Source organism: Streptomyces sp. A012304 (assembly GCF_026008495.1).
Taxonomy (GTDB): domain Bacteria; phylum Actinomycetota; class Actinomycetes; order Streptomycetales; family Streptomycetaceae; genus Streptomyces.
Genome location: NZ_BQUN01000040.1, coordinates 1 through 57,671 on the forward strand (window position 1 = coordinate 1; position 57,671 = coordinate 57,671).

Annotated in this window: 45 protein-coding genes, 1 tRNA gene and 3 pseudogenes (1 of these 49 running past the window's edge); 25 read left to right on the forward strand and 24 right to left on the reverse strand. The window is 71.8% G+C overall.

The window, feature by feature from the left end; genetic code table 11:
* Positions 1-390 precede the first annotated feature (390 nt).
* Together ALMP_RS09955 and ALMP_RS09960 are read left to right on the forward strand one after the other, a co-directional pair.
* The gene (locus ALMP_RS09955; protein ID WP_264925967.1) at positions 391-3,024 is read left to right on the forward strand and encodes a CocE/NonD family hydrolase; all 2,634 of its coding nucleotides are present in this window, start codon (positions 391-393) and stop codon (positions 3,022-3,024) included.
* On the forward strand, positions 3,021-3,902 hold the full coding sequence (locus tag ALMP_RS09960) for an ABC transporter permease (RefSeq protein ID WP_264925969.1): 882 nt from the start codon (positions 3,021-3,023) through the stop codon (positions 3,900-3,902). The genes ALMP_RS09955 and ALMP_RS09960 overlap by 4 nt, the downstream gene beginning before the upstream one ends.
* A gap of 137 nt (positions 3,903-4,039) precedes the next feature.
* On the opposite strand, the gene ALMP_RS09965 is transcribed toward ALMP_RS09960, so the two are convergent.
* Positions 4,040-5,239: a S8 family peptidase gene (locus ALMP_RS09965; RefSeq protein WP_264925971.1), complete on the reverse strand. Its 1,200-nt coding sequence runs from the start codon at positions 5,237-5,239 to the stop codon at positions 4,040-4,042.
* A gap of 705 nt (positions 5,240-5,944) precedes the next feature.
* Here ALMP_RS09965 and ALMP_RS09970 point away from each other — a divergent pair.
* Together ALMP_RS09970 and ALMP_RS09975 are read left to right on the forward strand one after the other, a co-directional pair.
* Positions 5,945-6,280, forward strand: a complete 336-nt coding sequence (locus tag ALMP_RS09970) for a hypothetical protein (RefSeq protein ID WP_264925973.1) — start codon at positions 5,945-5,947, stop codon at positions 6,278-6,280.
* A gap of 231 nt (positions 6,281-6,511) precedes the next feature.
* Positions 6,512-7,277, forward strand: a pseudogene (locus ALMP_RS09975) (N-acetylmuramoyl-L-alanine amidase); the annotation flags it as partial.
* 49 nt (positions 7,278-7,326) lie between these two features.
* Here the strand turns inward: ALMP_RS09975 and ALMP_RS09980 are convergent.
* Positions 7,327-8,067: a GntR family transcriptional regulator gene (locus tag ALMP_RS09980; RefSeq protein ID WP_264925976.1), complete on the reverse strand. Its 741-nt coding sequence runs from the start codon at positions 8,065-8,067 to the stop codon at positions 7,327-7,329.
* A 212-nt stretch (positions 8,068-8,279) separates the two neighbouring features.
* Here ALMP_RS09980 and ALMP_RS09985 point away from each other — a divergent pair, with 212 nt between their 5' ends.
* Genes ALMP_RS09985 through ALMP_RS10005 form a run of 5 tightly spaced genes read left to right on the forward strand, consistent with a single transcriptional unit; the run spans position 8,280 to position 13,743 of the window.
* The gene (locus ALMP_RS09985; protein WP_264925978.1) at positions 8,280-9,437 is read left to right on the forward strand and encodes an ABC transporter substrate-binding protein; all 1,158 of its coding nucleotides are present in this window, start codon (positions 8,280-8,282) and stop codon (positions 9,435-9,437) included.
* On the forward strand, positions 9,434-10,330 hold the full coding sequence (locus ALMP_RS09990; protein ID WP_264925980.1) for an ABC transporter permease subunit: 897 nt from the start codon (positions 9,434-9,436) through the stop codon (positions 10,328-10,330). The genes ALMP_RS09985 and ALMP_RS09990 overlap by 4 nt, the downstream gene beginning before the upstream one ends.
* The gene (locus ALMP_RS09995; protein WP_264925982.1) at positions 10,318-11,133 is read left to right on the forward strand and encodes an ABC transporter permease; all 816 of its coding nucleotides are present in this window, start codon (positions 10,318-10,320) and stop codon (positions 11,131-11,133) included. Before ALMP_RS09990 ends, ALMP_RS09995 begins: the two co-directional genes overlap by 13 nt.
* A 2-nt stretch (positions 11,134-11,135) precedes the next feature.
* Entirely contained in the window at positions 11,136-12,224 is a 1,089-nt protein-coding gene (locus tag ALMP_RS10000) for an ABC transporter ATP-binding protein (RefSeq protein WP_264925985.1), read from the forward strand.
* A gap of 55 nt (positions 12,225-12,279) precedes the next feature.
* The gene (locus ALMP_RS10005) at positions 12,280-13,743 is read left to right on the forward strand and encodes an HAD-IA family hydrolase (protein ID WP_264925988.1); all 1,464 of its coding nucleotides are present in this window, start codon (positions 12,280-12,282) and stop codon (positions 13,741-13,743) included.
* 16 nt (positions 13,744-13,759) lie between these two features.
* Here ALMP_RS10005 and ALMP_RS10010 read toward each other — a convergent pair whose 3' ends face one another.
* Positions 13,760-13,966, reverse strand: coding sequence for a hypothetical protein (locus ALMP_RS10010; protein ID WP_264925990.1), 207 nt, complete (start codon positions 13,964-13,966; stop codon positions 13,760-13,762).
* An 87-nt stretch (positions 13,967-14,053) separates the two neighbouring features.
* A pseudogene (locus tag ALMP_RS10015) lies at positions 14,054-14,287 on the reverse strand (fluoride efflux transporter FluC); the annotation flags it as partial.
* A 1,091-nt stretch (positions 14,288-15,378) separates the two neighbouring features.
* Between ALMP_RS10015 and ALMP_RS10025 the strand changes: the two are divergent.
* The 4 genes and pseudogenes from ALMP_RS10025 to ALMP_RS10040 form a co-directional block, all read left to right on the forward strand.
* Positions 15,379-15,702, forward strand: a complete 324-nt coding sequence (locus tag ALMP_RS10025; protein WP_264925992.1) for a hypothetical protein — start codon at positions 15,379-15,381, stop codon at positions 15,700-15,702.
* A 722-nt stretch (positions 15,703-16,424) separates the two neighbouring features.
* Complete coding sequence (locus tag ALMP_RS10030) at positions 16,425-16,643, forward strand: hypothetical protein (RefSeq protein ID WP_264925994.1); 219 nt, start codon at positions 16,425-16,427, stop codon at positions 16,641-16,643.
* Positions 16,644-17,375: 732 nt separating this feature from the next.
* Positions 17,376-18,167 carry an LPXTG cell wall anchor domain-containing protein gene (locus ALMP_RS10035; RefSeq protein WP_264925996.1) on the forward strand — a complete coding sequence of 264 codons (792 nt, stop codon included), beginning with the start codon at positions 17,376-17,378 and terminating at the stop codon, positions 18,165-18,167.
* A 248-nt stretch (positions 18,168-18,415) separates the two neighbouring features.
* Positions 18,416-19,639, forward strand: a pseudogene (locus ALMP_RS10040) (glycoside hydrolase family 26 protein); the annotation flags it as partial.
* A gap of 29 nt (positions 19,640-19,668) precedes the next feature.
* Here the strand turns inward: ALMP_RS10040 and ALMP_RS10045 are convergent.
* From ALMP_RS10045 to ALMP_RS10080, 8 genes are all read right to left on the reverse strand, one after another.
* Positions 19,669-20,811, reverse strand: a complete 1,143-nt coding sequence (locus ALMP_RS10045) for a GNAT family N-acetyltransferase (protein WP_264925998.1) — start codon at positions 20,809-20,811, stop codon at positions 19,669-19,671.
* The gene (locus ALMP_RS10050; protein WP_375803465.1) at positions 20,808-21,497 is read right to left on the reverse strand and encodes a lipopolysaccharide biosynthesis protein; all 690 of its coding nucleotides are present in this window, start codon (positions 21,495-21,497) and stop codon (positions 20,808-20,810) included. The genes ALMP_RS10045 and ALMP_RS10050 overlap by 4 nt, the downstream gene beginning before the upstream one ends.
* Before the next feature lie 7 nt (positions 21,498-21,504).
* A complete protein-coding gene (locus ALMP_RS10055) occupies positions 21,505-22,659 on the reverse strand; it encodes a glycosyltransferase (RefSeq protein ID WP_264926085.1) in 1,155 nt (384 codons plus the stop codon).
* Positions 22,660-22,677: 18 nt separating this feature from the next.
* Positions 22,678-23,358 carry a polysaccharide deacetylase family protein gene (locus ALMP_RS10060; protein ID WP_264926001.1) on the reverse strand — a complete coding sequence of 227 codons (681 nt, stop codon included), beginning with the start codon at positions 23,356-23,358 and terminating at the stop codon, positions 22,678-22,680.
* A 70-nt stretch (positions 23,359-23,428) separates the two neighbouring features.
* Positions 23,429-25,078: a murein biosynthesis integral membrane protein MurJ gene (gene murJ, locus ALMP_RS10065; RefSeq protein ID WP_264926003.1), complete on the reverse strand. Its 1,650-nt coding sequence runs from the start codon at positions 25,076-25,078 to the stop codon at positions 23,429-23,431.
* The gene (locus ALMP_RS10070; protein ID WP_264926005.1) at positions 25,075-26,394 is read right to left on the reverse strand and encodes an O-antigen ligase; all 1,320 of its coding nucleotides are present in this window, start codon (positions 26,392-26,394) and stop codon (positions 25,075-25,077) included. Before ALMP_RS10070 ends, murJ begins: the two co-directional genes overlap by 4 nt.
* 6 nt (positions 26,395-26,400) lie before the next feature.
* Positions 26,401-27,882: an exopolysaccharide biosynthesis polyprenyl glycosylphosphotransferase gene (locus tag ALMP_RS10075; RefSeq protein WP_264926007.1), complete on the reverse strand. Its 1,482-nt coding sequence runs from the start codon at positions 27,880-27,882 to the stop codon at positions 26,401-26,403.
* Positions 27,879-29,090: a glycosyltransferase gene (locus ALMP_RS10080; protein WP_264926010.1), complete on the reverse strand. Its 1,212-nt coding sequence runs from the start codon at positions 29,088-29,090 to the stop codon at positions 27,879-27,881. The genes ALMP_RS10075 and ALMP_RS10080 overlap by 4 nt, the downstream gene beginning before the upstream one ends.
* A 698-nt stretch (positions 29,091-29,788) precedes the next feature.
* Between ALMP_RS10080 and ALMP_RS10085 the strand changes: the two genes are divergently transcribed.
* Together ALMP_RS10085 and ALMP_RS10090 are read left to right on the forward strand one after the other, a co-directional pair.
* Positions 29,789-30,238 carry a tyrosinase cofactor gene (locus tag ALMP_RS10085; protein ID WP_264926012.1) on the forward strand — a complete coding sequence of 150 codons (450 nt, stop codon included), beginning with the start codon at positions 29,789-29,791 and terminating at the stop codon, positions 30,236-30,238.
* Positions 30,225-31,088, forward strand: a complete 864-nt coding sequence (locus ALMP_RS10090) for a tyrosinase family protein (RefSeq protein ID WP_264926014.1) — start codon at positions 30,225-30,227, stop codon at positions 31,086-31,088. Before ALMP_RS10085 ends, ALMP_RS10090 begins: the two co-directional genes overlap by 14 nt.
* A gap of 114 nt (positions 31,089-31,202) precedes the next feature.
* Here ALMP_RS10090 and ALMP_RS10095 read toward each other — a convergent pair whose 3' ends face one another.
* The 3 genes from ALMP_RS10095 to ALMP_RS10105 are packed head-to-tail and all read right to left on the reverse strand — an operon-like array spanning position 31,203 to position 34,461.
* A complete protein-coding gene (locus ALMP_RS10095) occupies positions 31,203-31,490 on the reverse strand; it encodes an acyl carrier protein (RefSeq protein WP_264926016.1) in 288 nt (95 codons plus the stop codon).
* On the reverse strand, positions 31,487-32,617 hold the full coding sequence (locus ALMP_RS10100) for an HAD-IIIC family phosphatase (protein ID WP_264926018.1): 1,131 nt from the start codon (positions 32,615-32,617) through the stop codon (positions 31,487-31,489). Before ALMP_RS10100 ends, ALMP_RS10095 begins: the two co-directional genes overlap by 4 nt.
* Complete coding sequence (locus ALMP_RS10105; protein ID WP_264926020.1) at positions 32,614-34,461, reverse strand: GNAT family N-acetyltransferase; 1,848 nt, start codon at positions 34,459-34,461, stop codon at positions 32,614-32,616. Before ALMP_RS10105 ends, ALMP_RS10100 begins: the two co-directional genes overlap by 4 nt.
* A gap of 411 nt (positions 34,462-34,872) precedes the next feature.
* Here ALMP_RS10105 and ALMP_RS10110 point away from each other — a divergent pair, with 411 nt between their 5' ends.
* Positions 34,873-35,253 carry an S-adenosylmethionine decarboxylase family protein gene (locus tag ALMP_RS10110; protein WP_264926022.1) on the forward strand — a complete coding sequence of 127 codons (381 nt, stop codon included), beginning with the start codon at positions 34,873-34,875 and terminating at the stop codon, positions 35,251-35,253.
* Positions 35,254-35,287: 34 nt separating this feature from the next.
* On the opposite strand, the gene ALMP_RS10115 is transcribed toward ALMP_RS10110, so the two are convergent.
* Positions 35,288-35,986 (reverse strand): alpha/beta fold hydrolase, encoded by a 699-nt coding sequence (locus ALMP_RS10115; protein WP_264926024.1) that lies wholly within the window; start codon positions 35,984-35,986, stop codon positions 35,288-35,290.
* A gap of 97 nt (positions 35,987-36,083) precedes the next feature.
* On the opposite strand from ALMP_RS10115, the gene ALMP_RS10120 reads away from it, so the two are divergent.
* Entirely contained in the window at positions 36,084-36,800 is a 717-nt protein-coding gene (locus tag ALMP_RS10120; protein ID WP_264926026.1) for a 4'-phosphopantetheinyl transferase superfamily protein, read from the forward strand.
* Positions 36,801-36,861: 61 nt separating this feature from the next.
* Here ALMP_RS10120 and ALMP_RS10125 read toward each other — a convergent pair.
* Positions 36,862-36,937: transfer RNA gene (locus tag ALMP_RS10125), tRNA-Arg, on the reverse strand.
* Positions 36,938-37,258: 321 nt separating this feature from the next.
* On the opposite strand from ALMP_RS10125, the gene ALMP_RS10130 reads away from it, so the two are divergent.
* The 4 genes from ALMP_RS10130 to ALMP_RS10145 all read left to right on the forward strand — a co-directional run bounded on the left by ALMP_RS10130 (position 37,259) and on the right by ALMP_RS10145 (position 44,109).
* Positions 37,259-38,866: a dynamin family protein gene (locus ALMP_RS10130; protein WP_264926028.1), complete on the forward strand. Its 1,608-nt coding sequence runs from the start codon at positions 37,259-37,261 to the stop codon at positions 38,864-38,866.
* A gap of 675 nt (positions 38,867-39,541) precedes the next feature.
* Complete coding sequence (locus ALMP_RS10135; protein ID WP_264926030.1) at positions 39,542-41,611, forward strand: YfjP family GTPase; 2,070 nt, start codon at positions 39,542-39,544, stop codon at positions 41,609-41,611.
* Between the two features lie 341 nt (positions 41,612-41,952).
* Positions 41,953-42,429, forward strand: coding sequence for a single-stranded DNA-binding protein (locus ALMP_RS10140; RefSeq protein ID WP_264926032.1), 477 nt, complete (start codon positions 41,953-41,955; stop codon positions 42,427-42,429).
* A gap of 261 nt (positions 42,430-42,690) precedes the next feature.
* Positions 42,691-44,109: a TQXA domain-containing protein gene (locus tag ALMP_RS10145; RefSeq protein ID WP_264926034.1), complete on the forward strand. Its 1,419-nt coding sequence runs from the start codon at positions 42,691-42,693 to the stop codon at positions 44,107-44,109.
* Between the two features lie 39 nt (positions 44,110-44,148).
* On the opposite strand, the gene ALMP_RS10150 is transcribed toward ALMP_RS10145, so the two are convergent.
* A complete protein-coding gene (locus tag ALMP_RS10150; protein ID WP_264926036.1) occupies positions 44,149-44,853 on the reverse strand; it encodes an HAD family phosphatase in 705 nt (234 codons plus the stop codon).
* Positions 44,835-45,779, reverse strand: a complete 945-nt coding sequence (locus ALMP_RS10155; RefSeq protein ID WP_264926038.1) for a phosphoribosylaminoimidazolesuccinocarboxamide synthase — start codon at positions 45,777-45,779, stop codon at positions 44,835-44,837. Before ALMP_RS10155 ends, ALMP_RS10150 begins: the two co-directional genes overlap by 19 nt.
* A gap of 368 nt (positions 45,780-46,147) precedes the next feature.
* Here ALMP_RS10155 and ettA point away from each other — a divergent pair, with 368 nt between their 5' ends.
* The 3 genes from ettA to ALMP_RS10170 are packed head-to-tail and all read left to right on the forward strand — an operon-like array spanning position 46,148 to position 48,912.
* The gene (gene ettA / locus ALMP_RS10160; RefSeq protein ID WP_264926039.1) at positions 46,148-47,812 is read left to right on the forward strand and encodes an energy-dependent translational throttle protein EttA; all 1,665 of its coding nucleotides are present in this window, start codon (positions 46,148-46,150) and stop codon (positions 47,810-47,812) included.
* 6 nt (positions 47,813-47,818) lie between these two features.
* Entirely contained in the window at positions 47,819-48,229 is a 411-nt protein-coding gene (locus tag ALMP_RS10165; protein WP_264926040.1) for a thioesterase family protein, read from the forward strand.
* Complete coding sequence (locus ALMP_RS10170; RefSeq protein WP_264926042.1) at positions 48,226-48,912, forward strand: hypothetical protein; 687 nt, start codon at positions 48,226-48,228, stop codon at positions 48,910-48,912. The genes ALMP_RS10165 and ALMP_RS10170 overlap by 4 nt, the downstream gene beginning before the upstream one ends.
* A 75-nt stretch (positions 48,913-48,987) precedes the next feature.
* Here the strand turns inward: ALMP_RS10170 and ALMP_RS10175 are convergent, their stop codons facing one another.
* Positions 48,988-49,401: a globin gene (locus tag ALMP_RS10175; RefSeq protein ID WP_264926043.1), complete on the reverse strand. Its 414-nt coding sequence runs from the start codon at positions 49,399-49,401 to the stop codon at positions 48,988-48,990.
* Positions 49,402-49,511: 110 nt separating this feature from the next.
* Here ALMP_RS10175 and ALMP_RS10180 point away from each other — a divergent pair, with 110 nt between their 5' ends.
* Positions 49,512-50,513 (forward strand): methyltransferase domain-containing protein, encoded by a 1,002-nt coding sequence (locus tag ALMP_RS10180; RefSeq protein ID WP_264926045.1) that lies wholly within the window; start codon positions 49,512-49,514, stop codon positions 50,511-50,513.
* Positions 50,514-50,527: 14 nt separating this feature from the next.
* Here ALMP_RS10180 and ALMP_RS10185 read toward each other — a convergent pair whose 3' ends face one another.
* From ALMP_RS10185 to ALMP_RS10200, 4 genes are all read right to left on the reverse strand, one after another.
* Positions 50,528-52,279: an FHA domain-containing protein gene (locus tag ALMP_RS10185; protein WP_264926047.1), complete on the reverse strand. Its 1,752-nt coding sequence runs from the start codon at positions 52,277-52,279 to the stop codon at positions 50,528-50,530.
* A 79-nt stretch (positions 52,280-52,358) separates the two neighbouring features.
* Positions 52,359-53,705 (reverse strand): VWA domain-containing protein, encoded by a 1,347-nt coding sequence (locus tag ALMP_RS10190; RefSeq protein WP_264926049.1) that lies wholly within the window; start codon positions 53,703-53,705, stop codon positions 52,359-52,361.
* A 100-nt stretch (positions 53,706-53,805) separates the two neighbouring features.
* The gene (locus tag ALMP_RS10195) at positions 53,806-55,239 is read right to left on the reverse strand and encodes a PP2C family serine/threonine-protein phosphatase (protein ID WP_264926051.1); all 1,434 of its coding nucleotides are present in this window, start codon (positions 55,237-55,239) and stop codon (positions 53,806-53,808) included.
* A 3-nt stretch (positions 55,240-55,242) separates the two neighbouring features.
* A protein-coding gene (locus ALMP_RS10200) for a serine/threonine-protein kinase (protein ID WP_264926055.1) crosses the window boundary here: on the reverse strand, positions 55,243-57,671 show its 3' portion. The gene runs 76 nt beyond the window's last position; the window shows 2,429 of its 2,505 coding nt (coding positions 77-2,505); the start codon falls outside the window, past its right edge; it ends in the stop codon at positions 55,243-55,245.

Below are 57,671 nucleotides of genomic sequence, written 5' to 3' on the forward strand. Positions count from 1 at the left end.
GACAAACTCCCGTTCCCCTCGACCAGAAGTCCATCGCACGCCCCGGCCGCCGACACCGAAGCTCACCCATGCTCACGAAAGCGCACTCGTACATGGTCAAGCGGCAGCAGTTCCGCACCCCCTGACGGCGCGCTCACCCTTGGGGAAGAGCGGGGCGCCGCCCTGTCCACCGAGCGCCGGCCTCCTTGAGTCGGCGTGCTTCAGACCCTGTAGCAGGCGCCGTCCACCAGCAGCATGTCACCCGCCGGCTGGTGTCGATCCCGGAGGACGCGCGAGCCTGACGTACCGCGTCCGCGGTACACGACCACGGCCCCGTACGCCCCGGGGAGGTCGGGCAGCTCGGTCTCCGGTCGACATCTTCACGACAGGTTGACCCCGTACCGTTGACGCATGGATCTTCGACTGCCCGGACTGCGGCGGCCGCGACGGATCATGGCCGCCGTGGCCGCCGTCGCCGTGCTCGCCGGCGCGGGGACATGGACGGCCGTCGCCTCCGACGACCCGGCCCCGGTGCGCCGCGCCGACCGGGTCGTGGCCGTGGACGGGGTGCGCCTGGACACCTCGTACTTCACCTCCGGCTCGGACGGCCGCCGCCCCGCCGTCCTCCTGGCCCACGGCTTCGGCGGCTCCAAGATCGACGTCCGGCAACAGGCCGAGGACCTGGCCCGCGACGGATACGCGGTGCTGACCTGGTCGGCGCGCGGCTTCGGCAGGTCGACCGGGAAGATCGGAATCAACGACCCGAAGGGCGAGGTCGCCGACGTCTCGCAGCTCATCGACTGGCTGGCGAAGCAGCCCCAGGTCCAGCTGGACAAGGCGGGCGACCCGCGCGTGGGCATGGCCGGCGCCTCCTACGGCGGCGCCATCTCCCTGCTCGGCGCGGGCTACGACGACCGGGTCGACGCCATCGCCCCGGCGATCACGTACTGGAACCTCGCGGACGCCCTCTTCCCCGACGGCGTCTTCAAGAAGCTGTGGACCGGCATCTTCTTCAACACCGGTGGCGGCTGCGCCAGGTTCGAGCCCACGCTGTGCGCGATGTACGAGCGGGTCGCCGCGTCCGGCACACCCGACGCCGCCGCCCGCGAGCTGCTGGAAGAGCGCTCGCCGTCCGCCGTCGCCGACCGCATCAAGGTGCCCACCCTGCTCGTGCAGGGCCAGAGCGACTCCCTCTTCACCCTCGCCCAGTCCGACGCGGCCGAGAAGGCGATCCGCGCCAACGGCGCCCCCGTCGACGTCGACTGGATCGCGGGCGGCCACGACGGCGGCGACATGGAGACCGACCGTGTGCAGGCCCGCGTGACCTCCTGGTTCGACCGCTACCTCAAGGACGACAAGGCCGACACCGGGCCGGCCTTCCGGGTCACCCGCATCGGAGGCGTCGACTCCACCGACGGCGCCGCCCAACTGCGCGGCGCGAGCGACGACACCTACCCGGGCCTGGACAGCGGCGACCGCTCGATCGCCCTGACCGGCCGCGAACAGACCGTCACCAACCCGCCAGGCGCCACCCCGCCCGCCGTCTCCGCCCTGCCCGGCCTCGGCGGCGCCGGCGGCCTCGCCCAGCTGTCCTCCCTCGGCGTCGGCGTCTCCCTCGACTTCCCCGGCCAGTTCGCCGCGTTCCAGTCGGCGCCGGTCACCGACGACCTGCGGATCACCGGCTCCCCGACCGCCACCGTCCACGTGAAGTCGACGAGCGACGACGCCGTCCTCTTCGGCAAGGTCTACGACGTCGGCCCGGACGGCACCCAGCAGGTGCTGCCCTCCCAACTCGTCGCCCCGATCCGCGTCGAGGGCGCCAAGGCCGGCAAGGACGTGACGATCACCCTCCCGGCGATCGACCACGAGGTCGACGAGGGTCACCGCCTGCGACTGGTCCTCGCCTCCACCGACCTCGGCTACGCCTCCCCGGCCGCCCCGGCGACGTACACCGTCTCCCTCAAGGGCGACCTGACGGTGCCCACCGCCCCCGGCGTGAGCACCGCGGCCGCGCCGCTGCCGTCCTGGGTGTGGTGGCTGCCCCTCACCGGCGCGCTGATCGCCCTGGCCCTGCTGGCCACGGCCCGCCGCCGCATCGCCACGCCCGCCCCCGACCCGGCACTGGCCGACGTCCCGCTCCAGATCACCGACCTGAGCAAGCGGTACGCCAGGTCCGCCGACCGGTACGCCGTCAAGGAACTCTCCTTCCGCGTGGAGAAGGGTCAGGTACTGGGCCTCCTCGGCCCGAACGGCGCGGGCAAGACGACGACCCTCCGCATGCTGATGGGCCTCATCAGGCCCGACGGCGGCGAGATCCGCGTCTTCGGCCACGCCATCCGCCCCGGCGCACCCGTCCTCTCCCGGGTCGGCGCCTTCGTCGAGGGCGCCGGCTTCCTGCCGCACCTCTCCGGCCGTGACAACCTGGAGCTGTACTGGCGGGCCACCGGCCGCCCGCCCGAGGACGCCCACCTCGACGAGGCGCTGGAGATCGCCGGCCTCGGCGACGCCCTCGCCCGCGCGGTGCGCACCTACTCGCAGGGCATGCGCCAGCGCCTCGCCATCGCCCAGGCCATGCTCGGCCTGCCGGACCTGCTCATCCTCGACGAGCCGACCAACGGCCTCGACCCACCCCAGATCCGCGAGATGCGCGAGGTGATGATCCGGTACGCGGCCGGCGGCCGCACGGTGATCGTCTCCAGCCACCTGCTGGCGGAGGTCGAGCAGTCCTGCACCCACCTCGTGGTCATGGACCGCGGCCGGCTGGTGCAGGCGGGCCCGGTCGGCGAGATCGTCGGCTCCGGTGACACCCTCCTCGTCGGCACCGCCACACCGGTGGAGGAGCCGGTCGCCGAGAAGGTGGCCGCGCTGCCGGGCGTCGCCTCGGCGATCCGCACCGAGGACGGCCTCCTGGTCCGCCTGGACACCGACGGCACCGCCCAACGCCTGATCGCGGACCTGATCCGGCTCGACGTGCCCGTCCAGGCGGTGGGCCCCCACCGCCGTCTGGAAGACGCCTTCCTCACCCTGATCGGAGGCTCCGCATGAGCACGCGCACCGAGCACACCGCGCACAGTGAGCCCGTCGAGACCGCCTCCGGCTACCGGCCGTCCCGCACCCTGCCGCTGCGCGTCGAGCTGGTCCGCCAGCTCAAGCGCCGCCGCACCCTGGTCATGGCCGGCATCCTCGCCGCCCTGCCGTTCGTCCTGCTCGTCGCCTTCGCGATCGGCGGCGAGCCGGGCGGCCGCAACGACCGGGTGACTCTGATGGACACGGCGACCGCCTCGGGCGCCAACTTCGCCGCGGTCAACCTGTTCGTCTCGGCCGGCTTCCTGCTGGTGATCCCGGTCGCCCTGTTCTGCGGGGACACGGTGGCCTCGGAGGCAGGCTGGTCCTCCCTGCGCTACCTCCTCGCCGCGCCCGTGCCCCGGGCCCGGCTGCTGTGGTCCAAGCTCGTCGTCGGACTCGGCCTCAGCCTGGCCGCGATGGTCCTGCTGCCGGTCGTCGCCCTCGCCGTCGGCACCGCCGCCTACGGCTGGGGCCCGCTCCAGCTCCCCACCGGCGGCGCGCTCGACTCGGGCACCGCCGCCCAACGGCTCGTCGTGGTCGTGGCGTACATCTTCGTCTCCCAACTGGTCACCGCCGGGCTGGCGTTCTGGCTGTCGACGAAGACGGACGCCCCGCTCGGCGCGGTCGGCGGTGCGGTCGGCCTGACCATCGTCGGCAATGTCCTCGACGCCGTCACGGCCCTCGGCGACTGGCGCGACTTCCTGCCCGCGCACTGGCAGTTCGCCTGGGCCGACGCCGTTCAGCCCACCCCGGAGTGGTCCGGCATGATCCAGGGCACCGCGATCTCCGTGACGTACGCGGTGGTGCTGTTCGCCCTGGCCTTCCGCGGTTTCGCCCGCAAGGACGTGGTGTCGTAGGCCAAACGGAGGATCACACGGACGATGGAGGGATACGCGCCGTACCGGACACGACGGCTGCGCGGCGCGCTGCTCGCACGCACGCCCCGCGCCGGACCCGATGGGCCGCTGGGGCGGCCCGAACGTCCGGGACCTGGCTAGGGTACGAGTCTGAGGAGCCTGTTGGGCGAACCGGTTCCGATGTTGCTCAGGACTCCGGTCGTGGCCCCGTTGACGAGAGCGCTGTGTACGGTCGCCGGACCGGCGGTGGGGTGCGAGGTGAGGTAGATGGCCGCGGCTCCCGCGACATGGGGGGCCGCCATCGAGGTTCCGGAGAGCGTGGCCGTCGCCGTGTCGCTGGTGTGATAGCCGGCGGTGATCGACGAGCCGGGGGCGAACATGTCGAGCAGGGAACCGTAGTTGGAGAAACTTGATCTGAAGTCAACCCTGTTGCTCGACCCCACGGTGAGGGCAGAACCCACTCGGGCGGGCGAGAAGTAGGCGGCGTTCACGTTCGAGTTGCCGGCGGCCACCGCATAGGTGACACCGGAGGCGATGGAGTTCCTCACCGCGGTGTCCAGCGCCGTGCTGGCGCTGGTGCCCAGCGACATGTTGGCGACTGCGGGCCCGACGCGGCGCGAAGTGACCCAGTCGACGCCCGCAAGGACGGTGGAGAGGGTGCCGGCCCCGCTGTTGTCCAGCACCCGTACCGCCACGATATTGGTGAGTTTCGCCACGCCGTACGTACGGCCGGCGACCGTGGTGGCGACGTGGGTTCCGTGACCGTGGCCGTCGGAGGCGACGGCGTCCCGGTCGACGAAGTCGTAGCCGTACCTGGCGCGCCCGGCGATCTCCGTGTGAGTGACGCGCACTCCCGTGTCGATCACGTACACGGTCGCGGACCTGCCCGCCGAATCCGGATAGGTGTACGTCTGGCTGAGCGGAAGTCGGGCCTGGTCGATCCGGTCCAGGCCCCATGGTGGCAAGATCTGAGTTGCGTTGAGGTGGACCTTCCGGTCCTGCTCGACGAACGCGACGGCCGGGTCCTCCGCCAAACTCCTCGCCCCTGAGGCGCTGACACGGACGGCGTAGCCATTGAGTGCGGCGTCGTAGGTCCACTCCACCGTGGCGCCGTACTTGGCCGCCAGTCGTCTGCCTTCCGGCGATTCCGCCTTGAACCCGGCGGAGTTCTTCAGTACGACGATGTAGCTGTCGCGGACGGAGTCGACGGAGTCTTCGTGCAGAATCCTTTCTGCGGCCGGGCTGGCTTTGGCGGGCAGGGCGATACCGCACCCGATGGCGGCAGCCGCTGCCGCCGTGGCGATCGCCGCGGCGATCCGCCGTCGGGCGGTGAACATCCTTCGCATCATCAAGAGCCTTCCTCGGGGGACATCTGGCGTGTTCGCTGAAGCTGCTGATCATAGGATTACCAGACGATTCGTCACTGAAATGCCCCCTTGATACTTTTCACCCTGTATGATCAGTAGTCACCACGTATGGGTGAATTCTGTGCTGGGCATCTCGAGGGCCGACCCGAAAGATCGCAGGCGCACGAGGCCGACCTGGCCGATGGGCCGGCATCGATCGGCAGGCCATCGGACAAGGTTCGCCCCTCAGTCCCGGGTGCCGCCGCGGGTCAAGAAGCGCACCGACCTGGCGATCCGCACGAAGATCGAGACCGTCAGGGACAAGCACGGTGTCGTACCCGAGGTCCCGCCCCGCGGGCACGCCCGACGAACTTCGCCCGGCCTCAGCGGTTCCGGCCCCACCTTCCTTGCCGGCGATCCCGTAACTCTTCGAAAAGATGCACGACAAAATGCGTGTCGAGGTCCAGGTGGCCTTGGAACTCCCGCGCAGGCAGGCACGGAAGGTGACGAACGTCGGTCACCCGAGTGGCGGATCCGGCCATCAGCGGGGCCGCGCGCCACGTTGCAGGGCTTGGTACGAACGTGGTCACATCTTCCCCGAAAGGCGCTTAAGGAACATTTGGGCGCCACGATTGAGAGGCCGTCCGCCTAGGGCGGTCGGCCCGATTGACACCTGGAGAACCAATGCCTCATCGCATGCTCCGTTCGGCGGCCACCGTGCTGCTGGCTTCCGCACCGCTCGTCGCCGCCGCACCCGCGCAGGCCGCTCCCCAGCAGAGCTTCCCCTGCGACGTCAGCCTCAACACGGTCAGCAACAACGTGATCACCACGGTCAGCGTCGGCGTTATCTGCGACCAGGAGCGGACCGTCGGTGTGCAGATCGCCGGGGGCGACGGCACCGTGCTCGCGAGCGTCCAGAAGACCGTTGAGGCCGGTGGCCAGGAGAGCTTCACCTTCACCTTGCCCCGAACCCGGGACATCTGCGCTGCGCTGGAGACCGACGGTGCGACCACCCAGCTCGGCAACTGCTGACGGTATCCCCTCGCCGGTACCCGTCTGATGGACACGGCCGCCGCCACCCATTCCGCGATCCGCACGGTCTGGGTGGCGGCGGCCGTTGGCACGTAGTCGGGCTCGCCCCGGCATTGGTATCGACCTGGAAGCGGAGTGGGACTCCGCGGTCCACAAGGCGCTCAGCGACGAAGTCGCCCCAGCCCCAGCCGCAGCGTCTCCGGCTGCCGGACCAGCACCCCGCAGTTGAGAACCCAGTGCCCCGGCAACTCCCTCTACGCCCAACTGCCGACCATCCGCACCTGGGCCTCCGGCCCGGTGCAGGGCCTGAAGGCCACCTCGCTCAGCGGCGCGGGCCTTTCGGGCACGACGTACCACACCAAGGGCGCCATCACCGTGCGCTGGTCGGCCACCACACCGTCCTCGCTCATCAAGAAATTCCAGCTGCTGGTCGACGGCAAGACGGTCGCCACCTCCGCCGGCACCGCCCTGGCCCTGGGCAGCCACAGCGTCGCCGTGCGGGCCGTGCACCAGTCCGGCAAGACCTCGACGACCGCCGCGCTGAACGTCGTGGCGGAGACGACCGCGCCGACCTTCACCACCACCCCGAAGCTCTACCTGCGTACCGGCACCGTCAACACCACCGCCGTCCCGGTGTACGGCCCGATCACCACCAGCTCCGCCAAGACCGCCAAGTCCGGCACCGCCACCACCTGGTCGCTACCTGGGCGGGAAGTCGTACTCGAGCGGTTCCAAGGGCGCCAGCCTGACGTGGACCTTCACCGGCCGCTCCGCCGCCTGGGTGGTCTCCCGCGCCTCCACCTCCGGCCAGGCGTACGTCTACGTCGACGGCGTCAAGGTCTCGACCGTCGACCTGAAGTCGTCCACCACCCTGTACCGGCAGGCCATCTGGACCAAGACCTGGTCCAGCAGCGCCAAGCACACCGTCAAGATCGTCGTGGTGGGCACCAGCGGCCGTCCCACCATCACCACCGACGGCCTGGTCTACATCAAGTAACCCCCGACTCCGTGAGGGCGATTCCTGCGGGTCCGAAGGTGCTCCTTCGCTACTCCGCCGTGTTGCGCGCCAGCGCGTTGTTCCCGGTCGAGTTGTGCACGCTGAAGCTCACAGCGTCCGAGCGATAGCGGTCGTCCGACCACTCCACCGGGCGCCCTTCGCGCGTGGTCGTGATCCTGCGGACCCTCAGCAACGGGCTCGTACGGCGGATGCCGAGCAGTTCGGCGTCCTGGGCGCCGGCCGCGACCGCGTCGATGACGTGCTCGCCGTAGGCGAAGACCAGCCCTGTGTCGTCGTAGAGGCGCTGGGTCACGGAGGGGCAGTCGGGCTCGATCGCCTCGACGGCCGGGGAGATCCAGTCCGCGTACACCGTGCGTTCCAGCAGCACCGGTTCGCCGTCCAGGCCCCGCACGCGCAGGACACCCAACACCGGCGTTCCCTCGCGGGTTTGCAGACGTACGGCGTCCTCGGCCGTCGCCGGCCGATACTCCTGCGCGATCACCCGCCCCGTTGCCTCGCGGCCCATGGCGCGCGCCCACTGGGCGAAGCTGCGCAACTCGGCGAAGCTCTGGCTGCGGCGGCTGGCCAGTACCACGCGGCGCGCCCCCTGACGGGAGCCGATGAGGCCCTCGGCGGTGAGGGCAGCGACGGCCTGGCGTACGGTGCCGCGCGAGACGCCGTAGTGGGCCGCGAGCTCCGTCTCGGAGGGCAGCCGGCTGCCGACGGTGTACTCCTCGCGGTCGATCGCCCGCCGCAGTTCGTCGGCGATCTGCTCGTGTCGCGCCGTCATGCTTCCCCTCTGAGTCAGCCGCTGTGCACAGCGTGAGCAGCCTAGTCGAGATCCGGCGGGGGGCCGTGCCGGGTGGGAGTGCACGCAAATCTAGGTGAAAGCTTGTGCCGGAGTTCACGGACAGGACATCTACGGCGGGCCTACTTGGGGCCAACTTGTTCAGACAAGTCTCCCACGCCTTCTGATCCCTCGCGCGTCCCCCTGGAGCAGCCGTGTCCGTGTCCCTGCCGAGAACTGCCGTCCTTGGCGGCTCCCTCGCCGTCGTCGCCGCGCTCGCCCTGAGTGCCTGCGGAGCCGCCCCCGACAACGCGTCGACCACCGCCGACGGCAAGAGCGCCGCGACCGCCACCTCCGCCGCCGGCTTCGGCGGGATGGACAAGCTGGTCGCCGCGGCGAAGAAGGAGGGCACGCTGCACGCCATCGCGCTGCCCCGTGACTGGGCCAACTACGGCGCCCTCATCGACGGATTCCAGAAGAAGTACGGCATCAAGGTCGAGGTCGAGAACCCGGACGCCGCCAGCCAGGACGAGATCAACGCCGTCACTTCGCGCAAGGGCCAGGACCGGGCGCCCGATGTCCTGGACCTCGGCAGTTCCTTCGCATTGAGCGCGGCCCAGCAGGGGCTGCTCGCGCCGTACAAGGTGCAGGGCTTCGCCGACATCCCCGAGGGTCAGAAGGACGCGCAGGGCCGTTGGTACAACGACTACGGCGGCTACATCTCCATCGGCTGCGACGCCAAGCGGGTCAAGCAGTGCCCCACCACCTTCGCCGACCTGCTCAAGCCGCAGTACAAGGGGCAGGTCGCCCTCAACGGCAACCCCACCAAGTCCGGTTCGGCGTTCGCCGGCGTGTACGCGGCCTCCCTCGCGAGCGGCGGCTCCTTCGACGACATCCAGCCGGGCCTGGACTTCTTCGCCAAGCTGAAGAAGAACGGCAACTACACGCCCGTCGAGTCGACCCCGGCCACCGTCGAGAAGGGCGAGACGCCCATCAGCATCGACTGGGACTACCTCAACGCCGGGTACGCCGACGAGTTCAACTCCAAGGGGCTGGACTGGAAGGTGACGGTCCCGAGCGACGGCAAGTTCGCCCAGTACTACTCCCAGGCCATCAACAAGGACGCCCCGCACCCGGCGGCGGCCCGCCTGTGGGAGGAGTACCTCTACAGCGCCGAGGGCCAGAACCTGTGGCTCAAGGGATACGCACGCCCGGCGCTGATGGCGGCCATGGAGAAGGCCGGCACCCTCGACAAGGCCGCCGCCGCCAAACTGCCGAAGGTCTCCGGTACGCCCACCTTCCCGACCGAGGCCCAGCAGAACAAGGCCAAGACGGTCCTCGCCGCCGGCTGGGGGAAGGCCGTCTCCGGATGACCGCCACCCTGCCGAGGGCCGGTGCGGTGCCCGTCGCTTCAGTGAAGCGGCGGGGCCGCGCCCCCGGCCTGCTCGCCGTCCTTCCGCTGCTCGTCTTCACGGCGATCGCCTTCGGGCTGCCCGCCCTCGCCATGCTGAACGGCGCGTTCACCGTGAAGCACCAGGCATCCGGTGCCGCGTCCTACAGCCTGGCCAACATGACGGCCTCGCTGCGGGGGCCGTACCTGACCGCATTGCTGGGCAGCGTCAAGCTGTCCGCCGTCTCCGCCGCCATCGCCGCCACCGTCGGACTGCCGCTCGCCCAGGCCGTGGTGACCTCCCGGTTCCGCGCGCTGCGCGAGGCGGTGCTCACCGCCTCCGGAGTGCTTGCCAACTTCGGCGGTGTCCCGCTGGCCTTCGCCTTCGTCGCCACGCTCGGCAACGCGGGCGTACTGACCCGGCACCTGGGGCTGGCGGAGGCGGGCTGGGACCTGTACAGCTTCTGGGGTCTGGTGATCGTCTACCTGTACTTCCTGATCCCGCTGATGGTCCTCACCATCACCCCGGCCCTGGAGGGCTTGCGCTCCCAGTGGCGGGAAGCCGCCCACAACAACGGTGCCACCGCCCTCCAGTACTGGGTGCACGTCGCCCTGCCGGTCCTCGCGCCCTCGCTGCTCGGCGGGTTCGTCCTGCTGTTCGGCAGCGCCTTCGCCGCGTACGCCACCGCCGCCGCCATGGTGGGCAGTTCCGTCCCGCTGGTCACCCTGCAGATCGCGGACGCGCTGTCCGGGAACGTGCTGGTGGGCCAGGAGAACGTGGCGCTCGCCCTCAGTCTCGACATGGTCCTCGTCGCCGGCCTGGTCATGGCGGTGTACCTGCCCCTGCAACGGAGGAGCGCGCGATGGCTCGCCTGAATTTGTGGCGCTGGGGCGTCCTGGCCTGCACCGGCCTGTACTTCCTGGTGCCGCTGGCCGCGTCCGTCGTCTTCACCATCGATGTACCGGGCCAGGGCATCAGCTTCGACGCCTACACGCGGATCTTCTCCACCGGCGGCTTCACCTCCAGCCTGCTGCTCTCCCTGGAGCTCGCCGTCGCCACCATCCTCCTCGTCCTGCTGCTGATGGTGCCCGCCGTGGTCGCGCTCCGCCTCGGCGCGCCCCGGCTGCGGCCGGTCGTCGAGGTGGTCTGCTCCCTGCCCCTGGTCGTGCCGCCGATCGCGTTCGTCGCCGGCATCGGCACCGTCCTGAAGTGGGGGCCCGAGCACCTCTCGCGCACCCCGCTGTTCCAGACCTTCGTGGCGATCCAGAACCCGAGCTTCCCGTTCGTACTGGTCCTCGCCTACGTCGTGATGGCCCTGCCCTTCGTGTACCGGGCGCTGGACGCCGGGCTACGCGCCATCGACGTACGCACCCTCGTGGAGGCCGCCCGCAGCTGCGGGGCGAGCCGGGCGCAGGCGCTGCTCAAGGCCGTGCTGCCGAATCTGCGCGGGGCACTGCTGAACGCCTCCTTCCTCACCCTGGCGCTGGTGCTCGGGGAGTTCACCGTCGCCCAGTTGCTCGGCTTCCAGCCGTTCGCCGTGTGGATCGTGAACGTCAGCGGCTCCCAGGCCCAGCTGTCCGTCGCCGTCTCCGTGCTCAGCCTGTTCGTCACCTGGGCACTGCTCCTCGCGCTCGCCGGCGTCGGCGGGCGTACCCGAACCGCTTCCTCCCGGGGATGAACATGACCGCCACCACTGCCCAAACGCACCAGAAGGCAGCCGTCACGCATCAGGCGGCCACCGTCGAATTCCGGGACCTACGCCGGGAGTTCGGTACCACCGTCGCCCTCGACGGACTCAACTTGACCGTACGGCCGGGCGAACTGCTCGCGCTGCTCGGCCCGTCCGGCTGCGGCAAGACCACCGCCCTGCGCATGCTCGCCGGGTTCGAACACCCCGACGCCGGTGAGGTGCTGGTCGACGGCCAGGACGTCACCCGCGTCCCGGCCCACCGCCGCGACGCAGGGATGGTCTTCCAGTCCTACAGCCTCTTCCCGCATCTCAACGCCATCGACAACGTGGCCTTCGGGCTGCGCATGCGCAAGGTGCGGCCATCCGAACGACGGGACTGCGCCGCCGAGTTGCTCGACCTGGTGGGCCTCGGCGACAAGGGCGACCGCTTTCCGCACCAGCTCTCCGGCGGGCAGCAGCAGCGCGTCGCCCTCGCCCGCGCGCTCGCCGTGCGACCGCGCGTGCTGCTGCTCGACGAACCGCTGTCGGCGCTCGACGCCAAGGTGCGCCTGACCCTGCGCGAGGAGATCCGCCGCCTCCAGCAGGAACTCGGCATCACCACCCTGTTCGTCACACACGACCAGGAAGAGGCCCTGTCCATGGCCGACCGGGTCGCGGTCATGCGCGCCGGGAAACTCGAACAGTGCGCTGCCCCAGCCGAGTTGTACGGCCGCCCGGCCACCGCCTTCGTCGCCGAGTTCGTCGGCACGATGAGCCGGATCCCCGGGCGCATCCACGGCATGTCGGTCCAGGTCCTCGGCCAGCGGCTCCCAGTCGGCGGGGAGGCACCCGCGACGGCGGAGGTGGACGTGCTGGTGCGGCCGGAAGCGGTCTGTGTGGCGGCGGACGAGCGCGGTGACGCCCGTGTGGTCGCCGCTGCGTTCCTCGGCGCGGCCACCCGCCTCACCGTACGGCTCGCGGACGGCGGCGAGGTCAAGGCCGACCTGCCCACCCACGAGGCCGCCGCGCTCGGCGCCGGGTCCGCCGTACGAGTGTCGCTGCCTCAGCGGCCGGTGCTGGTGGCCGCACGCGGGCGCTGACTCCACTACCCCCACCCGCGATACGACAGCCCTCCCCCACGTGAAAGAGACAACCGTGACTCGACTCCCGCTCCAAGCCGTCCTGTTCGACATGGACGGCACGCTCGTCGACACCGAGCGGCTGTGGTGGGAGGCGGTGGAAGAGGTCGCCGGGCGGGCGCTCACCGAGGCGGACCAGCCGAAGGTGCTCGGCCGGCCGGTAGAGCACACCGCCGCGTGGCTGTCCGCGGTCACCGGTGCGCCGGCCGCGGACCTCGCCGATACGCTCCACCGGGAGTTCGCGGACCGCGTCCGCACCGGCATCGTGCCGCGCCCCGGCGCGCTCGACCTGCTCGACGCCCTGGCCCGCGAGCGCGTGCCCACCGCCCTGGTGACCGCGTCCCCCAGGGCGGTCGCCGACACCGTCCTCGACGTGCTCGGCCCGAGCCGCTTCGCCGTCACCGTCACCGCTGACGACACCGAGCACACAAAGCCCGCCCCCGACCCCTACCTCGCCGCCTGCCGCGCCCTCGCCGCCGACCCCGCCCGCTGCGTGGCCGTCGAAGACACCCAGACCGGCGTCACCTCCGCCGAGGCCGCCGGCTGCCCGGTGCTCGCGGTGCCGTCCCTGGCGCCGATCGCCACGGCGCCGGGGCGGACGGTGCTGGACAGCCTCGAAGGGGTCACCCCGGAGCGGCTGTGCGCGATGCTGCCCCGCGAGCTGCGCGTGCTGAGCTGGAACCTCTGGCTCGGCGGGACGAAGGTGGACGACCACCGGGCCAAGCAGCTCAAGGTCATCCTGGACACCGACGCCGATGTCGTGGGCCTGCAGGAAACAGGCGGCACCGCGGCCCGGGAACTCGCCGAGGCCCTCGGCTGGCACCACCACACAGCGGGCCAGAACCTCGGCATCATCAGCCGCCATCCCATCACCGGCTGCCTCGGCGACCCCGACGTCGGCTTCTACGGCGCGGCCGGCGCCCGCATCCGCATCGACGAGGCGTTTGAGGTGGACGTCTGGACCGCTCACCTGCACTACACGCCGTACGGGCCCTACGAGGCCGCCTTCGACGGCCTCCCTGCGGCCGAACTGATCGCCCACGAGGAGGTCCGGCTCGCACAGATGCGGGACACCCTGCGCAGGATCGCGCAGTCCGCCGGCGCGGACCGTGCCGTGATTCTCACCGGGGACTTCAACGCTCCTTCCCACCTGGACTGGCCGGACGTCGAATGGCCGGTGACGAAAGCCGCCGAGAAAGCCGGCCTGCGTGACTCCTACCGCGAGGCCCACCCCGACCCGGCCGCCGACCCCGGCCACACATGGTCCCCCGTCCACCCCGAACACGAGGACGGCAGCGGCCGCCCCGAACCCCAGGACCGCATCGACTACGTCCTCCACAACGGACACGGCCTGAAAGCCCTCGACTCCCGCACCGTCGTCAGCGGCACCCCGCGGGCCTGGCCTGACGTCGCCGGCAACGACTGGCCGTCGGACCACGCCGCGGTCCTCACCACGTTCGCCCTGTACCACGCGGAGTGACCAGCGGCCTGCGTCGTCATGCCTCGGGTGTAGCTGCCTTCGGACCGCGCGAGCGGCGAAGGTCGCGCACGAGCGCGACGACGGCAGCCAGAAGGATCACAGCCCCGAGCCCCACCCAGAGGGCCGATGCCCCGGCCCGGTACTCCCGAACAACGCCGACCAGCAGCATCACGCTGGTAAGGACACCGACAACGGAGATCGCTGTGCTGATGCGGTTGGCCACCGGTACATCATGAACGCTGCCGGCTCTCGCCGGGAGCCATCCGCCGCAGATGAAGGAGCGCCTACGCTCCACGCGCTGTGGGGATACTCAGCCCCACAGCGCGTCCGCGAAGGCCGCCCCGACGAAGGCCGCCCCCAGCCCCGCCGCCACACTGGCGATCACATTGGCGACGGCGTAGAACCTCGCCCCGTCCTCGGCCAGCCGAAGCGTCTCGTAGGAAAACGTCGAGTAGGTCGTCAGCGCCCCGCACAGCCCGGTGCCGAGCAGCAACTGCAGGTCGGAGGATGCGGCCCCCGCGACGACCGCTCCGCGCTTTCGGCCTCCACCCACTTGCTGTTGTGGACGCCCTCCACGCCCATCAGCGGCCCAAACTGGAGCGACCCTCGGCCGTATCGGTCCCCGCCAGCGAGGTGCCTCTCACCCAGCTCAGGAGCCTCGCCGCCACAGTCCGCCGACAACGCCTCCCGCACGGTTTCCCGCTGAGCGCCATCCCGATGACCGCCTCGCGCGGAGCCGTGCGCTACAGCGTGGCCCCGTGGACGCCCGTGCTCTCTCTTCACGCCGAGCTGGCCCAGGCGAGCAGCGAACGGAACCGTACCCATCGGGTCGTCGCCTCGGCGTCGCCCGCCTGCACAACCTCGTCCTTGCCGGGTGACGCAGAAACCAGCAGTCACCCAGCACACCAGAGATCATTTACGGGACAACCCTTAGCCCCCGACTTCTTGGTTGCTCGGCGTCGGCCGAACACCGCAGCGTAGATCCTGGTCAGTTGGTCGCATACGGGCCGGTTCCGTTCAGAGGCCGCCTTCGCCTGATTCGCCGGCGTCGCGTCGATCCCGGCCTCCTCGAGCCCGACCAACAGGCACCGGATGAACCGGGGCGGCGACCGCCGGCGGAACCGAGCGATGCACACGATCACCCTGATCAGGATGCTGCTCGGTCCTGCGCATGAAGACGTACGCCGCCCGCCGTATCGGAGAGGGCAAGAGCCCTCATGCGGCTTGACCCGGCATGACAACCTCGGTGGCCGCCAACTGTCGTGGTCGGTGGCGTGTTTGGCCTTGCCGGAGTACCACAGATCGTTGCCGTGGCCGGCGGTGATTCGGTCGCAACTCGAGGCAGCTCGGCCCGCTGCCGGGACCACGACCGAATACGCCCCACGGAGTGTGCATTCGGTCGGTGGTTCGAAATCAAAACGGTGATTGAACTCTGTTGAGCAGTCGGTGTGTCATTACTCCATTGGGTGATGGATGCGGCGTGACCTGGGAGTTCTGTCCTTCCTGTTACCTGTCCCAGAGGGCCATGTGGATGAAGTTCCGGGGGTACGGGGCTTCAAAGTGGTGCCTGCTTCGGCGTTGAGGCAATATCGGTCTCGTTCTTCCAAACGGGAAGAAACAGAACGGAGATATCAAATGCGCAAGACCATGAAGGTGGGGGCTGCGTCGACCCTCGCGGCGGTGGCTATCCTCGCGGGTTCCGCCTCGGCCGCCAGCGCCACCGAGGGCGACCACAGGTTCGGGGGCGACGAGCCGGGCATTTCCATCGTCAACGAGAACACGAACACGAACGCCAACACCAACGAGAACACCGCGACCGCCACCGCCACGGTCACCCTCCCGGCGGACGACGGCCTCGCCGCCGCCCCCGCCCCCGCTCCGGCGGGCTTCGCCGAGGGCTTTGTCGCCGGCCAGCAGGCCGGTGGCGGTGGCCTCCTTTCCGTCCTGGGCCTGCTGTAAGGCGCTGTGACACTGGGCTGAGCCCTATGGAGCCGGCTTGTGATCGCTCGAGGCCAGTTCGGCGGTCATCCGATTCTCTTGGGGGTCGTGGCCCGACCTGAAGGCGTCTTTCCCTGGCGGGCGGATGAGGTGACATCCTCATCCGCCGAGGAAGAGGCGCTCCGCTCGAGCGGCCGTAAACCTACGGCGAATGTGCGGCATCGAGCCGCGCGTCTCGCTGCTCGGCCGGTGATTCAACTGGGCAGCACACTCGTGTTGCGGGGTCTGCAGCCAGTGAAACATCTTCCCGAAAGGTATCTAAGGAACATTTAGGTGCCTAGAACTAGGGGCCGACCGCCTATGGCGGTCGGCCCCTAGTGATATCCAGGAGGACGGATGGCTCATCGTATGCTTTTCGCCACCCGGCCGTCTCAGGCCGCTCCACGGCAGACCTTCGCCCGACGGCGGCGTCCACAGGGCCGGCAATGCCCTGTCGGCCTACGTCTTGGGGCTGGAGTTCGAAGTGAACGGCGACTCAATCCGTTTCTCAGTCCGTCAGTCATTGCTCCATTGGGTGGCCGGCCGGGTGCGGTCTGCGCACTCGGTAATTAATATCAGCTGCCGTGTAGGGCCATGTGGATGAAGTTCCAGGCCCGGGGGCCTTTCAAGTTGTGTGGCCTTGCCTGTCCAGGCAATATCGGTTCTGTTCTTCCAACGGGGAAGAAACAGAACGGAGACATCAAATGCGCAAGACGATCAAGCGGGGTGCTGCGTCGACCCTCGCGGCCGTGGCTCTTCTCGCGGGTTCCGCCTCGGCTGCCAGCGCCTGTGACGAGGACAACGGGGGCGACAACGACGGCGGCATCGTCATCGTCAACGAGAACAACAACACCAACACGAACACCAACACCAACACCGCCTCGGCCACGGTCACGCTCGACCTGGGCCTCCTCGGGCTCTGAACGATGTGAGGCCTTTCGGGCCCGGGTTTTGATCGTTCGACTTCAGTTCGGCGGTCAGAGCCTTTCTCTTCGATTCCCGTGGGGGTCGTGGCCCGACCTGAAAGCGTCTTTCCCTGACGGGCGGATGAGATGACATCGTCATCCGTGGGGAGAGGCGCTTTCCATTTCCGAGTGTCCATCAACGAAGAACCACCACGCCGTAGGCGACGCACAAGGTAGCGCAGTTCGGAGGGGACATGAGTGACGTGGTCATCCTGCCACGTTGCCCGGAAACGGGGAAGGCGTCATTCCGGGCCGAGGGTGAGGCTCGTGCCTGGCTCATCAGGCAGCCACTGATCCAGAAGATTCCGGACCGGATCTATCGGTGCCCCGGCTGCCGGTACTGGCATTTCACCGGGTCCCATCATCTGACCAGTCGGAAAATCGAGTGGCGACGAAACTACGGCAGGCGTGAAGCCGCTCCCCGGCGCAGCCGCAAGAAGAGGGGCAGGAACTGACGAAAGGAGCAGTCCTTTCGTTTCTCCGTGCGTGGATCGAACCAACACAACACCACGTACAGGATCCGCAGAGCACCGGGTGGTCGGCAACTGTGGGCCGTTGACGGAAAACCAGCCGAACGGCTGCGGTACGGGCAGGCCCCGGACCCGTTCCTTCGGTTTCGGGGCCGACTTTCCCACCTATTCGAGCAGGAAGACGACCAGATTGCGACAGAACCTGAGCAGGGGAATGGTCGTGGCCGCCGCCGCGACAAGTATTTTGTCCCTGTACGGAACCCCAGCGTCCGCGGACTCGCGCTCCGAGGGGGCTTCCGGGGTATCGCCCAGCACACGGTCGGGCCACACCGCCGAGGCTCCGGCGGACACCGCCGCGAGCACCGACGGCAGCTCCACCAACGTGCGCGCCGAGGGCAACCCGTCCCTTCGGTACACCTGGACCAGCGGCCCGAACTCGCCCGGGCCGTACGGGGCTTCCCCCGACGCCGACCGGCAGCACGGCGATCAAGGCCACAGCCACGACGTCAGGCATGGCTATGACGCCGGCTACGGGGACGACAGCGGTGGTGGTGTCGGCGCCGGTAACGGCGATGACAGCGGTGGTGGTGTCGGCGCCGGCTACGGCGATGACAGCGGTGGTGGTGTCGGCGCCGGTAACGGCGATGACAGCGGCGCTGGCGATGACGGCGGCGCTGGCGATGACGGCGGCGCTGGCGATGACGGCGGCGCTGGCGATGACGGCGGCGCCGGCGATGACACCGGTGGTGGCGAAAACGCCGGCAGCAGCGACGACTTGTCCCCACTGCCCACGGAGCCGTCGGCATCATCGCCCAACACCGTTCCAGCGGGGAACAAGGCGCCCTCGTTGCCGCAGGCGGCCAGCTCCACTGCCAAGGACCGGACGCAGCCTCCCTCGCTCGCTGAGACCGGCAGTGAAGAGGAGACGCTCGTGGCTTCGGGGCTCTCCGCGCTGCTACTGGCGAGCGGCGTCATCCTGTACCGACGAGGCCGAGCCGCGTCCCTTCGGTAGACAGGCTCCACTCGGTAGCGCCCCCTCGGGTGCCGGACGCATCGTGTCCGGCACCCGGACTCGTTCTCGGCCGCGATCACGCCCGGCTCGGTCATGGCTCACCCCGCGCGGGTGGTCAGGTGACTCAGGCAGAGAACTCGGTCAGCGGTCGGCATACAGATGACTGGGTGTCTGCGGAGCGCATACGGAAAGGCAGGCGGCGGCGTACGCGCTGCGACTGCTGCCGATGAGCGGAGACAGGAGCAGCCATGGCAGCACAGCAACGACGGCACAGAAGATGGCCCACGTATGTAGCGGTCGGCATCACCGCGTCGACCGCCCTGGTGCCGGGACCGGGACCCGCCCTGAGCGCCGGCGTGGGAGAGGCCGCCAAGACGCCTGTGCCGACGGCGACGGTCACTGGCGAACCGCCCGTATCACCGGCATCTCCCGCACCGTCCGCCCCGCTTCCTGCCTATGGTGCCTACCTCCACTACTCACCGCGGGGCGTGGCCCTGACGGGGTGGCTCAGCCGGTGGCTGGGCGGCGCCGACCTGCGCGTGGGGCGTACGTATCTGCCGGGTGACCGCTGGAGCAACATTGAGGGTGCGCCCCGCTTTCTGGACTACTGGTCGGCCTGGCGTCGGGAGAGGGCCGACAGGATCCTTGTCCTCAACGTGCCCATGCTGGAACGCAATGAGGAGAGCGTCTCCGATGCCGAGGTGCGTGACCTGCTGGGCCGGGGCGCGGCGGGGGCGTTCGACGCGCACTATCGCCGCCTGGCCGAGCGGCTGGTCGAGTTGAGGGTGCCGGACACCGTGCTCGTGCTCGGCTGGGAGATGAACGGCACCACGTACACCCATCGGTGCGGGCCGGACCCGCAGGCCTGGAAGACGTACTGGGACAGGATCGTCACCACCATGCGATCCGTCGCGGGCCAGAAGTTCCGTTTCGACTTCGCGCCGAGCCGCGGGCGCGACGCCATTCCCTGGACGGAGTGCTATCCGGGGGACGACACGGTCGACATCATCGGCATGGACGCGTATGACCAGCCACAGGGAATGTCATTCGACGAGCAGGTGACAGAGCCGTACGGGCTACAGAAACACGTGGACTTCGCCAGGGAACACGGCAAACCCGTTTCGTATCCGGAGTGGGGTCTGTTCCGCAACGGCGACAACGCGGAGTACATGCGGCGCATGCTCGCCTGGATCGACCAACACAAGCCGCTGTACAACACGCTCACCGACTACTGCCCGCACGGCGTGTGGCGGTGCAGGCGGAACCCCAGGGCGGCCGAGGTGTACCGGTCCGAGCTCTTCGGCCGTACCGAGCCCGGGCCGATGCCCGTGCCCAGCCCCGTACCGCTACCGCAGCACACACCGGTGCCGCTGCCCCGCCCGGAGTGCTCATCGCTGGACCTGGGCGACTGAACCCGGTACTGGCTCGGCGGACCGCTCTGCATCCGCTTCGACCGGTGGTCCCGCATCCGGCGACCCCGACGATCCGAGGCGGCGGAGGCTCAGGTCCTGCCGCCGCCCCGTTCCTTCCACCCGCGCACCAGTTCCTTGGCCCGGCTGCGCGCGGCGACCTCGCAGAGGACCGCCGACAGCAGCGGGGCGGTGCGCCGCCGGGCCAGCAGCAAACGCTGGTTGACCACGGGATCGGGGCGCCAGTGGTGCTTGTACGGCTCGTCGCCGCGAAGCAGGCTCAATGTGCCGCGCTCACCGGTGCCGGTGTGCCGGGCGCAGGTGTCCAGCAGCATCACGGCGATGCTCGCCTTCCGCTCGCGCAGCAGCGGATGGACGCCGTACAGATAGCAGCCCGCCAGAAGCGGAGCCAGCAGCGTCAGGTCGACGGCCACCACTTCGCCGTCCAGCAGGAACTCGGTAACCGCGGCGTCGCCGGAGCGCACCAGCGGCCCAACCGCGCGCACGAGGTGCGTGGCAAACCGTTCCCGAAGATGCTCCGGCGTCACCCCGCGGCTCTGCCACTGCAACCGGTGCAGCGTGAGGAGCCGCCGCAGCGCAGCGTCCACCTCATCGGGGGACACGGTCCTGCGTGTCACGCCCATCGCCGTCAGTTTGCGCAACTGGTACCGCGCCCATCGGGCCTTCGCCCCGGGCAGCCGGGCCACCAACTCCTCCATCGATACGGCGGGCAGTTCAAGGCAGACTGAGTCGCGCACCCGGCGGCGCGGTCCTCGCCAGAGCTCGTAGACGCGCTCGACCGCGCTGCCCGGCCGTACCTCGCGGAAGTCGATCAGCGCCGTGCGGGCGGCCGCCGACAGTGCCTCGGCGAGCGCGGCCGCCGCCGGGCCGGCGTGCTCGTCGTCAAGCAGCACGTCCCCGAAGTCGGAGATGGCGCCACCCAGCGGGACGAGCCGGGGCAGCGGTTGTCCGACCCGCATCAGCGGTGCGACCGCACGGAGTTCCCCCTGTTCACCGGGGGCCCCGCCGTCGCGCACCAGCACCAGCCGCAGCCGGCCGGGCCTGCCGTACGACGTCCACCACGAGTGCAGCCAGGCGTGGCTCTGGAAGGGGGTCGCCGCACGGCACCTGCGGTACAGCCGACCCCAGGCCGGGCCCAGTGCCGCGAACTCCCGGTCGTCGGTGCACAGTTCGACCCGCAGGGTGCCACCGCGGGCCCGCAGCAGCCCGCTCACGGCTGCTCGCGCGCGTCGCCGGCGGTGGCCGGACCGGGCACGACGGCTGGGTGTGCGCTGTCGGCGGCGGCGCGCGGTCGGACCAGCAGCGCGAGGCCGCCCAGCAAGCCGCCCGCGCTCGCGCCCACCAGGCCGGTCAGCACGGGGGACGCCGAGGACGGTTCGGCGGGCTTGACGGCTCGGGAGAACTGCTGGAGTTCGACTTGCGTGGCGTTCTTGGCGTGATTGGCGTGCCGCGTCAGCGCGCGGATGACCGCATTGGCCATGTCGACGGCGAGCTCGGGGCGGGTGGCGGTGGCTGTCACGGCGACCATGGGAGCGTCCGGGGAAGTCGCCGACCGCACGCTCTCGCGCAGCGTCCTCACCGGTACGCCCGCCCACACCTGGGCGTCCCCGAGCACCGCGAGCTGCGTGGCGACCCGGCCGTACGCCTGGGCGAAACCGAGCGCTGCCTGGGGGTCCGACTTCTCGGTCGGTACGGCGACGACGTAGGCCGTGGCCGAGTACGCGGGCGCCGTGAGGGCGCCGTACGCGCCGCCGGTGACACCTCCGGCGAGGGTGCCGACCGCGAGCAGGGACCACGCCGGAAGCGTCCTCAGGCGTGGGAACACCGGACGCTTCCGGGCCGCGGGTGCCGGGTATGGCGAGGATTCCGTTGTGGAGGTCGTGGAGGTCGTGGAGGTCATGAGGTGGTCACTTTCCATGGGGACGAGGATGAGCGGAGACGGTGGCCGCGTACACGTCCATCAGCTGTGAGGTGGTGCGTGTGATGCAGTAGTGGCGGGCGGTGGGGGAGGCAGGACGGTTCGGCGGGCGAGACCGCCCGGCCTCGGTCAGGGCGCGGGTCTCGGCCAGGGCGCGGGCGAACGCGTCCGCGCCGCCCCGCACCCGGCGGGCCCCGACGGCAAGGCGGGACGGCAGGTCCTCAACGGCCGGGCAGGATGCGTAGAGCACCGGCAGTCCCGCCGCCAGGCCCTCCACGACGGCGAGCCCGAACGCCTCCTCGTGGCTCGGCGAGGCCAGTACGTCCATCGCGGAGGTCAGCGCCGGCAGATCGGGACCGGGGGAGCCGTCGGGCACGTACGGCCGCTCGCCCGTGAGCAGCACCCGGTCGGCCACTCCGGCCCGCTGGGCGGCGGCCCGCAGAAGGCTCTCCTGCGGGCCGCCGCCGACCAGCAGCAGCCAGCAGTCGGCGGGCAGTTGAGCGAGGGCGCCGATCAGGACGCCGAACCGCTTGCCCTCGGTCAGCCGGCCGATGCCGCCGATGACGTACGCGCCCTGCGGCAGCCTGAATTGGCGGCGGGTGCGTTCGCGGACGGCCGGGTCGAAGCGGAAACGGGCCACGTCGATGCCGTTGGGCACGATCCTCACGCGCGGTTCGGGTACGCCCCAGCGCCTGAGCCGGTCGGCCACCGCGGCTGAAACCGCGACCGTGACGTGGCCCAGCCGCTCGCCGGCCAGGTACAGCGCGCGCACGCCGGGGCTCAGGGCGCGGCCCTCCATCTGTGTGCCGCCGAGGGAGTGTTCGGTGGCCACCACGGCTCGCACGCCCGCCAGGCGCGCGGCGACCCTGCCGTACACGCAGGCCCGGTAGAGATGGGTGTGTACGAGGTCGTAGCGGCCGGACCGGATCAGGCGGACCAGGCGGGCCAGGGCGGACAGGTCGCGGTTACCGGTCATGCCCAGGTGGACGACGCGGACACCGTCCGCCGTCAGGCCCTCGGCGACCGGGCCTGGGTTGGTGAGCGTCACGACGTCGCAGTCGGCGGGCAGGTGGCGCAGCAGCAGCCGGAGTTGCTGTTCGGCACCGCCGACGCCGAGGCCCGTGATGATGTGCAGGGCCTTCAACTCGGGCGTCGTCAAGGGTCACACCCCCTCGACGGGGCGGCGGGGCAGCCGATGCTTGAGGTACAGCCGCCAGGCCGTGTCGTTCTCGCCGACATGGACGCGGGGGAGGGCGAAGAGGCCGGTCAGATGGCCGGGGTCGGTGGCGCAGGCATAGGCGTAGCCGGCTGCCCGTACGGCCTCGACCGCGCGGCGATGGAGCCTCCCGTACGGGTAGCAGAAGCCGTGGACGTCAGCACCGGTCACTTCGGAGAGCAGGGTTCTGCTGTCGCTCACCTCGGCCTGGAGCAGCGCGTCGTCGGCCCGGGTCAGGTCGACGTGGGTGAGGCCGTGCGAGCCGATCTCGATGCCCTCGGCGGCGGCGTGCCGGATGCCCTCCGCCGACAGCAGCGGCCTGCGCGGGCCCAGTGGATCCCAGGCATTGTCGCCGCCGAGTCTGCCCGGCAGCACGAACAGGGTGGCGCCGCAGCCGTGGCGGCGTAGCAGCGGCAGGGCGTGCACGACGAAATCGGCGTACCCGTCGTCGAAGGTCAGGCCCACCAGGCCCTGGCGCACACCCCGGGCGCGCGAGGTGAGCAACTCGCGCACGCCGACGCCACGCAGCCCTCGGCGGCGCAACCAGCGGAGCTGCCGGTCCAGGCGCCGGGGCGAGACGGTGATGCGGTACGGGTCGTGCGAACAGTCGCCCACGGAGTGGTACATCACCACCCACGGAGATGGGCCGGGGCTGCACAGGGGCCTGCCTGGTGCGGGGCCGGGGAGGAGCGCGGGCTCAGCGGGCACGGGCATGCGGAAGCCTCCAAAAGACGCCACGGAATACGGAGACGAGGCCCTGCTCGCCCGGAGCACGGGCCAGCAGAAGGAAGACGACGGTCACGGACGCGCTGCCGGCCGCGAGCCCGAGGCCGGGGGAGCCGATGCGGCTGGTGCACAACCAGCCGGCGCCACAGGCGACCACCGCCGCGCACAGCGGCCTGCCCATCCCTGCCAGCACCCGCCGAGTGCGGATCGGCACGCTGCGCGTCTCCATGCCGTGCAGCAGGAGCAGAGCGGTGAGGGTGATGCCGGCCGCGTTGGCCGCCGCAATCCCCAGCACGCCCCACGAGCCGACCGCCGCAGCGCCGGCCCACGACGTGACGGCGGCTCCCGCGGTCATGGCGGCCACCGGGTACCAGGTGGGCCGCCCGGCGGAGAAGTAGGACCGGACGAGCGCGCCCACCAGGGCATGGCCGAGCAGCCCGAGCGCGTACACACGCATGACCGCGGCGGTGGCCGAGGTGTCCTGCGCCGTGAACGCGCCCCGCTGGAACAGCAGATGGACGAGCTGCGGGCCACATGCGACGACGGCCGCGGCGCCGAGCAGCACGACGCGGGAGACCACCTTCAGATCGCGCTCGACGCGGTCGCGGGCCCGTTCGGTGTCGCCCTCGGCCAGCGCCCGCGCCACGACCGGAAAGGTGACCGTGCAGAGCATCAGGGCGAGCACCATCGGCATCTGGGCCACCTTCTGGGCGTAGTTCAGATGCGAGATGGCTCCGGAGGGGAGTGTGGAGGCCAGGAACCGCTCGATGAGGACCTGGGACTGACGGCACAGGGCGAAGAGCACGACGGTGCCGACGAGGGCGAGGCCCACGGCGCGCCGGGACGCCTCTTCGGCTGTCGCGGCGGTCCCTGGGGCCGTTGCCTTGCGGCTCAGCTGCCGTACCAGGGAGGGAAGCTGGATGACAACCATGAGCGCGCCGCCCACCGCGACACCGACCGCCGCCGCCCGTACGCCCCAGCGCGCGCCGAGGAGGGACATCGCCGTGATGATGGCGGCGTTGTAGGCGACGTAGATGGCCGCGGGTGCGACGAACCGGCGGTGCGCGCGCAGGGCCGCGCTGCAGTAGCCGGCCAGGCCGAAGGTCAGGACGCATGTGGCGGTGAGCCGGGTGCAGTCCACCGCGAATCGCGGGTCCGTCAGCCCCGGCGCCAGAGACTTCACCAGGTATGGCGCCGTGCAGACGAGCAGCACCGAAACGGCCGCGAACGCCAGCGACAGGCGGGGCAGCGTGGCGCGGACCAGGGCACGCACCGGGTCGCCCGCGCCGTCCCGGGCACGGCGGGCCAGGGCCGCACTGAACGCCGGTACGAGCGCGAAGGCCAGCCCGTCCTCGATCAGCAGCGTCGCCGCGAACTCCGGTACGGTCCAGGCGACCAGGAAGGCGTCCGTCTCGCTCCCGGCCCCGAAGAGGCGGGCCAGTACCTGGTCCCGGACCAGGCCCAGCACGGCTCCGGCCAGGGAGAGGGCGACGGTGACGAGGGCGGCCCTGGCGAGGAAGCCCTGCGAGAGGGGCCTGGCGCCGCTGGTGTCCGGGCGGCCGGTGCCGGCACCCGCCGGGGGAACGGTGGCCTCCCCGGCCCCTGGTCGGATGATCGTCATCGTGCCGCAGCCTCCTGGGAGAAGGCCGGATCGGGACGTGCCAGCGCCCACCACGCCGACAGTCCGAGGCATACGGCGGTGAGGACGGTGGAGGGTCCGCCGATGTCGGCGTATGCGAAGCTGACCAGATGCCAGACCAGCAGGCCGCAGGCGACGAGCGCGCAGTCGAGCCCGGGATCCCTCGCTCGCCGGGCCCGGGCCAGCCTGCGCAGCCCCAGCACCAGCAGCGCCAGCCAGCTCCCCGCCAGCGTCAGCAGCCCGGTCAGCCCCTGCTCGCCCAGTACCAACAGGTACATGTTGTGCGGTGACAGCAGCGGCTGCTTCCGGTACGCCGCGCCCGCGCCCTCCGTGTCGCTGCCCGACGACAGCGCCAGCGAGGCGTGCCCGTCGCGGTGCTCGGGGAAGCCCTTGAGGCCCACGCCCATCAGAGGTCGTTCGCGCCACATGTCGAGGGCCGACGCCCACAGGGCGTACCGGTCGGCGACCGACTGGTCCGGGGCGTGGGCGACCTGCCCGATGCTGCTGAGCCGCTGCTCCAGCAGTGCGGAGCCGACACCGAACCCGCCCATGAGGATCACGGTGACGGCGGCCACGACCGCCCCCACCCTGACCGCTCGTCGCAGGCCCGCCAGCACCAGTTGCGCCGTACAGGCGAGGACGGTCGCGATCCACGCGCCCCGGCTGAAGGACACCGCCAGCGGCACCACCAGCAGCAGCGCGCACACCAGGGCCCACACCCGTTGCCGTACCGGTGCGGAGCCCAGTGCCAGCCCCACCGCGCACACCAGCCCGAAGGCGACCACGGTCACCATCGCCATGATGTCGTCGGGGCCGTAGGTGCCGACGGCGCGGATCTCCCGGCCCATGTACGAGGCGCCGCTTTCGGTCGCGTACTGGTGCACACCCACAGCCCCCTGCCACACCGCGAGCCCCACCACCGACCAGGCCAGCAGCCGGACATCGCGTCGGTCGCGGATGAGCAGCAGGACGGCGGCCGGGACGAGCACGAAGATCTGCAGATAGCGCGAGAAACCGGGGACCGCCGTGCCCGGCACTTCGGCTGCCGCCGCCGCGACCGCGATGCCCACCACGGGCATGCCCAGGACCACGGCGGCGGTGCGCGACAGGGGGCGTCGCCGGTGGTACCAAAGACGTACGGCGCAACACAGTACGACGGCACCGGAGGCGGCGTCGGCGAGGGTCGCGCCGCCTTCGCGGCCCGGCGCGTCGGGCAGCGCCAGCAGGACGATCACCGCGACCACCGGCATGACGGGGGTCAGCACGCGCGTGGCGGCCAGGGTGGGTGCGTGGCTCACCGGTGTTCAGCTCCCCGTCGGCCGGACCAGCGCGGCGGCGGTGCGCAGCAGGATGCAGACGTCCTGCCACAGCGACCAGTCGTCGATATACGCGTTGTCGAACCGGGCGCGGTCCTCGATGGAGGTGTCGCCGCGCAGCCCGTGGATCTGGGCGAGCCCGGTGAGGCCGGTCCGCATGCGGTGGCGGGCGGCGTAACCGGGGTAGGTGCGGCTGAACACGGCTACGAAGTACGGCCGTTCGGGGCGCGGCCCGACCAGGGTCATATCGCCCCGGAAGACATTCCACAGCTGGGGCAGCTCGTCGAGCGAGGTGCGGCGCAGGAAGCGGCAGAAGCGGCTCATGTTCCGCTCGCCCGCCACGCTCCAGCGGGTCGCCGCCTCGTGCGGGTCGGCCGGGCGATGGGTGCGGAACTTGAGCAGCGTGAAGGGGCGGCCGTCCCTGCCGACGCGCTCCTGGCGGAAGACGACCTCGGGCCCGTCGCTGACCCGCAGCACGATCGCGCAGACCAGCAGCACCGGGCCGGCGAGCAGGAGCAGGATCCCCGCGACAAGGACGTCGAGGGCCCGCTTGGCGGGGCTGTCGGGCCGTCGGCCAACCTCCAGGCGACGGCAGCAGAAGCCCGCGATCCGCTCGCGCGGGAGGCGGCCGCGGGGCGTGTGACCGGCCTCCCCGTACGCCGTGCCCGCGTACCGGTCGTGCGTCGGTACGCCCGCGTCGACCTCCCAGAGCACGCAGCCCGTCTCGGCCAACTTCCTCAGCAGCCGGTCGTGTTCGCCTGCGGGGCCCGCGATGAGCAGGGCCCGCACGTTGTTCTGGATGACGGCCCGCTGTGCCTCCTCCTCCGTGCTGAGCACCGGTAGTCCCTCGCCGCCGGCCCGGCCGTCGGAGAGGACCCCGACGGGCCTGAGGCCGCACCCGGGGTGGCGCAGGAACGCGGCGGCCACCTGCTGGGCGGTGGCGGCCGGGCCGACGACGAGGGCCGCGGCGGGGTGGCGGGCCAGCGTCCGGCGGCGGTGCCAGTGCACCGCGCCGCGGCCCGCCCAACTCGCCGCCGACTGTAGAGCGCAGCCGGTCAGCAGCGTACGGGCGGACAGGACGTGTGCGGGGGAGAGCGCGCTGATCAGGGACGCGAGCACGCACCAGCTCACCGCGATCCGTGCGCAGACGGCGGGGAGTTCGTCCAGGACGGCGGGCGCGGCGGCGGGGCGGTACAGCCCCGCGCGGGCGTTCAGGCAGAGGACGGCGAGCAGCAGAGGCGCGGTCAGAAGGGGATGCGGGAGTGCGGGGGCGGCGGTGAGCGCGGCGGCCGCGTCCGCGGCGAGCAGGGACAGCCCGGTGGCGCGTCGCCTGGCGGCCCGCCGCCCTGCGGGGGGCCGCAAGCCGTCGGCGACGCCCCGCGGGTGGATGACCGAGACGGGCAGGCTGCCCCGCTCTGCCGGGCGGCCTCCAGGACCTCCGAAGGGAGGGACGGTACGTTCGGCGGTCACGAGCGGATCGACTCCCTGCACTCGGTGGGTTCCGCGCCGTGGGCCACCGTGCGCCGGACGCCGAGCAGTTCGCGGTAGAGGTCCGCGACCGCCTCGGCCGAGCGCCGCACGTCGTGCGCGGCCAATACGTGGCGGCGCCCCTGGTCTCCGAGCGACTCGCGCAGCAGCGGGTCGAGCAGCATCCTGGTGAGAGCGTCGGCCAGCGGGCCCGGTCGGCCCGCGGGCACCAGACAGTGCGCTCCGTGATCGGGCGGCAGGCTCTCGCGTGCTCCGGCCACGTCCGTGACGACAACGGGACGCCCGCACGCCATCGCCTCCAGCGGGGCGAGCGCCATACCTTCCCAACGGGACGGCAGTACCACTACGTCAGCGGCCTGGTACCAGGGGACGACATCGGCGACGGCCCCGGTGAACAGCACGCCCTCGGGAGAGCGGTACCGTAGCGGCCCGTCCTGCGGCCCGTCCCCGACGAGCGCCAGCCGGGCTCCGGGCACCCGTCGCAACACCGAGGGCCACGCCTCGAGCAGCACGTCCTGCCCTTTCTGATGGCACAGCCGCCCCACGCAGACCACCAGCAAAGCGGCCGTATCAAGGTCGGCGAGCGGGGCCAGGGCCGCGCGTGCGGGGGCGGCGGTGGGGTGGAAACGGACCGGATCGATGCCGTTGGGGATCACCCGCCAGTGGGCACGCACTCCGGCGCGTTGGCCTCTCGCGCACTCAGCCTTGCTGACGCACACCACGCGGGTGGTCCAGCGCGCCGCCCACCGTTCCCACGCCGTGGCGACCGCCGCGGTGACCCCGCCGACCGCCTCGAACGACCAGGCGTGCGGCTGGAAAACCGTCGGGATGCGTCCTTGTACGGTCAGCCGGGCGGCGAGCCCGGCCTTGGCACTGTGCGCGTGCACAACGTCGGGCCGGACCGCCTTGACGACGTGCGCGAGCCGGCGCGTCTCACCGAGAAGCGACGGTCCCGGCGACCGTGTGGCGGGCCAGTGCCGTACATCCGCGCCGAGTTCCCGCAGCACCTGCCCCAGGCCGCTGTCGGGACACGCGACCGTGACGTCGAAACCGGCCACGTGCTGCATACGCACCAGTTCGGTGACCACGCGGGCGACGCCGCCGTCCACCGGCTGGGTGACGTGGAGGACGCGCGGCGCGGCCCCGCGTCGCGTCGCGTCGCGCGACGATCCGGAAAGCCGGCTGGTCATCACCGTGCGGGACGGCCTGGAGCGGGGCCGTCCTGGCCTGGCGGACCGCCAGACAGGAGGATCCCCCTGTATGCCGTGGTGGAAAAACCTCGGGAGTGACGCATGGCCGGCCTTGCTCCTTCACGGGATGCATCAGGTTGTCGGTTGGTTTGACACGTCACCCTATCCCGACATTAAGGGAATATCGGACAAGGTGAGCATGGGTGTTGAGGTGTCGTCACTTCGCATCAGGCGCACCTTCCGCGGCCGTGGTGAGTCCCGGTCGGGAACGCTTCCCCTGCTGCTTCTCCCGAAGGGTCCGCCCTGATGCCGCCGCGCCGTCGGGCTCCTTCGTCGGGCGGCCCTCCAGATGAGGGACACCTTCGTTCGGGTGATCTTCCGTGTGAGGCGCCGTAATTTTCCGCGTACGGGGTTTCAGCTCGGTCCGCGGCTCGTTGAAGGCGGTGAAGTGATTCCCCTGATGGCTTTCGAGTCGCCGCGGAGGGAATCGGCCCGTCGAACGCGTATCACGTAGACCGCCCCTCAGGGCGAGGAGGAGGCAGGCATTGCCGACCGGCAAACCACCGCAGCCACAAGCAGCGCGTCCCGCTGCACCCACGACGGCCACACCCGCGGTGGCCGGCTTCCCGGCTGGCTCCGCGCGCCCTGCAGCGAAGTCGCCCGCCGTCGACCCCACCGGAGCCAGGGAGCGACGCCGGGTGCTGCGGGGGCTGTTCGCAACTGCGTTCGCAGCGGCTCTCGCCCCGAGCCTGGTGGCTTCGGGTTCGGCCCCAAGTGCGTCGGGATCGGCGGGGAAGGCGCCGGGACCGGCGGGAGACGACGAACGGTTCGACGAGACGTATGGCGGGCACCGCATCGTCGGTGTCAGGTATGACGCCGGGGAGGACGGCCCGAGCGCGTGGCACGTCACCGTGGAGGGGCGGCAACTGCATCTGATGCGCCGGGCGGACGGCAGCTGGATGAGCATGGTCGACCACTATCAGTCGTATGCGACCCCACTCGCCGCCACGCGCGCGGCCGTCGACGAGCTGGGCCCCGTCGCGAGGCTGGGTTCGCCGACTGACAGGAGCAGCCGCACGGAGAACGGTCGTGCGCCGAGTGGGGCGAGGAAAAGCGAGAGGGAGCATCGACACGATGTACACCCGTAAGGACGTCAGCACGCTCACGCCTTCCGAACGGCGCCGCTTCGTCAACGCGTTGCTGGAGGTCAAACGGCGGGGCGAGTACGACGAGTTCGTACGCACGCACATCGAGTACTACACCCCCGACGGCGAGCGCGGGCTGCGCGCAGCCCACATGGCACCTTCATTCCTGCCCTGGCACCGCAGGTTCCTGCTGGACCTGGAGAGCACGCTGCGCCGCGTGGACGAGTCGGTGACCCTGCCGTACTGGGACTGGACGCGCAACGGCACGCCAACGGCCGTACCGTGGACCGATGACCTGCTCGGCGGCACCGGGCGGAGTTCCGACCGGCAGGTCATGACCGGCCCCTTCGCCTATCGCTACGGCCAGTGGACCATCAAAGAGTCAATCACCGACGCCGAGTACCTCATGCGTGACCTGGGCCGCTCCAGGGACCCGATCACGCTGCCCACGGCCGGGGATCTGGAGGAGGCCCTCGCCGATCCGGTCTACGACACGGCCCCCTGGAACTCCACGTCCACCAGAGGGTTCCGCAACAAGCTGGAGGGGTGGGGGTCGGGGCGCGGCGCCGTGTCGTGGCGCAACCACAACCGCGTCCACCGATGGGTCGGCGGCCACATGATGGGCGGCGCCTCCGTCAACGACCCCGTCTTCTGGATGCACCACGCCTTCGTCGACCTGGTGTGGTCCCGCTGGCAGCGGCGGCACCGGGACGCCCGCTATCTCCCCGCGGAGCAGCCGGCCGAGGGGGACGCCCAACGCGGCCAGGTCGTCGCGCGGCACGAGAGGATGCCGCCATGGGACGTCACCCCGGAGGAACTGGAAGACCACAGCCGGATCTATCGGTACCAGTAGCACGCACGGACCCCTGTGGGAGATCCAGTATGGGGAGCACCTCAAGTGGGTCGTGTGCCTTGACTCCCCTGCGGTCGTTGGGACGCCGGTCGTGGTCGGCTGCGTATGCCGCCCCTACCGGTGGGCCATGACGAATTCGGTGAGGGTCGCGATGGACTGCAGACTGTCCAGGCTCAGGTCCAGCGCGGCCACGTCGACGCCGAACCGGTCGTCGACCGCGCCCAGCAGGGTCACGCCGGCCAGCGAGGTGAGCCCGATCTCCGGACCGAACAGCTCGGTGTCCGCGGGCAGCTTCCCGACCACGGCGGCGTCCAGCCGCGCGGCCTCGGCGATCATCGAACGGAGCTCCCGTTCCACCGTTGCCCGGTCCTCGTGCGTGGAGTCGTGCGGGGCGTCCGTCACGCGTCGTTGTCCTTTCGGTCGGAGACGTGCAGCCACAGGGGTGGCTTCGGCAACTCGCCGTGGAGTGAACGGCTGAGGACGGCTGTCTGTGCCGCGGGGCCGGTGTCGTCGCTGCGGCGCAGGCCCGCCTGGCGCAGCAGCATCCGCATCTCCAGGTTGGCGTCGGTCGGGCGCAGGGTCACCCGGAACTCCTCGGCGCCGGCCTCGCGGGACCGCTCCATCAGCCAGAAGAGGAAGGCCGCGGCGGCGCCCCGGCCGGCGACCCGGCAGGAGAGCGCGAGCAGCGGAACGGACCAGGTGCCCGGGACGCTCCGGTCGACCAGCGCGGCCCCGATGATCCCGTACTCGCCGAAACGGTCGGCCATCCGGGCGGTGTACAGCTCGTGCCCGTCCGAGGCGGCCAGCGCGCGCAGTCGCTCCGGGCTCAGGCCGGAGGAGTTCAGACGGTGGGTGCGGGCGGCGAGTTCCAGGGCGCGGGGGACCTCCTGCGGTCCGGCCGCGCCGACGGTGAGCCGCATCTCGCACCAGCGCAGGAACTCCTCCCGCGTGCCCTGGAAACGCTCGCCCTCGGCCCGGCGGGTCTCCTCGGTGCGGTAGCGGCGCACCCGTTCCCGCGACTCCGGGGTGACCTCCCGGCCCTCGAACGCCGCCAGCAGCGCGGGCACCTCCCGCGGGTCGAGCGTGCGCACGCCCGGCAGCAGGGCCTCCACCTCGGCACGCTCGTACGGCGAGTCGTCGACCAGGAGCAGCGCCTCCACGGCGATCCCGAGGTCCTTGGCGATCCTGCGCAGGGACTCGCTCTTGTCCTGCCACGACACCTGCGGCGCGAGGAAGCGCTCGCGCAGCTCCGGTACGGCGTTCAGCCGGTCCAGGACCGCGGGGGCGCTGCGGCTCGCGAGGCTGCTGAGCACACCGCGGGCCGCCAGCGCGTCGATCGCGGCCAGCATCTCGGTACGGGGGGTGGGCAGCTCGTCGGTGGGCGACTCCACCGCGATCTCGTCCCACAGCGTGCCGTCCAGGTCCCAGACGACGCACTTGATCCGGTCGGGCTCGTGGCCGGGCATCCCGGTCGCCCCGTTCGTCCCGGTCGCGGCGGTCGCGGCGGTTGGGTCGGTGGCTCCGGTCATCGGGTGCCCCCCTCCGGGAGGCGCAGCTTCATCGTCAGGGTGGCCGGGTCGAAGCCGAACTTGCGGTAGACCGTGCGCATCGGGACGTTGCCGACGTGAACGCGGCCGACCACCTCCGTGATGCCGTTCGCCAGACAGAACTCCAGGCCCGCGGTGAGGAGCAGCTCGGCGACATCGCTGCGGTTGTCCAGCTGGGCGACGGCGAGGGAGCGGAAGTTGGCGTAGCGGTCGCCCGTCATCTGGTTCTGGTTGATGCTCACCCAGAGCCAGCCGGCCGCCTCCTCACCCGGACGGTGGGCGACGATCATGCCCTCCTTCGACTTCTCCATGGCACGGCCCACCCGGGACGCGTGCCGGGCGGGGTCGTCGACGGCGTCCTCGCCGAAGGAGATGCGGGCGATCTCGGCCTCGAACTCGCCGATGGCCGTCAGGTCGCCTTCGTCGGCCTGGCGGGTGACGTAGGGCTGCGCCCGCCGCTCCAAAGCCGCCCGGTCGTCGGGGGTCGGGGGGTGCCAGCCGGGAGATGGAAGGGCCGGTGATGTGGCCGCGGTGGGGGTGGGGACCGGGGTGGCCGGGGCTGTGGTCGCGGGGGGCGAAGGGGGTGCCGCTGCCGGGGTGGTCGCCGAGGTGGCGGTGGGGTGGACGGGTGCCGGTGGGGTCGGAGAGGTGGCGGTGGGAGTGGTGGTCTGGGTCGGGGGTTCCTCCTCCGCGACCAGGCGGCCCGGGCGGAAGGGGCCCTTCCCGCAGTGGGGGCAGCCGTCGGCGCGCAGGGCGGCGACCGAGGCCCAGCGGGCGCCGGGGCCGACGCGGACCTGGGCGCCGCAGGCCACGCACTCGTACTCGCGCTGACGGGTGCGCTTGTCGCCGGTGTACAGGGGACCGCCGTAGTCGCCCTGCCGGGAGGCGGTCGAGCTGCTGGTGAGGAGGTGCTGGAAGAAGCCGACCCCGCCGAGGATGCCGCTGCCCTCGTACTCGTTGAAGTTGCGGATGTAGCCGTTGGTGACCAGGCCGAGGGCCATGATCTCCCGCTGGACCTCGAGCATCTCGTCGGGGCTCTTGCCGCCGAAGGAGAAGAAGACGCTGTGCGCCGGGCCGGGCCGCAGGCCCTCCACGGCGCGCGAGAGGAACAGCCGGGCGCCCTCGGGGGTGTAGGGCGGGTCGGTCATCGCCACGTCGAAGCCGTCGTGCAGTTCGGCGGGGAGCGGGTGGCGCAGGTCGTGCTCGACCGTCTCGACACGGGTGCCGAGGCCGGCCGACACCTTCTGGATGTAGCCGAGGATCTCGGGGGAGATGTCGACGACGGTCACCCGCTCGACGATCGGCGAGCCGAGCACGTCGCCCACGACGGCGACCGCGAGGGAGACGAGGTCGTCGTCACCGATCAGCAGCAGGGAGCCGCCCGGCAGCGCGCCCGACGCGAGGAGCGCCAGGACCCGGCGGACCTTGGTCTCGGGCGTGCAGTGGGACTGGTCGATCGACATGTCGGCGGCGGGCCCGGACTCCATGAGGGCACGCAGCCGCCGTACGGCCTCGTCCAGGACGTCGGGGATCACCAGCTCGCGGCCCTCGCAGGTGGTGCAGGTGGCGTCCAGCACGAGGTCCATGCCGAGCCGGGCGACGAGGTCCAGGCCGGCCGGGGTCAGCCGGGAGGGGCGCTCCTTGGTGACCAGGTCGCGGCGGCGCAGCTCGTTGCCCAGGGCGGCCACGATGGGGACGGGCAGGCCGGTGGCCCGGCTGAGGTCCTTCGTGGAGGCGGGGGCCAGGCGGCGCAGGGCACGCAGCACGGAGCGCACTCCGGGCGGTCCCTCCTGGAGCCGGACGGCGTCCGCGACTTCCGTGAGCACTTGATCGACGGGGGTACTCCGGCGGTGTCGAGGCGCGTTTTTCACAATGCTGCTCCGGGCGGGCTGTTGGAATCCAGGAGTATCGAGTATACGGGCTGGTCGGGCCGCGATCGGACCCGCGGCGGTTCCGGCAAATGCGAAAACGAAAAGCGCGGCCGGAACTTCCTTTTCCGGAATGAGGCACACGCAAATAATCAAGCCACTGTTCCGGATAATTCAAAGGGGTGGGGAGAATCACCCCCGGGTCCCCTTGACGGCGTACGGGCGCGCGCCCCGGAGGTGCCCGGATGCTACGCTGGAGGCCGCCGAGCGCCGGATATCGGCCTCGCGTCCTTCCGCTTCAGCCGTACGGACCAGCACAGATCTATGCGAAAGGAGACGGGGGCAGCGGCTCGCGACCCCCGGTTCCCCATGACCAACTCCTCCGACCTCGCCACCGAGGGTATAAACGTCGACGATTTGTGCTCCTACGCCGTCGACGTATGGGTGAGCGACCACAGCATCCTCACCGACGAACAGCGCCTTCTCCAGGTGCTGCGCCAGGCCGCCGAAAAGGGAAACGCCCAGGTCCTGGGTGAGGCCTCACACGTTTTCCCCAATGGTGCCGTCACCGCCATTCTGCTGCTTTCCGCATCCCACCTGAGCATTCACACCTGGCCGGAATTCAGCCTCGCCAACGTGGATCTGCTCGCCTACGGCCGACTGAACGGCGAGCGGATGATGCAGAGCGTGGAACTCGCCCTGTCGCCGACGAAAATCAACGTGACGCGCATGCTGCGCGCGGTTCACTAGCCTCCCGCGTGGTTCCGCCCGCACCGCATTCGTATTACAGCCATCCCGCGAGCGATTCGACGAACGCGTCGAAACGGTCCCGGTGGATGGCGTGCGGTGCGTCGGGCACCGTACGCACCTCGAAGCCCCGGCGTGCGAGTTCCGCCCTCGTGGCCGCGCTGACGAGCGTGCTCGGGTCCGACACCTGCACCAGGGACGGGACGAGCGGTTCCGCAGGGGTGTGGTCGACGTGCCGGTAGGAGGAGAGCGCCAGAGCGGTGGTCTCGTCCCAGGAGTCCAGGGCCCGCCGCTCCGTGGTGAGCCGCTCGGTGGTGTGCGCGGAGGGGTGCAGGAAGCTGGTCAGCAGGCGGGGGGAGCGCTTGAAGAGGGTGAAGACGGCGGGGTCCAGGGTGCCGCTGTCGCCGCCCAGCCGCCAGGCCGGTTCCGAGTAGACCGCACGGGCCGGCGCCAGCTCCCGCACCGCGAGCGCCAGGGCCAGCGCGCCCAGCGAATGGCCCAGCGCCAGCTCGGGGCCGCGCGGCAGCGTGTCCAGGAGGTCCTCGGCGAACAGCCGGGGCGCGTACGGGCCGCGTCCGCTCGCGCCGTGGCCGCGCAGGTCGACGGCGACGACGCGGTAGCCGCGCCCCGTCAGTACCGGTACCAGCTCGTGCCAGGTGCGATGGTCGGCCATGATGCCGTGGACGAGCACGGCCAGACGCTCACCCGTTCCCCACTCCTGTGTGTGCAGTCGCATCGGGTCGCAGTGTAAGGCGTGGGTCGATCATCGGACGGGAGCGAGGGATCGTGGGTCGGGACTTCGACTGCGGGCCAGGGCTGTGACAGGTCGCCCGGTGCACCTGTGGTGGGCGCGACGCGGTGACGCCCGCGCGGGACTGCTGCGACTGCTCGATCCGGTGGAGCGCCGCCGGTACGAGGCGACCGTCGGCCCCGCCGACCGCGACCGTTTCCTGGTCGGCTGCGCACTCAGCCGCCACGCCCTGGGCGAACTGCTCGGTCTGCCTCCCGCCGAGGTCCCCCTGCGACGCGTATGCCCGCGCTGCGGCGGCCCGCACGGCAAGGTCACCCTGGACGCCGGCCACCCGGACGTCGACCTCTCCGTCACCCACAGCGGCACGCTGATCGGCGTCGCCGTCTGCCGGGGCGCGGCGGTGGGACTGGACGCGGAGGAGTGGCCCGCGGGGCCCGTCGAGGGCCTCCCGGACATCGACTCGGCGGCCCGCGTCGCCCTCACCGACACGGAACGGACCGCCCTGTACGCCCGGCCCGCCGCCGAGCGCCCCGCCGCCTTCCTGCGCACCTGGACCCGCAAGGAGGCCGTGCTCAAGGCCCTCGGCGTCGGGTTGCGCGCGCCGCTGCGCCGCCTGGAGGTGTCCGCCCCCGAGGCGCCGCCGACCGTCCTCACCTGGCCGGAACAGATCGCTGCCCCGGCCGCCCTGAGCATGGCGGACCTGACCGTCGACGACATGCATCCGGCGGCCGTCGCGGTGACGGCGGAGGGCGGGCTGCGGCTGCTCCGACACGACGGGAGCGCCCTGCTCGCGGGCTGACCGCGGAGTGCGGGGAGCCGCTCTGAGCAGCGAAAAGCCCTCCCGGAGGGAGGGCGGAGAGTGGCGCCCCCGGCAGGACTCGAACCTGCGGCCAAGCGCTTAGAAGGCGCCTGCTCTATCCACTGAGCTACGGGGGCCGGGTGTGGTGGCCTCGTACGTGCTGCCCGGGTGTGGGCTGATCCGTGACGTTGCCGGGGACAAGGATAGGGCTCCCGGTTCCTTGACCCTGTTGCTTCGCCTCCGTGGCTCAATGTGGAGGTTCAGTGAAGCGGTCCTGATAATCGCAGGCAGGTGCGAATCGTGCATCGCTTTTGGCGCCTCCGGCCCCGGGTGTTGTGCACTCGTTATGCCTGCGCTGTGCCCTTGTCCCAGTCGCGCCTTCCGTCCCTTGTGTCCAATCGGCGCGCAGGCATGCCTATATGCTTCATAAATCCCCTGAAATTGGGCATTCTTCGCATGTGGTGACCTTGGACGTACGGCCTCAGCTGCTCGACGCACTCTCCGCCCTGCGCGACCGTGTCGCCGCCGCACGCTTTCCGCTGCCCCTTCCCGGGGCTCCACGCGCGCGTGCCAACCGCGACGAACTCCTCGCCCAGCTCGACGACTACCTGGTGCCCCGCCTGAGGCAGCCCGAGGCGCCGCTGCTGGCCGTCGTGGGCGGCTCCACCGGCGCCGGCAAGTCGACGCTCGTCAACTCCCTCGTGGGGCGGCGCGTCAGCGAGGCGGGAGTACTGCGGCCCACGACACGGACCCCGGTGCTGGTCTGCCATCCGGAGGACCATCACTGGTTCAGCGGAATGCGGGTACTGCCCGACCTCACGCGCGTGTGGGTGCCCCAGCAGGAGAACACCGACGATCTGTTGCTCCCCGGCGAGGAGGGCAGACGCGTCCTGCGCGTCGAGACCGCCGAGACACTCCCGCCCGGCCTCGCCCTCCTCGACGCGCCCGACATCGATTCCCTCGTCGCCGACAACCGCGTCCTGGCGGCCGAACTCATCTGCGCGGCCGACATCTGGGTGATGGTCACCACGGCCGCCCGCTACGCCGACGCCGTCCCCTGGCACCTGCTGCGCACCGCCAAGGAGTACGACGCGACACTCGTGACCGTCCTCGACCGCGTCCCCCATCAGGTCGTCGGCGAGGTCTCCCGGCAGTACGCCGCGCTGCTCACCAAGGCCGGCCTCGGCGACGTACCGCGCTTCACCGTGCCCGAACTGCCCGAGTCCGCCTGGGGCGGGGGGCTGCTGCCGGCCACCGCCGTCGCACCCCTGCGGACCTGGCTCGTCCACCACGCCCAGGACCACACCGCCCGCCACCAGGCGATGGCCCGCACGGCCCACGGCGTCCTCGACTCCCTCAAGTCCCGCATGCCCGAACTGGCCGGGGCCGCCGCCGCGCAGTACGCGGCCGCGCTACGGCTCACCTCGGCCGTCGACGGGGCGTACGACAGCGAGTACACGCGCGTGCGGGGCCGGTTGCAGAACGGGGCCGTGCTCGCCGGCGACGCCCTGAAGCGCTGGCGGGCCTTCCCGCTGGACTGCACGGCCAGGGAGCTCCTCGACGCCCTCGCGGAGAGCCTGGCCGCGCTCCTGCTGTGCGCGGTCACCGCGGCCGACGAGCGCTTCGAGGACGCCTGGCGGCTCGAACCGGCCGCGGCCACCCGGGCCCTGGTGGACCGGGACGCCTCCGCGCAGACCGCCGAACACCGCATCGGCATGGCCGTACGACGCTGGCGGCGCGAGCTGGAGGAGTACGCCGAGGAGGAGGTGCGCCACCTGGAACGCGGGGCCGGGTCCGATCCCGAGGTGGTCGCCGCCCTCGTCGCCACCGCCCTGCTGGGCGGTCGCCGGGCCCGGTCGGCGGGCGAGGGGCTCGCCGACCGGCTCGGCGCCCATGGCGCGCTGCGGCTGCGCGACCGGGCCGGACGGCTGCTCACCGAGTACGTCGACCGTGTCATGAACAACGAACGCGAGCGGCGTCTCGCCCCGCTCGACGAACTCGACGTCCACGCCGAACCCCAGGCCGAACTCATCGCCGCGCTGTCGGTACTGCAGAAGGAGAGGTGACCGGTGACCGCCGTCACTGACCAGGACCACACGGACCACGCCGATCAGCCCGGGGAGTCGGCTTCCGGCGAGGACGCGGACCGCAAGGCGGACGGCGAGGACAGCGGCCGTTCGGGGAAGGGCGCGGGCGCTCCGGCAGGGGGGTCTTCGGGCGTCTCGGGGCCTCCTGCGGGTCCGGCGGGGTCTTCGGGTGTCTTCTCGGGGGGTTCGGGGTCCTCGTCGGGGTCATCGAATTCCTCGTCGGGGTCATCGGGTTCCTCGTCAGGGGCATCGGGGCGCTCGTCGGGGTCATCGGGGCCCTCGTCCGGAGCATCGGGTTCTCCCTCGGGTTCTTCGGGTGTTTCCTCTGGTTCTTTGGGTTCTTCCTCGAGCCGATCGGGTTCGGCGGGTCCTTCTTCGGGGCCCTCGGGTTCTGCGGGTGCCCCCTCGGGTCTCTCGGGTCCCTCGGATCCCACGGGTCCCTCGGATCCCACGGGTCCCTCGGATCCCACGGGTCCCTCGGATCCCACGGGTCCCTTGAATCCCTCGGGTACTCCTGGGGGTTCTTCGGGGTCTTCGGGTTCTTCAGGGCCGTCGAGTCCGGAGGGGGAGGGGCGGGCGAAGGCGCGCGGGGAGCAAAAGGTGAGGGCGGAGAGGGCAGAGGGTGCTGAGAGGGCAGAGGGTGCTGAGACCGTCGTGAGCGCCGCTGAGGCGGAGGGACGGCGGGACGACCGTGACGGCGCACGCGGGGGAACGGGTGACCGCCCCGTGGGCGAGAAGGCCTCCCACGCGCGCGTGCGGCCGGACACCGCCGCCCGCACCCGCCCCCGCGAAGACGCCGCCAACACCAAGCCCCGCCCCCGTGAAGACGCCGCCGACACAAAGCCCCGCCCCCGCGAAGACGTCGCCAACGCCCGTCCTCGCGCGCGAGGACGGGCGGACGCCACGCCCTACACCCCCGCACGCGCACGTGAAGCCGACGTGCGTCCCGCCGCCGGCCCGCGCCCGAACGCCGGTGACACCACCGCCACCACCGCCACCCCCGCCCGTACCCTCGACTCCGCCGAGAGCTGGGACGACGGTCTGATCGCGCGGCGCGTGAATGAGACGTCCGGCGCCGAGCAGGCCGTCGTGACGGAGATCCGGTCCGGTGGCGGCGGCTCCCAGTCCGTGGTCCCGCTCGCCTACGACGGTCCCCTGCGCTCCCGGCTCGACGCGCTGCGCGAACTCGTGGGGCTCTCCCGGGCCCGGCTCGACAACAGGACGCTCGCCGAGGCCGGGCGGGTCCTCGACGAGGCGGCGGCGCGCCGCAAGCTCTCCGGGCAGCACACGGTCGTCGCGATCGCGGGCGCGACCGGCAGCGGCAAGTCCCAGCTGTTCAACTCGCTCGCCGGGGTGACCATCTCGGAGACGGGCGTACGACGGCCCACCACCGCCGCGCCCATCGCGTGCAGTTGGAACGACGGCGCGGCCGGCCTCATCGACCGGCTCGGCATCCCGGGGCGGCTGCGGCGGCGCCCGGTGCAGACTCCCGAGGCGGAGGCGCAGTTGCGCGGGCTCGTCCTGGTCGACCTGCCCGACCACGACTCCGCGGCCGTGCAGCACCGCGAGCAGGTCGACCGCGTCCTGGCCCTCGTCGATGCCGTCATCTGGGTCGTCGATCCGGAGAAGTACGCCGACGCCGTTCTCCACGAGCGCTATCTGCGGCCCCTGGCGGGCCACGCGGAGGTCATGTTCGTCGTCCTGAACCAGGTCGACCGGCTGCCCGGCGAGGCGGCCGAGATGGTCCTCGACGACCTGCGGCGGCTGCTCGACGAGGACGGCGTCGCCCTCGGCGAGCACGGCGAACCCGGCGCGCACGTGCTGGCGCTGTCCGCGCTCACCGGTGACGGCGTCGGCGAACTGCGGGAGATGCTCGGCCGGTTCGTCGCGGAGCGGGGCGCGGCGGCACGCCGTATCTCGGCCGACGTGGACGCCGCCGCGGGGCGGCTGCGGCCCGTCTACGTCACGGGGCGGCGGATCGGTCTCAGCGAGGAGGCGCGGGACGAGTTCGCGGCGCGGCTCGCGGACGCGGTGGGCGCCGTCGCCGCGGGCGAGGCCGCCGAACGCGCCTGGCTGCGCAACGCCAACCGTGCGTGCGGGACGCCGTGGCTGCGGCTGTGGCGCTGGTACCAGGACCGGCGTGACCCGCCCACCGGCCGGATGCCGGTGCCGGCTCAGGCGGCGGAGGAGGTCACGGCTCGCCAGCGCGTCGAACATGCGGTGCGGACGGTGTCCGACCGGGCCTCGGCGGGGCTGCCCGTGCCCTGGGCGCAGGCGGTCCGTGAGGCGGCCGTACGCGGTGCCCAGGGGTTGCCCGAGGCGCTGGACGAGCTGGCGGCGCGGGCCGGGCTGCCGCCGGGGCGTCCGCCGCGGCCGGGCTGGTGGCCGGCGGCCGTCCTGGCGCAGGCGTCCATGACGATCCTCCAGGTGTTGGGCGGTCTGTGGCTGGTGGGGCAGATCGTCGGCGTGATGGCGCCGAACCTGGGCGTCCCGGTGCTGCTGATGGTGGCCGGCATCCTCGGCGGCCCGGGCGTCGAGTGGAGCTGCCGGATGGCGGCCCGCGGCCCGGCCCGCAGATACGGCCAGGAGGCGGAACGCCGTCTGCGCGAGGCGGCCGCGGGGTGCGGCCGGGCACGGGTCCTGGATCCGTTGGCCGCGGAACTGCTGCGGTACCGGGAGGTGCGGGAGCAGTACGGGCGGGTGACGGCGGCGGGGCTGCGGTGAGCCGGGGGCGACCGGCGGCGGGCGTGGTGAGCCCGGGGTGTGATCCGCGGGTGGGGCGATGCGGGTCCCCCGTCCGGGTGAGGGAGTTCTCCACAGCGCGACGGTGATCCACAGCGCCCGACGGGCCCGGCCCGACGGAGGCAGTCTGGCATCGCGGCGACCACGACGAGCACGACGAGCACGACGAGCACGAAGAGCACGTGCCCGACGTGCACGGCGGACGCGGTCGTCGCGACGGCGACGGTACGCGCGGAGGCGGCCGTCGCGGCAGACAGCCGTACGGGACGGGCCCGTACGCGCTTCCGCCCGGTGTGAACGCCGGGGCGAGGGAGGGATTTCCGATGAACGAGACGATGATCTGCGCGGTGGGCAATGTGGCGACGCGGCCGGTGTACCGGGAGCTGGCGGCCGGCCCGTCGGCGAGGTTCCGGCTGGCGGTGACCTCGCGCTACTGGGACCGCGAGAAGAACGCCTGGACCGACGGGCACACCAACTTCTTCACGGTGTGGGCCAACCGCCAACTGGCGACCAACGCGGCCGCGTCGCTGAACGTGGGCGAGGCCGTGATCGTGCAGGGCCGGCTGAAGGTGCGCACCGAGACGCGCGAGGGGCAGAACAACTGGACGTCGGCCGACATCGACGCGGTGGCGATCGGCCACGACCTCGCGCGGGGCACGTCCGCCTTCCGCCGCTCGGGCAGGGGCGAGCCGGCGGCGGTCGCCGCGGTGCCGCAGCCGGAACCCGACTGGGAGACACCGGCGGGCGGTTCCACGGAGCAGGACCCGGCCGGGCGGCGTGAGCCTGTCGCGGTGACGTGATGTCAGCGAGCGCCCCGAACTGACCGGATGGCGGCTTATCGGCGGACCTGCCCCGAACGACGCGGTGGATTTGTCGATAAGCCCTGCTCGCAGACGATCTTGGCGATAACGATTCCGAGTCGGATCGCCGATCCGACGATCCGACCGCGAAAGGGTGGTGCGCCGCGTCTCTAATATGCCGAACGTGGCTCACGGGGCTTCTGATTCTGCTGGTGGGACCGTACCCCCCACGTCAACCGGTCCTGCTCGAAGGGGAATTGCGTGATTTCTTCGTTCTCCGCGTCGTTCGCGCGCAGGCGAGGGGCGGCCCGCCTCGCCGCCGGGGCGCTGGTGTCCGGGCTCGTCGTCGTGGGCGTCGTCGCCACCGCGAGCCCGGCCGTTGCCGACGGTACGGCGCGGGATCAGGGAGGCGCGACGGCGACGATAGGCGGCCTCAAGACGTACGGCGCCGCCGTGATCCACGCCGAGAGCGGGGACCAGGAGATCTCGGCGGGCCTGTTCGAGATGTCCGTCGAGGGCGGCGGCACGCTGCAGACCTACTGCGTCGACCTGCACACCCCCACGCAGAAGGACGCCAGGTACCGCGAGACGCCGTGGAGCGGTACCTCACTGGGCGTCAACAAGGACGCGGGCCGCATCCGTTGGATCCTGCAGAACTCCTACCCGCAGGTCAACGACCTGGCCGCACTGGCGAAGAAGGCCGGCATCAAGGGCGGCGGCCTCACCGAGCAGGACGCGGCGGCCGGCACGCAGGTCGCCATCTGGCGCTACTCGGACGGCGCGGACGTCGAAGCCGTCGACCCGCAGGCCGAGCGGCTCGCGGACCACCTCCAGAAGGCCGCCCGTGACGTGGCGGAGCCCGGTGCCTCGCTCAGCCTCACCGGATCGGCGGTCTCCGGCCGCCCCGGCGAGCTGCTCGGCCCGGTGACGGTGCACACCGACGCGAGCGCGGTCACGGTCTCGCCGCCGCTGGACGCCGCCAGCAGCGGGGTGCGGATCGTCGGCGAGGACGGCAGGGACGTCACGTCCGCGCGCGACGGCAGCCGGCTGTTCTTCGACGTGCCCGCCGGCGCCGCCGCCGGATCGGCGGAGCTGACCGTCCAGGCCTCGACGACCGTCCCCGTGGGCCGTGCCTTCACCTCCGACAGCCGCAGCCAGACGCAGATCCTCGCCGGCTCCAGCGAGTCGACGGTGTCCGCGACGGCGACCGCGACCTGGGCCGTGACGGGCGCCGCACCGGCGCTGTCGGCGGTGAAGGACTGCGTCAAGTCGGGCGTGGACATCACCGCGGCCAACCGGGGCGACGCGCCCTTCACCTTCGAGCTGATGGGCCTGGAGCACAGCATCCCGGCCGGCGCGTCCCGGACGGTGACGATCCCGCTCCAGGAAGACCAGGCCTACGACTTCACGATCGACGGCCCGCAGGGCCTCGACAGCCGCTTCGCCGGCGTCCTCGACTGCAAGACCCAGGCCGCCGAGACGACGGGCCTGACCACCCAGACCCTCGCCGAGCCGAGCCCCGCCACGGTCGGCGGCACGGCCCCCACCGACACCAACCTCGCCGCGACGGGCGGCTCCAACGCCACCCCGCTCATCGCCGGCACGGCGATCGGCCTGGTCGTGATCGGCGGAGCGGCACTGCTGCTGCTGGGACGCAAGGAGCACGGCGCGCGCGACTGAGCGGACGGGAGGGGCGCGACCGCCGCCCCTCCACGCCCGTCACACGCTCCGGGGGACCGACGCGCCCGCCACGGCGGCGGACCGGTCGCTCCACGACGTCACGAGGTCCCTCAGCGGCAGCGCGGCCAGCGAGGGGACGACGAGGTCGGCCGCCGTCAGATCGACATGAGCGGTGAGCTCGTTGGGCACCGCGACGCAGAAGACACCGGCCGCCCTCGCGGCGGCCACACCGCTGGGGGAGTCCTCGACGGCAACGGCCTCCGCGGCGTCGATCCCGAGAAGGCGACAAGCGTTCACGTACAGGTCGGGAGAGGGCTTGCCGAGAAGTCCCGGGCCGAAACAGGACAGCGCGTCGAAATGCCTCAGCAGACCGAGCCGACGGAGATTGCGCTCCACCCACTCCTGGGAGGAGTTCGACGCGATTCCGACGGCCAGTCCCAGGTCCTTGGCGGTACTCAGCCACGCCTCCACCCCGGGAAGGGCGCTTTCGCCGCGCAGCATCTCCCTGCTGCGCTCCACGCGCCAGTGATGGGCTTCCTCGGCATCGATGGCGCCCTCGGTCAGCTCGACAAGCCGCGCCATCGGATCGGGCCGCTCGTGCGACCCGATTCCCCGTACCCATTCGCCGAGCGAGGGCGGAGCGGACCCGTATCTCTCGTACAGGGCGATCCACGACCGGAACAACACGACTTCCGTGTCGAGGATCACGCCGTCGAAATCGAAAATCACCCCGCGTGGTTCCACTGCGAGCCGACCTCCCCCCGGGCCGTCCGCACCCATTCCTCCAGGGAATTCCCCGTGAGGCGCTCGTGGACCTCCCGGTACAACGCCGACGTCTCGTCGATGATCCCCCGCGGTATCGGCGGGACGGGATCGGAGGGCCGCCAGCCCTGGGAACCGAGCCACTGCTTTATCCGGGACCGGTCGAACGCGTGGGGCCGACTGCCCGGCCGCCAGGTGTCCGCCAGCCAGAAGCGGCTCGAGTCGGGCGTGAGGACCTCGTCGGCGAGCACCACGTTTCCGTCCGTGTCGATCCCGAACTCGAACTTCGTGTCGGCGATCAGCAGCCCCCGGGCCTCGGCGAACCGCGCCGCCCGCCGGTAGACGTCCAGGCTGGACTCCCTCAGCGTGTCAAGGAGGGGCCGGCCCACGATCCGCGCGGCGGTCTCCTCGGACACGTTCTCGTCGGGTCCGACGGTCCGCTTGATCGCGGGCGTGAAAAGAGGCTCCGGAAGCCGGGATCCCAGGACCATCCCCTCGGGCATCCCGCGCCCCGCGACCCGCCCGGTCTCCTGATACTCCTGCCAAGCCGAGCCGGTCAGATAACCCCGGACCACACACTCCAGCGGAACCATGTCGAGCTTCTCGACGACCATCGCCCGCCCCGCCCGATGCGCCACATCGACCGGAAGCTCCGAGGCCCGCCACGCCACAAGGTGATGAGGTACCGAATCGTCCATCATCCGCAGCCAGAAACAGGTCAACGCGGTGACGACGAGCCCTTTCCCGGGAATGGAGTCACCGAGCACCACATCGGACGCGGACATCCGGTCCGTGGCCACAAGAGCGAGTTTTCCACTGGCTGCCGGATTGTCCCCGCCGGTCGGCAGTTCGTATATGTCCCTGACTTTCCCGGACCGGCTGACTGCTAATTTCTCCCGAGTACGCATCGGGGTCACGGTAGTCCTTGTGTATAGACACCGACAAGGCTCGGCCCGAGCGGCGCACCGACCTCCACGGAGGCGCCGGCGCGGGGGCGGCCGCGCTTCTCGCGCACCCCGTCCGAGGAGTGCGTCATCGATGGAGTCCCGGGTGCGCCGCCGGACCGCGGTGATCGACTCCGGGTCGTCTGCGGGCCGGGTGAAGGTGGGCGAAGTCACTCGACAGCGACCGACGGCGACCGGCCCGCACCAGCCGCCAGCCAGGAAACCCCAGGTCACAGCCCCCTGCCCCAACGGGTTTCCCCCCAGGGGTGGCCGTCCGGCAAGATGGGCTGTATCTGCCCACTGCCAGATTTCAAGCTGCCGGACGGTTTCTCTTGGCTGAGTACATCTACACCATGCGCAAGACGCGCAAGGCACACGGCGACAAGGTGATCCTTGACGACGTCTCGCTGAACTTCCTGCCCGGCGCGAAGATCGGTGTGGTCGGCCCGAACGGTGCCGGTAAGTCGACCGTTCTGAAGATCATGGCGGGCATCGAGCAGCCGTCGAACGGTGACGCGTTCCTGTCGCCCGGTTACAGCGTGGGCATCCTGCTCCAGGAGCCGCCGCTGAACGAGGAGAAGACCGTCCTGGAGAACGTCCAGGAGGGTGTCGCCGAGGTCAAGGGCAAGCTCGACCGGTTCAACGAGATCGCCGAGCTGATGGCCACCGACTACTCCGACGCGCTGCTCGACGAGATGGGCAAGCTCCAGGAGGAGCTCGACCACGCGAACGCGTGGGACCTCGACGCCCAGCTCGAGCAGGCCATGGACGCCCTCGGCTGCCCGCCCGGCGACTGGCCCGTCACCAACCTCTCCGGTGGTGAGAAGCGCCGCGTCGCGCTGTGCAAGCTGCTGCTGGAGGCGCCCGACCTGCTGCTCCTCGACGAGCCCACCAACCACCTCGACGCCGAGTCCGTGAACTGGCTGGAGCAGCACCTCGCCCAGTACGCGGGCACCGTCGTGGCCATCACCCACGACCGGTACTTCCTGGACAACGTCGCCGGGTGGATCCTCGAACTCGACCGCGGCCGCGCCATCGGCTACGAGGGCAACTACTCCACGTACCTGGAGACCAAGGCCGCCCGCCTCAAGGTCGAGGGCCAGAAGGACGCCAAGCGCCAGAAGCGGCTCAAGGAAGAGCTGGAGTGGGTGCGGTCGAACGCCAAGGGGCGTCAGGCCAAGTCCAAGGCGCGTCTCGCCCGGTACGAGGAGATGGCCGCCGAGGCCGAGAAGATGCGGAAGCTGGACTTCGAGGAGATCCAGATCCCGCCGGGCCCGCGCCTGGGCAACGTCGTCGTCGAGGTCAACAACCTCAACAAGGCCTTCGGTGACAAGGTCCTGATCGACGACCTCTCCTTCACGCTGCCGCGCAACGGCATCGTCGGTGTCATCGGCCCCAACGGCGCCGGCAAGACCACCCTCTTCAAGATGATCCAGGGGCTCGAGGAGCCCGACTCCGGCTCCATCAAGGTCGGCGACACCGTCAAGATCTCGTACGTCGACCAGAGCCGCGAGAACATCGACCCGAAGAAGACGCTGTGGGCCGTCGTCTCGGACGAGCTGGACTACATCAACGTGGGCCAGGTCGAGATGCCGTCGCGGGCCTACGTCTCCGCCTTCGGCTTCAAGGGCCCGGACCAGCAGAAGCCGGCCGGCATCCTCTCCGGCGGTGAGCGCAACCGCCTGAACCTCGCGCTCACCCTCAAGCAGGGCGGAAACCTGCTGCTCCTCGACGAGCCGACCAACGACCTCGACGTCGAGACCCTCAGCAGCCTGGAGAACGCGCTGCTGGAGTTCCCGGGCTGCGCCGTCGTCGTCTCCCACGACCGGTGGTTCCTCGACCGCGTCGCCACGCACATCCTCGCCTACGAGGGCGACTCCAAGTGGTTCTGGTTCGAGGGCAACTTCGAGTCGTACGAGAAGAACAAGATCGAGCGGCTCGGGCCGGACGCCGCCCGTCCGCACCGCGCCACCTACAAGAAGCTGACCCGGGGCTGATCGATCTTGCGGCACATCTACCGCTGCCCGCTGCGCTGGGCGGACATGGACGCGTACGGCCACGTCAACAACGTGGTCTTCCTCCGCTACCTGGAGGAGGCGCGGATCAACTTCCTGTTCCGTCCGGAGAAGGACTTCAAGCAGGGGTCCGTGGTGGCGCGCCATGAGATCGACTACAAGCGGCAGCTCGTCCACCGGCACACGCCCGTGGACATCGAGCTGTGGGTCACGGAGATACGGGCCGCCTCCTTCACCATCGCCTACGAGGTGAAGGACGGCGACCAGGTCTACGTCCGGGCGTCGACGGTGATAGTGCCGTTCGACTTCGAGGCGCAGCGGCCGCGGCGCCTCACCGGCGAGGAGCGGGCGTTCCTGGAGGAGTACGGGGACGACGACAAGGAGGCCGTCGCCGCATGACGGTGCTCCACCTCGCCGACGAGGGGGAGGCGGCGGACCTCGTGGCCTTCCTCGCTCGGCTGCTCCACTACGACCGTGGAGCGGCGGTCCGGTTGCAGGCGGCCGGCACCGCGCTGGCCGTCTTCGGACGGCCGCCGTCCTTCGAGGTCCTGGCGATCCGCGCCGTACGCCTCGCCAAGCCGTACGAGGAGGGGCTCGACGCCCTGCTGGACGTCACCGTGTCCGCGGGCGAGCTGCTGGAGGGCGTGGACGAGACGGCGGCGACGGCCGTCGTGCCCGCCGCGGTCACCGGGCCGCCGTGGGCGGGCGTGCTGCCGCCGCGCGGCGGCTGGCGACCGGAGGCCGGCCTGCCCGCACCGGACGCGCTGAGCGCGCTGGTCGGCGCGGCGGTCGCGGAATTCCGCCGCCGTACGGAGGAGCTGGCGCCCGAGGGCCGTACCCGGGCGGAACTCGACCGGATCGGGCGCGAGATCTGGTCCCGGACCGTCGGCACCACCGGACTGCCCGTCCGGGCCGTGCACGCGGCCCAGTCCCTGGGCTTCCTGCGGCCGGCCGCGGACGCGCCCCGGCAACAGGCGGCCGGACTGTTCTCCTCCGGGGCCTGGCTGCGGCTGCGCACCCCCTACGGCTCGATCGCCGTACGACGGGCCGGGCTCGGGGGGCTGGACCTCAGCGTGCGCTGAGCGCCCGGCCCCGACGCTCCCGACCGGCGGTGTTCGGTTCGTGGTGTTCGGTCCGCAGCAGTCGGTCCGCGGTGGTCAGTCCGCGGTGTTCACCATCGACGCCGCCGCGTACGTCAGGTAGTCCCACAGCGTCCGCTCGTGCTCCTCGGACAGGCCCAGCTCGTCGACCGCGTCCCGCATGTGCCTCAGCCAGGCGTCGTGCGCCTCACGGTTCACGGTGAACGGGGCGTGCCGCATCCGCAGCCGGGGATGGCCGCGGTTGTCGCTGTACGTCGTCGGACCGCCCCAGTACTGCATCAGGAACAGCACCAGCCGCTCCTCCGCCGGGCCGAGGTCCTCCTCGGGGTACATGGGCCGCAGGATCGGGTCCTCGGCGACTCCCTCGTAGAAACGGTGGACCAGCCGACGGAAGGTCTCCTCCCCGCCGACCTGCTCGTAGAAGGTCTGCGTCTGAAGCGTGCCGCGCCGAATCTCTTTCACGCCCCCCATGGTCTCAGACGCCAGGACCGAGGTCCCAGGACTTAGGACCCCCGACACCGGATCCCCGCCACCGCGCGAGGCCGCTCGCTTCCCGCGGTCCCGCGCCGCACAGTGGACGCATGGATCCCCACGCGCTCGACAAGGAACTGGAGGAGCTCGCCGCCGCGGAGCGGGCGGCTCTGGTGCGCGAGATCGAGGAGAGCGGTGCCTTCGCCGCCGATCCGGGGTGGAAGGAGGCGTTCGCCAACGTCCCGCGCCATCTCTTCGTGCCGTACTACTACGTCGCCGGCCCGCACGGCTACGAGCGGCGCTGGGGCGAGAGCCCCGACCCGCGCGTCCGTGAGCTCTGGGTGCGCGGCGCGTACGAGGACGCTCCGCTGGCCACCCGGCTGCGCGACGGCGAACTGCTCTCCTCCAGCAGCCAGCCCTCACTGATGGCCCTGATGCTGGCCGAGCTGCGGGTGGAGGAGGACAGCCGGGTGCTGGAGATCGGCGCCGGCACGGGCTACAACGCGGCGCTGCTGGCGTACCGGCTGGGGGACGAGCGGGTCACCACCGTCGACCTGGACCCGGAGATCACCGAGTCCGCCCGCCGGCATCTCGCCGACGCCGGCTACCACCCCGCCGTCGTCACGGGGGACGGGGCGCGCGGGGTGCCCGAGCGCGCGCCCTTCGACCGGATCCTCGCGACCTGCCGGCTGCCGTCGGTCCCGCCCGCCTGGCTCGCTCAGTGCCGTCCGGGCGGCCGGGTTCTGACCCCGCTGGCCACCGGCCTGGTGGCGCTCACGGTCCGGGACGCCGGGCACGCCGAGGGGCACTTCCTGCACACCCCGGCCTTCTTCGTGCCGCTGCGCGGGTCCGACCGGCCCGCGCCGGAGCCGGTGGCACTGGGCGGCGTACCGCAGCGGGCCAGAGGGAGCGACCGGTTCCAGTTCCTGCTGGCCCTGACCCGGGCGAGCCTCGACCCGCAGGAGGCCCACGCCCTGTGGGAGCGCGAGGGCAGGCCCGGGCGGGAGCGGTACGGCGTCACGGTCGTCGGCGAGCAGGCGTGGGCGTGGCTGGACGAACCGGAGGGGCCGTACACCTGGCCCCTGCCGGGATCGTCCGGCCACTCGCCCTGACGCGTCGGGCCCCGTCAGCCCCGGCGGATGGTGATCGTCGTCCACGCGCCGACGTGGACCCGGTCGCCGTCCTGCAGCGGTACGGGCACGAAGGGCTGGATCGGCTCGTCCGAGCCGTTGACCGTCGTGCCGTTCGTCGAGTTCTGGTCGACGACCGCCCAGCTGCCGTCCGGCTGCTGCACCAGCACCGCGTGCTGGTGCGAGACGCCCGGGTCCTCCGGCGGCACCGACAGGTCGATGTCGGGGGTCTCGCCGGTGGAGTGGCGACGGCGGCCGATGGTGATCTGGTTCCCGGTCAGCGTGCGCTGCTGCTCCGGTGAGTACGCGGGCAGGTTCAGGCCCGCGGCCTCGGGGCCGGAGCGATGCATCATCGCCATGAAGTACTCGCGGTCCGGGCCTATCGTCGCCGTCCAGGTCGCCGGCTGCTGCGGGAACGCCGGGCCGGGCGGGGGCGGCGCCTGCGTGGCACCGGGCTGCGGGTAGCCGTAGCCGCCGCCCTGCGCGCCACCGGGGCCACCGGGGCCCCCATGACCGCCGGGGCCCCCGTGACCGCCGGGGCCACCGTGACCGCCGGGCGCGCCAGGACCGCCCGGGGCGTGGTGCGACGGCGGGGAGATCACCCAGTCGTCGTCACCCCCGCCGAAGGCCGGGCCGGAGCGGCCGGGGGGACCACCGGGCTGCGGACGGCCGGTCTCCTGCGGGAAGCCGGGAGGGGCCGGGGGAGCGGACGGCTGGAAGGCCTGCGGAGCACCAGGACCGCCGTGACCACCGGGACCACCGGGGCCGGCGTGGCCGCCGGGACCACCAGGACCGCCGTGACCACCAGGACCGCCGGGGCCGGCGTGACCGCCGGGACCACCCGGTCCTCCCGGGCCGCCGTGCGGGCCGGGAGGCGGCGGGACCGGCCGTGAGGGGTCGCCACCGAACCCGGGCGGGCCCGAAGGACCGCCGGGACCACCCGGACCGCCATGACCACCGGGTCCGGGCGGCGCGGGCGGGCCGGGAGGACGGCCGCCGGGCCCCGACGGCTCACGCCCGAAGGGGTCGCCGGGCGCCCCCGACGGCTCACGACGGAAGGGGTCCCCGAACGCGCCCGCGCCGGGACCACCACCAGGGCCACCAGGGCCACCGGGCCCACCGGGCACGCCACCAGGACCACCGGGACCCCCGGGACGACCGGGAGCACCAGGGCCGCCGGGGCCACCCGGACCGCCGGGACCACCCGGTCGCGACGGATCCCCGCCGAACGGCGGCCCGGGCGGACCCGGCGGAATGGGCTCGGCGGGACGATTCACCTGGGACGGACGGCTGCTCTGGTACTCGAAGGAGTCACCGCCGCCGAACGACGGGGGCGGCGGCTGGAACCGCCCACCCGGACCCGCTCCCGGCCCACCGGGCCCGCCAGGCCCACCGGAGCCCGGCCCCTGCCCCGGCGCCGGCGGGCGCGGTGCGGCCGGCGTGTACGAGGTCGCCGTGTTCGTCAGGAAGTTCCACCGGCACTCCTCGCAGAACGGCGCGCCGCCCTCCCGGGGCGTACGGCACTGCGGGCACAGCTCCGGCTCGGCGTTCGGTACCGCCGACAGGTGACGGCCGTCGGGACGGCCGCCGGGGCCGGGCGGGGGAGGCGGGAACCCGTACCCGCCCCCGCCGGCCGTGGGCGGCGGCGGGGGAGGGGGCGGCGGCGGTACGGCACCGGCCATGCGGTGACCGCAGACCTCGCACCAGTCGTCGGAACCCGACTGGTGTCCGTTCGGGCAGGTCGGCATGTCGGCGCGTCCCCCTTTCCTTCCGTGTCCCACTAGGGTCCTTGCCTGACCCACGGGGGTCCTTGCGTGGCCTACCAGGTCACTTCTTTACACGAACTGTCTTTGTGGACCGGGTCTCGAGGGTCATTTCGTCGGCCTCGGCGACCTTCGCCTTCAGTCGCACAGTACCTGTCGTGGCATCGACCACGTCCACCACCTTCGCAAGCAGTTTCGCAGTATCGGCGTTGCCGGAGGCGCTGGCCAGTTGGACGGCCCGACCGAGTTTGGCCGTCGCTCCGTCCATATCGCCCACTTTGCGGAGGTCCAGCCCCTGCTGGATCACCTGGGCCAGCTCCGCCTGTCCCGTGTAGTGCGCGACCTGCGGGTTGATCGAGGTCGAGGCGGCCATGTCGTCGGTCCACACGGCCCGCACCAGGCCCTGCGCGCCCAGGTTCCGCACGCTCCCGTCGGACTGCGGGATCACCAGGGAGACGCGGGCCGCCAGCATCTCCTGGCCCACGCTCGCGGCCGGGACCTCGACGCACACGTGGTAGTCGCGGGACTCGTCGCCCCAGGAACCGGTGGGGTAGTCGCCGGAGCGCGGGCCGGACTCGGTGCGCCGGCCGGTCAACTCCTCCACCGTGGGGGCGACTTGCTTCACGAACTTGATGGTGGTGCCGACCGGGGTCCAGAGTCTGAGGGCGACGTCCGCGACCTCCTTGCCCATGGCCGTTTCCATCATCTGCGTGAAGTCGGCGGCGAGCCCGGCCGGGTCGGCGACGATGTCGGCGGTGCCGAGCAGGGCGGAGGCGATCCCTGTGACTTCTTTCACTTCCCAGTCGGTGCCCACGCCACGGGCGTCGCAGGTGAAGCGGCCCGCGCAGGAGTCCAGGGCGGCCTTCAAGTCCTGTGGCGACTCGTGCTCGTTGCGGCCGTCGGTGAGCAGGATGCCGTGCCGGATGGCGACGTCGGCGGTGGACAGCAGCCGGTCGGCCAGCCGCAGCCAGGTGCCGATCGCCGTGCCGCCGCCCGCGCTGAGCCGGCGCAGGGCCTCCTTGGCCTGGGCGCGGGTGGTGGCGTCGGCGACCGCGAGGCGCCCGCCGCCCGGGTAGACCTCCTTGGCCACGTGCGTGCCGCCGATCACCGCGAAGTGCACACCGTCGCGCAGGGTGTCGACGGCGGCGGCCGTGGCGTCCCGGGCGTTGCGCATCTTCGTCGGCGGGTAGTCCATCGAGCCGGAGCAGTCGACCATGATCGCCACGGCCGCGGAGGGGCCCTGCCCCGGCGAGTACACGTGCGGCGCCGCGACGGCGCTGCCGATGGTGCCGCCTCCGGTGGCGGTGACCGTCACGATCGCGTTGACCTCTCGGCCGCCTTCCGGCAGGTACTCGTTCTGGTAGACGTCCACCGAGAACTGCGGCACGTTCGACTTCGAGAAATTGGCCATGCCTACTCAGATCCCCCTACGGAACCCACCGGGCGGTGGGTGCTGACAGTGGCCGGACCGGTCCCCTCCGGTCCGGTGAGGTGTCCCCGCTCTGTACGCCTCAGGCCGATCCTGCCCCCTGCGCGGGGGCCGGGAACGGCAGGACGGCCACTGTTACGTTGTCGTGCCCGCCGCCGTCCAGGGCGTGCCCGACGAGGACCCGGGCGCCGTGCAGCGGGCGTACGGCGGCGTCCAGGGGGACCGCCTCGGCCATCTCCTCGGCGGCCTCCGCGTAGTTCCACAGGCCGTCGGTGCACACCACGACCGCGCCCGGCCGGTCCGGCTTGAACGCGGCGGTGTGCGGATCCAGTTCGTAGGCGTCGGCGCCGAGCCAGCCGGTGATCGCGTGGGCGCGTTCGTCGGCGTAGGCCTCCGCCTCGTTCATCAGGCCGGCGGCGACCATCTGCGCGGCCCAGGAGTCGTCCTCGGTGAGCCGGGCCGGGGGTGAACCGCGGTCCGCCGGCACCCAGTAGACGCGGCTGTCGCCGACCCAGCCGACCACCAGCAGGCCGGCGGTGACGACCGCGCCGACCAGGGTGCAGGCGGGCGCGTTCTGGTGCGGGGCCTGCTCGAGGGCGGTGGCCGGTTCCTCGGCGAGCGCGTTGACCGCGTGCGAGGCGGCGATGATCGCGTCGTGCATGGCCTGTTGCGGATGGACGCCCTGGGGCAGGGCGGTCAGCAGCGACTCGCTGGCCGCCCGGGACGCGGCGAGCGAGGCGTCGTCGGGGCGGGTCGCGGAGGACACGCCGTCGCAGACGATCGCCACCAGCGCGGGGGAGCCGTCGGGCAGCGTGGTGTGACCGATGCCGAACGCGTCCTCGTTGCGGTGGTGGCGCAGGCCGCGGTCGCTGACGGCGGCCACCGGGCCCGACTCGCGCTCCATGTGGTCGCGTTCACGCGGCTGGGCGTGCCCGCAGTTCTCGCAGTAGCCGTCGTCGTCGACCCGCCCGGCACGGCAGGCCACACACACCTTGCCGGTCTCGACGACCGCCGCGGCCTCGGCGGCCAGCCGGGGGTCGGGCGCCTGCAAGGGGTACTCCTCGGGCTCCGCCGGCCGGTCGAACCGCACCCCGGCGGCACCGTCCGCCGACGCGACGGGCGGCGGCGCGACGGGCGGCGGGGGGACCGGGGCGGCGGGCGGCGCCGGGCTGCCGGGCGGCACCGGGCCGGTCGGCGGTACGGGCGGCACGGAACCGGCCGCGGGCACCTGGGGCGCGGCGGACGGCGGCAGCGGAACGCCGGGCGGCGGCACGGCCCCCGGCGGCGGGGCGACCCCGGGCGGCAGCGGCACGCCCGGAGGCATCGGCTGCCCGCCCTGCGGGGGCACACCGCCTCCCGGCGCCCGGTTCATCGTCAGGGTCGGCAGGTCGTCCGGGCGCGGCGGCACGGCGGACAGGTCGTAGCCGCACGCGCCGCAGAAACGGTCGGCCGCCTCCAGCGGCTCCGCGCAGCTCGGACAGGTCGGCAGGGCGGCCTGCCGGGGCATCTGGGACATCAACTACACCCACGTCCGGGGGCGGTAACGATTGGCACGTTCCACCAGGTCGATCCTCTCCTCACCGCCGGTCGCCAGCCGGGCCAGCGTGCGGTACGAACGCTCCAGGCCGAAGCGGAGCCCCCGCTCGTCCAGGTCGCTGCCGAGCAGCACCCGGCGGCCGTCGGGCCCGGCGCGCCCGCCACCGGAGAGTATCCAGTCCAGGGCCGAGCCGAGGACCTCCGCGGACAGCTGCTCGCGCCGCGTGGGATCCAGCCCGTACGCCTCCAGCGCCTCGACCTGTGCCGCGGCGGCGGTCAGGTCCTCCAGGAAGGGTACGTCGGCGGCGGCCGCCGTCCGCTGCCGCAGCCGGGCGCGGACGGCCGCGACCCGGGCGGCCGTGTAGTGGATGGAGGACTCCGGCACCGACTCCAGCGTCCGTACGGCACTTCCGCGGTCGCCGGCCGCGAGCTGTACGCGGGCCAGGCCGAACGCGGCGCTCACATAGCTCGGGTCGGTCGACCACACCAGCCGGTAGTACTCGGCGGCGTTGTCCAGCTGCCCGAGCACCTCCGCGCACAGGCCGAGCGCGAGCTTGGGCGTGGGCTCGCCCGGGAAGGCGTCGTAGATCGCGTCGAAGGCGAGCGCGGAGCCCTCGTGGTCACCGGTGACCAGGCAGGCCAGGCCCCGGTACCACACCACCCGCCAGTCGTCGGGCCGTTCGTCCTCCAGCGCCGACAGCGACGTCAGCGCGGCCGTGGAGTCGCCGTTCTCCAGGCGGGCGCGGACCTGCCGCAGCCGGGTCTCCACCGAGGGCGACGGCGCGGCCGTGAGGGCCGTGATCAGCTCGGCGGGCGCGGAGGCCAGCAGACCGGCGAGGAAACCGGCGTTGGGGTCGGCCGGGTCGACGTGCGGGACGGGCAGCGCCAGGGCGGCGGCAGAGGCGTCGACGGGCTTGACGAGCCCACCGGGCAGCGCGGGCGGAGCACCGGCCCCGGCGGCGGCCGCCCGGCCGGTCACCGCGCGCGCCCCCAGCCGCGACACCTCCCCGTCGAGCTTCGGGAACAGCTCCGTGTCCGTGACCTTCACCTCCGGCCCGAACAGCGTCGACAGCGACGGGCGGGGCCGTCCGGTCTGCACCGAGACGACCTCGCGCAGCACGCCCGTCAGCTGCTCCGCCATCTCCTGCGCGGAGGCGAACCGGCGGGCCGGGTCGGGGTCGGTGGCGCGGACCAGCAGCCGGTAGAAGGACTCGTACTGGCGGAAGACCTCGATGGAGTCCGGGTCGGGCAGCGAGTCGGCGTAGACGGTCGTGTAGCCCTGGAAGTCGAACGTCAGCACCGCCAGCGTCCGACCCACCGTGTACAGGTCGGAGGCGACCGACGGGCCGACCTCGGCGACCTCCGGCGCCTGGTAGCCGACGGTGCCGTAGATGGCCGACTCGTCGTCGTCCAGCCTGCGCACCGCGCCCATGTCGATCAGCTTCAGCTGGTCCTCGGTCTGGATCGCGTTGTCGACCTTGAAGTCGCAGTACAGCAGGTTGCGGCTGTGCAGATGACCGAGCGCCTCCAGGGCCTCGATGCCGTACGCGCAGGCCTGTTCCACCGGCAGCGGGTCCCGCTTGCCCTGCGGTGTGCGGCGGGCGTTGGCGATCTCCTTGAGGGACTTGCCGCCGACGTACTCCATGACGATGTAACCGTCGAGGGAGCCGGTGCGCTGGTCGAGGTGTTCGACGAAGTTGTAGATCCGCACGATGTTGGCGTGCTCGATCTCGGCGAGGAACCGCCGCTCGGAGATCGCCGCCGCCATCGCATCCTGGTCGCCGGTGTCCAGCAGGCCCTTCAGCACCACCCACCGGTCCGACACCGCCCGGTCCACCGCCAGGTAGATCCAGCCGAGCCCGCCGTGCGCCAGGCAGCCCACGACCTCGTACTGGCCGTGCACCACGTCGCCGGCCTTCAGCTTCGGGACGAAGGAGTAGGGGTGGCCGCACTTGGTGCAGAAACCCTCCGTACGGCCCGGCTGCTCACCGCGCGAACGGCCCACCGGAGCACCGCAGTCGGAGCGCGAGCAGTACCGCTTGCGCTCGGGCACCTCCGGGTTCTCCAGCACCATCGCGCGCGGGTCGGGGCGCGGCACCTGCGGCACCGACACCAGCCCGACGCCGAGCCGGACGCGCCCGGAGGAGCCGGCCGTGGAACCGGAGCTGCGCACCGACACCGAGCGGCCCGTCGACTTGCCCGACAGCGACCGCGAGAGCCGCCCGGACACCGAGCGGCGCGACTTCGACGAGTGCGACGACGTACGGGAACTGCGCGCGCTCGCGCGGGAACTGGCGCTGCCCGCCGAGCCCCTGCCGCCGGTCACCCCGGTGGGCGGCGAGCCGACCAGTCCTCCCCCGGAGGAGGGACCCCCGGCCGAGACGACCGGGGCCAGGCCGCAGGTGTCGCAGT

Bases quoted from the DNA above. Each gene is read 5' to 3' on its own strand.
- ALMP_RS10175 (WP_264926043.1), bottom strand. From the start codon at position 49,401: ATGGGGGGCGTGAAAGAGATTCGGCGCGGCACGCTTCAGACGCAGACC.
- ALMP_RS09980 (WP_264925976.1), bottom strand. From the start codon at position 8,067: ATGACGGCGCGACACGAGCAGATCGCCGACGAACTGCGGCGGGCGATC.
- ALMP_RS10140 (WP_264926032.1), top strand. From the start codon at position 41,953: ATGAACGAGACGATGATCTGCGCGGTGGGCAATGTGGCGACGCGGCCG.
- ALMP_RS09965 (WP_264925971.1), bottom strand. From the start codon at position 5,239: ATGTTCACCGCCCGACGGCGGATCGCCGCGGCGATCGCCACGGCGGCA.
- ALMP_RS10080 (WP_264926010.1), bottom strand. From the start codon at position 29,090: ATGACCAGCCGGCTTTCCGGATCGTCGCGCGACGCGACGCGACGCGGG.
- ALMP_RS10190 (WP_264926049.1), bottom strand. From the start codon at position 53,705: ATGGCCAATTTCTCGAAGTCGAACGTGCCGCAGTTCTCGGTGGACGTC.
- ALMP_RS10050 (WP_375803465.1), bottom strand. From the start codon at position 21,497: ATGACCTCCACGACCTCCACGACCTCCACAACGGAATCCTCGCCATAC.
- ALMP_RS10170 (WP_264926042.1), top strand. From the start codon at position 48,226: ATGACGGTGCTCCACCTCGCCGACGAGGGGGAGGCGGCGGACCTCGTG.
- ALMP_RS10110 (WP_264926022.1), top strand. From the start codon at position 34,873: ATGACCAACTCCTCCGACCTCGCCACCGAGGGTATAAACGTCGACGAT.
- ALMP_RS10155 (WP_264926038.1), bottom strand. From the start codon at position 45,779: ATGCGTACTCGGGAGAAATTAGCAGTCAGCCGGTCCGGGAAAGTCAGG.
- ALMP_RS10195 (WP_264926051.1), bottom strand. From the start codon at position 55,239: ATGTCCCAGATGCCCCGGCAGGCCGCCCTGCCGACCTGTCCGAGCTGC.
- ALMP_RS10060 (WP_264926001.1), bottom strand. From the start codon at position 23,358: ATGTACCACTCCGTGGGCGACTGTTCGCACGACCCGTACCGCATCACC.
- ALMP_RS10185 (WP_264926047.1), bottom strand. From the start codon at position 52,279: ATGCCGACCTGCCCGAACGGACACCAGTCGGGTTCCGACGACTGGTGC.
- murJ (WP_264926003.1), bottom strand. From the start codon at position 25,078: ATGACGATCATCCGACCAGGGGCCGGGGAGGCCACCGTTCCCCCGGCG.
- ALMP_RS10030 (WP_264925994.1), top strand. From the start codon at position 16,425: ATGCGCAAGACGATCAAGCGGGGTGCTGCGTCGACCCTCGCGGCCGTG.
- ALMP_RS10180 (WP_264926045.1), top strand. From the start codon at position 49,512: ATGGATCCCCACGCGCTCGACAAGGAACTGGAGGAGCTCGCCGCCGCG.
- ALMP_RS10100 (WP_264926018.1), bottom strand. From the start codon at position 32,617: ATGACCGGAGCCACCGACCCAACCGCCGCGACCGCCGCGACCGGGACG.
- ALMP_RS09970 (WP_264925973.1), top strand. From the start codon at position 5,945: ATGCTCCGTTCGGCGGCCACCGTGCTGCTGGCTTCCGCACCGCTCGTC.
- ALMP_RS09960 (WP_264925969.1), top strand. From the start codon at position 3,021: ATGAGCACGCGCACCGAGCACACCGCGCACAGTGAGCCCGTCGAGACC.
- ALMP_RS10090 (WP_264926014.1), top strand. From the start codon at position 30,225: ATGTACACCCGTAAGGACGTCAGCACGCTCACGCCTTCCGAACGGCGC.
- ALMP_RS10115 (WP_264926024.1), bottom strand. From the start codon at position 35,986: ATGCGACTGCACACACAGGAGTGGGGAACGGGTGAGCGTCTGGCCGTG.
- ALMP_RS10025 (WP_264925992.1), top strand. From the start codon at position 15,379: ATGCGCAAGACCATGAAGGTGGGGGCTGCGTCGACCCTCGCGGCGGTG.
- ALMP_RS09995 (WP_264925982.1), top strand. From the start codon at position 10,318: ATGGCTCGCCTGAATTTGTGGCGCTGGGGCGTCCTGGCCTGCACCGGC.
- ALMP_RS10000 (WP_264925985.1), top strand. From the start codon at position 11,136: ATGACCGCCACCACTGCCCAAACGCACCAGAAGGCAGCCGTCACGCAT.
- ALMP_RS09990 (WP_264925980.1), top strand. From the start codon at position 9,434: ATGACCGCCACCCTGCCGAGGGCCGGTGCGGTGCCCGTCGCTTCAGTG.
- ALMP_RS09955 (WP_264925967.1), top strand. From the start codon at position 391: ATGGATCTTCGACTGCCCGGACTGCGGCGGCCGCGACGGATCATGGCC.